The sequence below is a fragment of the Rhizobium azibense genome, from assembly GCF_004342325.1.
GTDB lineage: Bacteria > Pseudomonadota > Alphaproteobacteria > Rhizobiales > Rhizobiaceae > Rhizobium > Rhizobium etli_B.
This window is the reverse complement of sequence record NZ_SMBJ01000002.1, coordinates 626991-684661: the sequence shown is the minus strand read 5'-3', so window position 1 is coordinate 684661 and position 57671 is coordinate 626991. Positions and strand designations below refer to the sequence as shown.

50 protein-coding genes and 1 pseudogene (2 of these 51 cut by a window edge) are annotated in these 57671 nt (G+C 59.7%); 17 read left to right on the top strand and 34 right to left on the bottom strand.

Annotated features, from left to right (window positions below; genetic code table 11):
- On the bottom strand, nucleotides 1–450 hold the 5' portion of the coding sequence (locus EV130_RS07310) for a TetR family transcriptional regulator C-terminal domain-containing protein (protein WP_245520028.1). The gene continues 201 nt to the left of window position 1, outside the view; only the first 450 of its 651 coding nucleotides appear in the window; it begins with the start codon at nucleotides 448–450; its stop codon lies beyond the left edge, outside the window.
- A gap of 214 nt (nucleotides 451–664) precedes the next feature.
- Between EV130_RS07310 and EV130_RS07305 the strand changes: the two genes are divergently transcribed.
- Complete coding sequence (locus EV130_RS07305; protein WP_132659788.1) at nucleotides 665–1966, top strand: amidohydrolase family protein; 1302 nt, start codon at nucleotides 665–667, stop codon at nucleotides 1964–1966.
- A 16-nt stretch (nucleotides 1967–1982) separates the two neighbouring features.
- On the opposite strand, the gene EV130_RS07300 is transcribed toward EV130_RS07305, so the two are convergent.
- The 13 genes from EV130_RS07300 to EV130_RS07240 all read right to left on the bottom strand — a co-directional run bounded on the left by EV130_RS07300 (nucleotide 1983) and on the right by EV130_RS07240 (nucleotide 15009).
- On the bottom strand, nucleotides 1983–2405 hold the full coding sequence (locus EV130_RS07300; protein ID WP_074065209.1) for a VOC family protein: 423 nt from the start codon (nucleotides 2403–2405) through the stop codon (nucleotides 1983–1985).
- Nucleotides 2406–2411: 6 nt separating this feature from the next.
- On the bottom strand, nucleotides 2412–3761 hold the full coding sequence (locus EV130_RS07295) for a thymidine phosphorylase (protein WP_132659786.1): 1350 nt from the start codon (nucleotides 3759–3761) through the stop codon (nucleotides 2412–2414).
- Nucleotides 3762–3764: 3 nt separating this feature from the next.
- Entirely contained in the window at nucleotides 3765–5297 is a 1533-nt protein-coding gene (locus EV130_RS07290; RefSeq protein ID WP_132659784.1) for an amidohydrolase family protein, read from the bottom strand.
- Between the two features lie 23 nt (nucleotides 5298–5320).
- Nucleotides 5321–6124 carry an ABC transporter permease gene (locus EV130_RS07285; RefSeq protein WP_074065206.1) on the bottom strand — a complete coding sequence of 268 codons (804 nt, stop codon included), beginning with the start codon at nucleotides 6122–6124 and terminating at the stop codon, nucleotides 5321–5323.
- Nucleotides 6124–7053, bottom strand: a complete 930-nt coding sequence (locus tag EV130_RS07280) for an ABC transporter permease (protein WP_132659782.1) — start codon at nucleotides 7051–7053, stop codon at nucleotides 6124–6126. Before EV130_RS07280 ends, EV130_RS07285 begins: the two co-directional genes overlap by 1 nt.
- Entirely contained in the window at nucleotides 7050–8129 is a 1080-nt protein-coding gene (locus EV130_RS07275) for an ABC transporter ATP-binding protein (RefSeq protein WP_132659780.1), read from the bottom strand. Before EV130_RS07275 ends, EV130_RS07280 begins: the two co-directional genes overlap by 4 nt.
- 67 nt (nucleotides 8130–8196) lie before the next feature.
- Nucleotides 8197–9375 carry an ABC transporter substrate-binding protein gene (locus tag EV130_RS07270; protein ID WP_074065203.1) on the bottom strand — a complete coding sequence of 393 codons (1179 nt, stop codon included), beginning with the start codon at nucleotides 9373–9375 and terminating at the stop codon, nucleotides 8197–8199.
- 414 nt (nucleotides 9376–9789) lie between these two features.
- On the bottom strand, nucleotides 9790–10734 hold the full coding sequence (locus EV130_RS07265) for an ROK family protein (RefSeq protein WP_074065202.1): 945 nt from the start codon (nucleotides 10732–10734) through the stop codon (nucleotides 9790–9792).
- Nucleotides 10734–11453 (bottom strand): ribulose-phosphate 3-epimerase, encoded by a 720-nt coding sequence (locus EV130_RS07260; protein ID WP_132659778.1) that lies wholly within the window; start codon nucleotides 11451–11453, stop codon nucleotides 10734–10736. Before EV130_RS07260 ends, EV130_RS07265 begins: the two co-directional genes overlap by 1 nt.
- Entirely contained in the window at nucleotides 11450–12283 is an 834-nt protein-coding gene (locus EV130_RS07255) for an alpha/beta fold hydrolase (protein ID WP_132659776.1), read from the bottom strand. The genes EV130_RS07260 and EV130_RS07255 overlap by 4 nt, the downstream gene beginning before the upstream one ends.
- Nucleotides 12280–13101: a sugar phosphate isomerase/epimerase family protein gene (locus EV130_RS07250; RefSeq protein ID WP_132659774.1), complete on the bottom strand. Its 822-nt coding sequence runs from the start codon at nucleotides 13099–13101 to the stop codon at nucleotides 12280–12282. The genes EV130_RS07255 and EV130_RS07250 overlap by 4 nt, the downstream gene beginning before the upstream one ends.
- Complete coding sequence (locus EV130_RS07245; protein WP_132659772.1) at nucleotides 13101–14177, bottom strand: Gfo/Idh/MocA family protein; 1077 nt, start codon at nucleotides 14175–14177, stop codon at nucleotides 13101–13103. Before EV130_RS07245 ends, EV130_RS07250 begins: the two co-directional genes overlap by 1 nt.
- A gap of 10 nt (nucleotides 14178–14187) precedes the next feature.
- Nucleotides 14188–15009: a sugar phosphate isomerase/epimerase family protein gene (locus EV130_RS07240; protein ID WP_132659770.1), complete on the bottom strand. Its 822-nt coding sequence runs from the start codon at nucleotides 15007–15009 to the stop codon at nucleotides 14188–14190.
- A gap of 395 nt (nucleotides 15010–15404) precedes the next feature.
- Here EV130_RS07240 and EV130_RS07235 point away from each other — a divergent pair, with 395 nt between their 5' ends.
- Nucleotides 15405–16553 carry a Gfo/Idh/MocA family protein gene (locus tag EV130_RS07235; protein WP_074065197.1) on the top strand — a complete coding sequence of 383 codons (1149 nt, stop codon included), beginning with the start codon at nucleotides 15405–15407 and terminating at the stop codon, nucleotides 16551–16553.
- A gap of 9 nt (nucleotides 16554–16562) precedes the next feature.
- On the top strand, nucleotides 16563–17516 hold the full coding sequence (locus EV130_RS07230) for an alpha/beta hydrolase (RefSeq protein ID WP_132659768.1): 954 nt from the start codon (nucleotides 16563–16565) through the stop codon (nucleotides 17514–17516).
- Here EV130_RS07230 and EV130_RS07225 read toward each other — a convergent pair.
- Together EV130_RS07225 and EV130_RS07220 are read right to left on the bottom strand one after the other, a co-directional pair.
- On the bottom strand, nucleotides 17504–18529 hold the full coding sequence (locus EV130_RS07225; protein WP_132551848.1) for a LacI family DNA-binding transcriptional regulator: 1026 nt from the start codon (nucleotides 18527–18529) through the stop codon (nucleotides 17504–17506). The genes EV130_RS07230 and EV130_RS07225 overlap by 13 nt on opposite strands.
- Nucleotides 18530–18699: 170 nt before the next feature.
- Entirely contained in the window at nucleotides 18700–19461 is a 762-nt protein-coding gene (locus tag EV130_RS07220; RefSeq protein ID WP_074065194.1) for a DeoR/GlpR family DNA-binding transcription regulator, read from the bottom strand.
- Nucleotides 19462–19698: 237 nt separating this feature from the next.
- Between EV130_RS07220 and EV130_RS07215 the strand changes: the two genes are divergently transcribed.
- The 3 genes from EV130_RS07215 to EV130_RS07205 all read left to right on the top strand — a co-directional run bounded on the left by EV130_RS07215 (nucleotide 19699) and on the right by EV130_RS07205 (nucleotide 22717).
- Entirely contained in the window at nucleotides 19699–20499 is an 801-nt protein-coding gene (locus EV130_RS07215; RefSeq protein WP_074065193.1) for a beta/alpha barrel domain-containing protein, read from the top strand.
- Between the two features lie 5 nt (nucleotides 20500–20504).
- On the top strand, nucleotides 20505–21443 hold the full coding sequence (locus EV130_RS07210) for a PfkB family carbohydrate kinase (protein ID WP_132551846.1): 939 nt from the start codon (nucleotides 20505–20507) through the stop codon (nucleotides 21441–21443).
- A gap of 128 nt (nucleotides 21444–21571) precedes the next feature.
- Nucleotides 21572–22717, top strand: coding sequence for an ABC transporter ATP-binding protein (locus tag EV130_RS07205; RefSeq protein ID WP_132551845.1), 1146 nt, complete (start codon nucleotides 21572–21574; stop codon nucleotides 22715–22717).
- Between the two features lie 177 nt (nucleotides 22718–22894).
- Here the strand turns inward: EV130_RS07205 and EV130_RS33840 are convergent, their stop codons facing one another.
- On the bottom strand, nucleotides 22895–23026 hold the full coding sequence (locus EV130_RS33840) for a hypothetical protein (protein WP_281031836.1): 132 nt from the start codon (nucleotides 23024–23026) through the stop codon (nucleotides 22895–22897).
- 237 nt (nucleotides 23027–23263) lie between these two features.
- On the opposite strand from EV130_RS33840, the gene EV130_RS07200 reads away from it, so the two are divergent.
- The 3 genes from EV130_RS07200 to EV130_RS07190 all read left to right on the top strand — a co-directional run bounded on the left by EV130_RS07200 (nucleotide 23264) and on the right by EV130_RS07190 (nucleotide 26408).
- Nucleotides 23264–24517 (top strand): ABC transporter substrate-binding protein, encoded by a 1254-nt coding sequence (locus EV130_RS07200; protein ID WP_074065191.1) that lies wholly within the window; start codon nucleotides 23264–23266, stop codon nucleotides 24515–24517.
- A gap of 157 nt (nucleotides 24518–24674) precedes the next feature.
- On the top strand, nucleotides 24675–25556 hold the full coding sequence (locus EV130_RS07195; RefSeq protein WP_420493410.1) for a carbohydrate ABC transporter permease: 882 nt from the start codon (nucleotides 24675–24677) through the stop codon (nucleotides 25554–25556).
- 6 nt (nucleotides 25557–25562) lie between these two features.
- Nucleotides 25563–26408, top strand: coding sequence for a carbohydrate ABC transporter permease (locus tag EV130_RS07190; protein ID WP_132551843.1), 846 nt, complete (start codon nucleotides 25563–25565; stop codon nucleotides 26406–26408).
- 286 nt (nucleotides 26409–26694) lie between these two features.
- On the opposite strand, the gene EV130_RS07185 is transcribed toward EV130_RS07190, so the two are convergent.
- Complete coding sequence (locus EV130_RS07185; RefSeq protein WP_074065188.1) at nucleotides 26695–27321, bottom strand: TetR/AcrR family transcriptional regulator; 627 nt, start codon at nucleotides 27319–27321, stop codon at nucleotides 26695–26697.
- 109 nt (nucleotides 27322–27430) lie between these two features.
- Between EV130_RS07185 and EV130_RS07180 the strand changes: the two genes are divergently transcribed.
- From EV130_RS07180 to EV130_RS07170, 3 genes are all read left to right on the top strand, one after another.
- On the top strand, nucleotides 27431–28117 hold the full coding sequence (locus tag EV130_RS07180; RefSeq protein ID WP_132551842.1) for a PspA/IM30 family protein: 687 nt from the start codon (nucleotides 27431–27433) through the stop codon (nucleotides 28115–28117).
- Between the two features lie 30 nt (nucleotides 28118–28147).
- A complete protein-coding gene (locus EV130_RS07175) occupies nucleotides 28148–28429 on the top strand; it encodes a YiaA/YiaB family inner membrane protein (protein WP_074065729.1) in 282 nt (93 codons plus the stop codon).
- A 91-nt stretch (nucleotides 28430–28520) separates the two neighbouring features.
- Entirely contained in the window at nucleotides 28521–31916 is a 3396-nt protein-coding gene (locus EV130_RS07170) for an acyl-[ACP]--phospholipid O-acyltransferase (protein ID WP_132551841.1), read from the top strand.
- Between the two features lie 252 nt (nucleotides 31917–32168).
- On the opposite strand, the gene EV130_RS07165 is transcribed toward EV130_RS07170, so the two are convergent.
- Nucleotides 32169–33953 carry a trimethylamine N-oxide permease gene (locus EV130_RS07165; RefSeq protein ID WP_132551840.1) on the bottom strand — a complete coding sequence of 595 codons (1785 nt, stop codon included), beginning with the start codon at nucleotides 33951–33953 and terminating at the stop codon, nucleotides 32169–32171.
- Nucleotides 33954–34195: 242 nt separating this feature from the next.
- Between EV130_RS07165 and EV130_RS07160 the strand changes: the two genes are divergently transcribed.
- The gene (locus EV130_RS07160) at nucleotides 34196–36565 is read left to right on the top strand and encodes a trimethylamine N-oxide demethylase (RefSeq protein WP_132659766.1); all 2370 of its coding nucleotides are present in this window, start codon (nucleotides 34196–34198) and stop codon (nucleotides 36563–36565) included.
- A gap of 71 nt (nucleotides 36566–36636) precedes the next feature.
- Here the strand turns inward: EV130_RS07160 and EV130_RS34205 are convergent.
- The 10 genes and pseudogenes from EV130_RS34205 to EV130_RS07110 form a co-directional block, all read right to left on the bottom strand.
- Nucleotides 36637–36842 (bottom strand): annotated as a pseudogene (locus EV130_RS34205) (chemotaxis protein); the annotation flags it as partial.
- Nucleotides 36843–36908: 66 nt separating this feature from the next.
- Complete coding sequence (locus tag EV130_RS07150) at nucleotides 36909–38246, bottom strand: NAD(P)-binding domain-containing protein (protein WP_132551838.1); 1338 nt, start codon at nucleotides 38244–38246, stop codon at nucleotides 36909–36911.
- Between the two features lie 52 nt (nucleotides 38247–38298).
- Nucleotides 38299–39339, bottom strand: a complete 1041-nt coding sequence (locus EV130_RS07145) for a heme-dependent oxidative N-demethylase family protein (RefSeq protein WP_132659764.1) — start codon at nucleotides 39337–39339, stop codon at nucleotides 38299–38301.
- Between the two features lie 30 nt (nucleotides 39340–39369).
- A complete protein-coding gene (locus tag EV130_RS07140; RefSeq protein ID WP_132659762.1) occupies nucleotides 39370–40335 on the bottom strand; it encodes a PDR/VanB family oxidoreductase in 966 nt (321 codons plus the stop codon).
- Nucleotides 40332–40937, bottom strand: a complete 606-nt coding sequence (locus EV130_RS07135) for a dimethylamine monooxygenase subunit DmmA family protein (RefSeq protein ID WP_132551835.1) — start codon at nucleotides 40935–40937, stop codon at nucleotides 40332–40334. Before EV130_RS07135 ends, EV130_RS07140 begins: the two co-directional genes overlap by 4 nt.
- 10 nt (nucleotides 40938–40947) lie before the next feature.
- Nucleotides 40948–42081: an aminomethyl transferase family protein gene (locus EV130_RS07130; RefSeq protein WP_132551834.1), complete on the bottom strand. Its 1134-nt coding sequence runs from the start codon at nucleotides 42079–42081 to the stop codon at nucleotides 40948–40950.
- A gap of 406 nt (nucleotides 42082–42487) precedes the next feature.
- Entirely contained in the window at nucleotides 42488–43174 is a 687-nt protein-coding gene (locus EV130_RS07125; protein ID WP_074065178.1) for a helix-turn-helix domain-containing protein, read from the bottom strand.
- A 1083-nt stretch (nucleotides 43175–44257) separates the two neighbouring features.
- Nucleotides 44258–46432 (bottom strand): xanthine dehydrogenase family protein molybdopterin-binding subunit, encoded by a 2175-nt coding sequence (locus tag EV130_RS07120; protein ID WP_132551833.1) that lies wholly within the window; start codon nucleotides 46430–46432, stop codon nucleotides 44258–44260.
- A gap of 10 nt (nucleotides 46433–46442) precedes the next feature.
- Nucleotides 46443–46913: a (2Fe-2S)-binding protein gene (locus EV130_RS07115; RefSeq protein WP_074065175.1), complete on the bottom strand. Its 471-nt coding sequence runs from the start codon at nucleotides 46911–46913 to the stop codon at nucleotides 46443–46445.
- A 372-nt stretch (nucleotides 46914–47285) separates the two neighbouring features.
- On the bottom strand, nucleotides 47286–47675 hold the full coding sequence (locus EV130_RS07110) for a c-type cytochrome (RefSeq protein ID WP_081377267.1): 390 nt from the start codon (nucleotides 47673–47675) through the stop codon (nucleotides 47286–47288).
- Between the two features lie 362 nt (nucleotides 47676–48037).
- On the opposite strand from EV130_RS07110, the gene EV130_RS07105 reads away from it, so the two are divergent.
- Nucleotides 48038–48760, top strand: coding sequence for a response regulator (locus tag EV130_RS07105; RefSeq protein ID WP_074065174.1), 723 nt, complete (start codon nucleotides 48038–48040; stop codon nucleotides 48758–48760).
- On the top strand, nucleotides 48757–50205 hold the full coding sequence (locus EV130_RS07100) for an ATP-binding protein (RefSeq protein ID WP_081377266.1): 1449 nt from the start codon (nucleotides 48757–48759) through the stop codon (nucleotides 50203–50205). The genes EV130_RS07105 and EV130_RS07100 overlap by 4 nt, the downstream gene beginning before the upstream one ends.
- A gap of 277 nt (nucleotides 50206–50482) precedes the next feature.
- Here the strand turns inward: EV130_RS07100 and EV130_RS07095 are convergent, their stop codons facing one another.
- From EV130_RS07095 to EV130_RS07075, 5 genes are all read right to left on the bottom strand, one after another.
- A complete protein-coding gene (locus tag EV130_RS07095; RefSeq protein WP_132659760.1) occupies nucleotides 50483–51397 on the bottom strand; it encodes an SMP-30/gluconolactonase/LRE family protein in 915 nt (304 codons plus the stop codon).
- 14 nt (nucleotides 51398–51411) lie between these two features.
- A complete protein-coding gene (locus EV130_RS07090; protein WP_132551831.1) occupies nucleotides 51412–52362 on the bottom strand; it encodes an ABC transporter permease in 951 nt (316 codons plus the stop codon).
- On the bottom strand, nucleotides 52359–53306 hold the full coding sequence (locus tag EV130_RS07085; protein WP_132659758.1) for an ABC transporter permease: 948 nt from the start codon (nucleotides 53304–53306) through the stop codon (nucleotides 52359–52361). The genes EV130_RS07090 and EV130_RS07085 overlap by 4 nt, the downstream gene beginning before the upstream one ends.
- Nucleotides 53303–54754, bottom strand: coding sequence for a sugar ABC transporter ATP-binding protein (locus EV130_RS07080; RefSeq protein WP_132659756.1), 1452 nt, complete (start codon nucleotides 54752–54754; stop codon nucleotides 53303–53305). Before EV130_RS07080 ends, EV130_RS07085 begins: the two co-directional genes overlap by 4 nt.
- Before the next feature lie 72 nt (nucleotides 54755–54826).
- Nucleotides 54827–55843: an ABC transporter substrate-binding protein gene (locus EV130_RS07075; protein WP_132659754.1), complete on the bottom strand. Its 1017-nt coding sequence runs from the start codon at nucleotides 55841–55843 to the stop codon at nucleotides 54827–54829.
- Between the two features lie 279 nt (nucleotides 55844–56122).
- On the opposite strand from EV130_RS07075, the gene EV130_RS07070 reads away from it, so the two are divergent.
- The gene (locus EV130_RS07070; RefSeq protein ID WP_074065169.1) at nucleotides 56123–57361 is read left to right on the top strand and encodes a GAF domain-containing sensor histidine kinase; all 1239 of its coding nucleotides are present in this window, start codon (nucleotides 56123–56125) and stop codon (nucleotides 57359–57361) included.
- Nucleotides 57362–57374: 13 nt separating this feature from the next.
- Nucleotides 57375–57671: the 5' end (the start) of a response regulator transcription factor gene (locus tag EV130_RS07065; RefSeq protein WP_074065168.1), read on the top strand. It continues 468 nt past the right edge of the window; the window shows 297 of its 765 coding nt (coding positions 1–297); the start codon lies at nucleotides 57375–57377; its stop codon lies beyond the right edge, outside the window.

Sequence of the window (57671 nt, the reverse complement as noted above, 5' to 3'; positions counted from 1 at the left end):
TTCACGTATCCATTGGCTGATGACGGCAGCATGCTTCTCCGTCGCCATGCGCATGTGGGCGCGATCCTTCGGGCTCAGGAAACGTGCGCCCTGAATGATTTCACTCGCAAAAAGCCGCGACTCCCTGGGGTTCTTGCGGGTATAGTCGAGCTTTGCCCTTATATAGTCCCGCAGCGCATCGGCCGGTTCGCGATCGGCGCGGATATTGGTCAGGGCCTCGTCCCAACCGGCGATCAGGCGCATCATGATCGCTGAGTAGATTTCCTCCTTGGAGGAGAAATAATAGTAGATGTTGGCCTTTGGCAGTTCGGCGAGTTCGGCAATCTCGGCGATGCGTGTCCCATCGAATCCCTTGCGAGAGAATACGTCCGTAGCCACGTCCAGAATAAGCCGGATATTGCGGGCGCGGATCTTCTCGTCAATTCTTGGTGAGGTTCGGGGCATCGTCATCTTTCGCTCGGCATCAGCTCTGCTCTTGTCGTGCAATATAAACTTGCGACTGTCATGGCAACAGCACTGTTTTTCGCTTTTCAGTAAGCAGAATCATGAGGCTAAATTGACGACTTGGTCAGATAGCGTCTACTCTGTTTCCATAAGACGACCATTCCGACAAGGAATTCGGCGCCCAGGGGAGTGACATCGATGAAACGTACGGAGCCGAGCCATGCCCTTTGACCTCCTCATCAAGAATGCCAATCTTCCCGATGATCGCATCGGCATGGACATTGCCGTTACCGGCGGCAAGATCGTTGCCGTCGAAAGCGATATCACCGGGCAGGCCGGACGTGTCATCGACGCAGGCGGAAGGCTGGTCACGCCGCCCTTCATCGATATCCATTTCCACATGGATGCCACGTTGTCACTCGGTACTCCAAGGCTCAACCAGTCGGGAACCTTGCTGGAAGGAATCCAGCTTTGGGGCGAACTGAAGCCGCTGCTCGACAAACAGGCCATCATCGAGCGCGCACTTCGCTACTGTGATCTCGCCGTCGCCCAGGGTCTGCTTGCCGTGCGTTCCCATGTGGATGTCTGCGACGACCGCCTGGTCGGTGTCGAGGCGCTGCTGGAGGTGCGGGATCTGGTGAGGGACTATCTCGACCTGCAGCTCGTGGCTTTCCCCCAGGATGGCTTTTACCGATCGCCGACGGCCGCTGGCAATCTCGTTCGAGCCCTGGACATGGGTGTTGAGGTCGTTGGCGGCATTCCGCATTTCGAACGCACGATGGAAGACGGCCGGCTTTCGGTGAGAGCACTTTGCGAAATCGCAGCTGAGCGCGGGCTGATGGTCGACCTGCATTGCGACGAGACCGATGACCCGCTGTCCCGTCACATCGAGACCCTTGCCTTCGAGACCCAGCGCCTCGGGCTGCAGGGGCGCGTTGCCGGGTCGCATCTGACGTCCATGCATTCCATGGACAACTATTACGCCTCCAAGCTGCTGGCGCTGATTGCCGAGGCGGAAATCCACTGCGTCCCGAACCCACTCGCCAATATTGTCCTGCAGGGACGACACGACGTCTATCCGAAGCGGCGAGGGATGATGCGCGTACCGGAACTGATGGCGCTTGGCGTCAACGTTGCCTTCGGCCAGGATTCCTGCATGGATCCCTGGTATTCGTTCGGCAGTGCGGACATGCTGGAAGTGGCCCATATGGCGGTCCATACCGGCCACATGACGAGCCGCGACGCCGTGAAATCTTGCTTCCGGGCGATAACGGAGAATCCGGCGAGGGTGTTCGGTCTTGGTGGTTACGGCCTGGCACCTGGCTGCAACGCCGATTTCGTCCTTCTGGAGGCGCGCGATACGATTGAAGCCATCCGGCTGAAGGCGAACCGGCTCTCCGTCGTCCGCCGCGGCAAGGTGATCGCGGAAACGGCGCCGCGCATGGCGATGCTTTCCCTGGAAGGCCGGCCTTCGACCGTGGAGCCCTGGCGTTACGCGCCAGTCGAGGCGCGCTCCAGCTGAAGTGAGCCGAAGTGGCTCAAAAATCTCCGGCAGAGCCGCCTTCCTTCCACGCATAGATTTCCCAGAGTTCGTCGTCGGGGCCGCTGAAATATGCCCCGCGTGCGTTCCAGACATAGTCGGTCGGCTCTCCGTAGAAGCAGACGCCTTTCTGCTTAAGTTCGCCATAGGCGTCGTCGACAGCCGATGGCGAAGGCACGCGCACGGCAATACATGCCTTGTGATGGCCGGCTGCCTTGCCATTGGAAACACCAGTGTGCTTACTCAAATGGTCTATTTCCCAGCAGGCGAGCGTCAGTCCTGCGCCGTGGAATTCGGCAAAGCCTTCGGCTCGCCGGTTGATCTTGAAGCCGAGCTTCTCGACATAGAAGTCGATGCTGCGCTCAACGTCCTTGACGAGAATGCAGATGTCGGTGATCGCGTGGTCCTGGGCAAAAGCCATGATCTTTCAGCTCTTCTGATTGAGTGTGGAAAGGCGCCCGGTGACGACGCGCCGGCGCTCCGGCTGAGCGGGTTCAACAAGGACGGCGGCGCGGATTGCCTGCGCTGCCGTGTCGAAATCGGCTTGCGAACGGCAGTGAAGCACGCACAGCGGATCGCCCGCCTTGGTCAGGTCACCGACATGAACCATCCCGGTAAGTCCGACATCGTGATCGATTGAGTCACTGGCGATCTTCCGCCCGGCACCGAGGCCGACCATAGCGAGCCCCATCGAATAGGCGTCGATCCCGTGCACATGACCGTCAGCACTGGACGGCACCGGTGCGACGACGGGCGCAGTCGGGAAATATTCATCCAGGTTTTCGATCAGATCGGTGGGGCCGCCGAGCGCGGCGACCATCCGGCTGAAACGATCGAGTGCGGAACCGTCGGCGAGACGGGCCTCGAGCAGCGTTTCGGCTTCCTCTGTAGACGTCGCCAGCCCGGCCATCAACAGGATCTCGGCTGATAGAGCGATGACGAGACGCCGCAGGCGGCCCTCCTGCTTTTGCCCGCCCAGGAAGTCGATGGCTTCTCGCACCTGGAGCCGGCTGCCAATCGCATCCCCCATTACCTCGTCCATGTCGATCAGCAGAGTAACGATCGGCAACGACACGATTTCGGCGACCGAAATCAGGCTTTCTGCCAGCGCCCTGGCATCGTCAAAGGTGGGCATGAAAGCACCGGATCCGTAATTGACGCTCATTACCAGGCCTGAAACGCCGGATGCGAGCTTCTTGGACAGGATCGACGAGGTGATCAGTGGAATCGATTCTACCGTTGCTGTCACATCCCGCACGGAATAGATCGCAGCGTCGGCCGGAGCAAGCTCCCGCGTCGGCCCGATGATCGCAGAGCCCGCCGTTGCCATCGCGCAAACGAACCGGTCCGCCGGCGGAGCGATATCACAGCCGGGGATCGCCTCCATCAGGTCCACCTCGCCGCCGGTATGGCCAAGCCCGCGGGCCGAGATCATCGGCACATGGACGCCGCAAGCTGCGACAAGTGGCGCAAGGATGAGACTTACCTTCTCGTCGCCGGTGCCACCGGTCGAATGCTTGTCGATGATCGTTCGGTGCGCAATGCCGGAGCCTGACCAGTCGATGACCTTACCTGAATCGCGCATGGCAAGTGTCAGCGCGGCCGTCTCCTGCGGCGTCATGCCGTTGAGAAAGGCCGCCATGGTGAAGGCAGCGATCTGCGCTTCGGAGACCTCGCGCTTGGTGATGCCCTCGACGAAGCGGCTGATCTCGCCATCGGACAATCGCTCGCCATTGCGCTTGGCGCGAATGACCTGGGCCGGCAGGAAGAGCGACATCGATCAGCCTGCCCGCCGGTCGGGGCCGGGCCAGAGCGGCATGTCGCCCTGGTAGCGGTTGATGCCGATATTCTGGACGGTCGCCCGTCGGTACATCTCTCGGATATATGGCTCGAAACGGGCGTTTAGATTTTCGAGATAGGCGTGCTCGGCAAGATAGGCAGGTAAGAGCTCGCCAAGTTCGGCGAAGATCTCCGCCTCGTCGATTGTCAACAGCTTGCCGTCCTCGACGACGACCTCGCCATTGGCGATCACCATGCGGATGCTGGAACCGTTTTCGCAATAGACGAGGTGATGATCGAGCCGGTTCAACGGCATGTAATCATAGCCGGAAAGATCAATCATCAAGAGGTCGGCGCGTTTGCCAACCTCGAGCGAGCCTGTGACCTGGCCGAGCATTGCCGTGCGGGCGCCCTCTATCGTGGCCGAGCGCAGCACTTCGGCCGCCGTCATCCAGCGCTCGGTATCGGGTGTGGCGATTTCGTGCAGCAGGGCGGCCAAGCGCATCACGTCGAAGATGCGGGCCGTGTCGTTGCTGGAAAGCCCGTCCGTGCCGAGCCCGACATGTACGCCGGCATCGAGCAGCCGACGGATGGGCGCGATGCCGGAGCCCAGTTTCAGGTTGGAAATGGCATTGTGGGCAACGGAACAGCCTGCCTCACCCATCAGCGCAATGTCGTCCTCACTCACCCAGATCGAATGGGCGATCGTGGTATTGGGCGTGAGAATGCCGATTTCGTGCATGTAGCGGATCAGACTCCGTCCGTAGAACTTTGGCCCGGTGACCGCCTGCGTTTTCGTTTCCAGAACATGGGTGTGATATGCCACGCCTTTCGCCTGTGCCATGCCCATGCCGGCCTGCATCATCTCGGTGGAGCACCGCTGCGGCGCAGAGGCAGAGATCATGAAGCCGAGCCGGCCGGCGCGGCCATGCTGGGTTGCGAAGACCGCTTGGCAGTAGGCTATATATTCGTCCGGGGTGATCGAGGGACCTTCCACCTCGTCCTGCAGGTCCTGCGGCATCAGTTCGCGCAGATAGGGCATGGTGTCGAAGACATGCTTGTCGATTACGCAATGGGAGACATTGGCACGGATGCCGGCGTGGTCGTATGCGTCGAAAACGAGCTTCAGGCGGTTCAAATCGAAGCCGGGTGGATCGAAGAAGTCGTCGACCAGCGTCGTGACGCCAGCCTTCAGGGATTCCATTGCCGTCAGCAGGCTGCGCAGGTAGAGCAGCCGCTCGGAGATCGGTTCCTTCATTAGGATCGGGTAGGAATAGAGCATCCAGACCTCGAGCGGCATGCCGTGGTAGCGGCCCTTGAAGAAGGTCTCGCAGGAATGCAGGTGTGCGTTGACGAGGCCCGGCATCAACAGCTTGCGGCCAGCATCGATGACGCGCGCCCCCGCTGGCACGGGAAGGTTCGCCCCGATCGCCACGATGCGGTCGCCTTCGACGAGCAGGTCGCCGGAAAACGGAGTTACCCCATGAACCTTGTCCATGGACAAAATGGTGGCATTTCGGAAGAACAGGCTCATGGGTCACTCGGGTTTGAGTTGGGTTATGATCGGCTTTCGGACTTGCCGATCAAAAGCGGTAGCAGCACCAGCTCCAGGCCGACGAGCACGAGACAGGAGATGGCGAAGACGATGGTGCCGATGGCATTCAGCGACGGATCGATCGCGGCGACGAGCACCGAATATATCGCGACCGGCAGGGTCGGCTGGAAGCCCGAGACGAACCAGGCGATGATGAACTCATCGAAGGAGAAGGTGAAGGCGAGCAGCCAGGCGCCAAGAATTCCGGGCAGGGCAAAGGGCAGCACGATACGGGTGACCGCTTGCCATTGGGTTGCGCCGAGGTCCCAGGCGGCTTCCTCCAGGGAGGCCGGCATTTGCGACAGCCGCAGCTGGATAATGGCGAGCGCCGGCGCGACGATCAACACGACATGGGTCAAAAAAACGGCAAACAGCGTGCCCGAAAGGTGCAAACGCGCAAGAAGCCCGAGAAAGCCGACGCCGAGAATGAGTGGCGGGATGAGGATCGGCAGCGTCACCATGGCTAGAAACGTCGTTTTTCCGCGAAAGGTGAAACGATTGAAGGCATAGGCCGCGAGGAAGGCGATCACAGTTGCAACCGAGGCTGCGGCGGGCGAGACGATCAACGTGTTGCCCAGCGCCTTGATCAGCGTGCCATCGGTGAACAGCTTGTCGTACCATTGCAGCGTCCATCCCTGCAGCGGGAAGCCGGGAAAGCGGTTCTTCTGGAACGAGAAGAGCACGAGTACAACAAGCGGCAGGAACATGAAGGCATAGGCAAGGCCGAGCCACAGCCGGCCGAGCAGGATCCAGGGATTGGCGCGCATCAGCCGATCCTCCGCCGTGCCTTGTCAGCCAGAACGAAGCCGACGGCCAGCGTCAGCACCATGACGGCGATCAGAATGGTTGCGAGCGCCGAAGTGCGAGGCAGATTCGTAGAGCTCGAATAGTCCGACATGATCATGCCAGCATAGGTCGGCAGCTTGCCGATGATGGAGGCACCGGCACCACCGCCGAGCAGATTGCCGGAAAGCGCGTCGCCGAGCGAGACGATAACGGCAAAGCTTGCGGCGGTCATCAGCCCGAATCGTGACAAGGGTAGAATGACGCGGGTAAAGGCCTGCCAGCGGGTGGCGCCCAGTTCCCGTGCCGCCTCGATCAGCACCCGGTCGATGGCAAGGATGCTGACGTAGAGAATAACGATCAGGATCGGCGCCAGGTAATGGATGAGCCCGATGCGGGTGGCCACTTGCGTATAGATGATGTCGATGCGGTACTCGGACAGGCCTACCTGCTTGAGGATCGAGTTGATCACGCCGTTGCGCGACAGGATCGTCTGCCAGGAATAAAGGCGCAGCACATAGCTCGACCAGAAGGGCGCGATTGCAACCAGAAGCGCAAGCCTCTGCCAGCGCGCCGGCACCGCAAAAGCGATCGCAAGCGCCACCACGTAGGAGAAGACGACGGCGAAAACGGCCGTGGTGGCGGCCACCCAAAGAGACTGGACCAGGGCCAGGCCGTAGCGGGAGCGGGAGAAGAAGCTCGCGAAAATCTCCTGATAATTTCCGAGCGAGAGATCGGGAACGGCCTGGAAATTCTCGACCCGCCAGAAACCGATCCACAGAAGAAACACCAGCGGCAGAAGAAAGAGAACGGTCAGCCAGATGGCAAGGGGAGCAAGAAACCACACCTTCAACGGGCTGTCATTTGGTGTCTTCATGTATTTCGAGGATGGTGCACCGGGCACTGTCGTCATACCGTTCCCCTGATTAGTGAGGCATCAGAGGGTGCAAAATACGTGCTGACCGATTGGTTGATCTCGACCGGCAGCACCTGCTGCACGATCATCTTGACCTCGGTGCCGTCAATCAGGTCGAGCAGGTAGACATTGTGGGAGCCCCCATATTCACGCCCGCGTAAGGTGGCCTCGAGCCGATTTTCGCCGCTCGCGCCGGTCGGCGTGCTTGAGAGCCTGTCGGCCTGCACCACCACGACGACCGCGGTGCCGACCGGTGGCGGATCATCGATCGCGACGTTCACTTGGCCATGGGCGCAATGGACGAGCGCCGTTCCCGAACCGATTGCTTGAATACGCCCGGAAAAAAGATTGTTGGTTCCAACGAAGCGGGCGACGAATTCCGTCTTCGGCCGGGCATACATTTCCTCAGGTCCGTCGATCTGTTCGATCCGGCCCTTGTTCATGACCACAACCCGGTCTGCCATGGAGAAGGCCTCAATTTGATTGTGGGTGACGTAGATGAAGGCCATGCCGAGCTGCTGCTGGATGCGGCGCAGCTCACCTTGCATGCGGATTCTCAGATGCGCGTCGAGAGCCGACAGCGGCTCGTCGAGCAACAGGATTTCCGGTTCGGTGACAAGGGCACGGGCAAGTGCTACCCGTTGCTTCTGGCCGCCGGAAAGCTGGCCGATCTTGCGCCCGAGGAAGTCGGAAAGGCCGGTGAGTTCGGCCATCGCCTTCACCTTGCCAGCAACGACCGCCTTATCATGGGGCTTCAACGTCAGGCCGAAGGCGATATTTGCGGCCACGTCGAGATGCGGAAACAACGCGTAGTTCTGCCATACGAGCCGGGTGGAACGCAGGTTGACCGGCACGTCCGAGACATCGTTGCCACGGACATAGAGCTGGCCGGACGTTGCGGTCTCAAGACCGGCCATAATGCGCAGGAGGGTCGTCTTGCCGCAGCCGGAAGGACCCATGATCGCCACGAATTCCCCGCGTCCCACCTTAAGGTTGACCGAGTCCACTGCAACGAAATCGCTGAAGCGCTTGGTGATCGACAGAAGTTCGAGATCGGCGGGGGGAGGGGTCATGGGGCATCCGGGACGATATGGAGCGGCATCCCGGGATATCCGGGACGCTTGGCTTGAACGAAGGGGATCAGGCTGTCTTGAACTCGTTGAAGATATCGATCCAGGCCTGTTCGGGCTGGTTCGTCGGCAGACCACGCGGCATCGAGCGATCGATCAGCGTCTCGACCAGCATCTTGCCGGGGTTCTGCGGGTCCGGGACATAGGAGAGCAGTTTCTTTTGCTCGTCATCCCAGTAGTCGACGATCTTCATGTTCGGGCCGCGTGCTTTGAAAGCCTTCGTATAGACGAGTTTCGACTGGACCTTGGGGGAGGTCATGTACTTGACCCATTCCAATGCGAGGTCCTTGTTCTTCGAGGCCGAGCACACGCAGGCCACTTCCTGCCAGCGGATGCCGCCCTGCTTCGGGATTGTCGATGAGAAGTTGTCGTAGCCTGCAAGCTTCAGATCAATGTCGAGGTCGCCGGTCGGGGAGGCGACGATGTCACCGGCGAGCATTGCCTGCGCGATCGGTTGGTTGGAAGAGCCGAACATACCGATCTGCGGCCGTAGCTTGGTCAGGAACTCCTTGACCTTGGCAAGCTGATCGTCGCTGATCGTGTAAGGGGTCTGGTTGCCGGGATTGATGGCCAGGCTGGCGTTGCCGAGATTTGGCAGATACCAGTCGAACATGCCAATCTTACCTGCATATTTCTGATCGAGCAGCGTGTTCCAGTCGGTCGCCTCTTCTGCCGACATCTCGTCGGTATTGTAGGAAATGCCGTAGAAGGAGAAGCGTGTTGGGATGCCGTAAACCGTGCCGGCTGCCTCCCCTTTGGTCGGGGAAAAATCGCGGAACTTCGGATGATAGTTGGCAAGTTCTGCGAACCCATCGGTCTTGTAAGCATCGATGGCCTTGCTGGCCTTCAGCTTCTGGACATATTCGGCGTCGGAGATGATGGCGTCAAAAGTGCCGGGCGGGGTCTGGGCAAAGAACTGCAGCATCTGCTCGCCGCCAATATAGATTTTGAACTCCACCTTCGTCTTGTAGAGATCTTCGAACTCGCCGATGACGTCGCGCTCTTCATACCCTGGCCAGCACAGTACGCGCAGCGGCTCTGCTGCACGTGCCTGGCGCGAAAAGATCGTGAAGTTGCCGAGCGCAGTCGCCGCAGCGCCGGCGGCCGTCGTTCTCAAAAAGTTGCGTCGAGACAGAGTGGTCGTCGCCGAAGCTGAAGTCTCGCTTTCCAAGGAAGTCTTCTGCGTCATGTTGTTCCCCTGATTGACTTGTGCAATTGCAGTTAAAATAACGCAAAATTTGTGCCAATGCTTAAGTGGCGGAAAAGGCGAGGTAATTTTGTTTCCTTGAGAGAGGTCCCGTTGAGGTGGAGATCAAAAACTGACCATTTGGTCAATTTTTCTCCACTCTCGGTCAAGCTTAATATGAAGGTTGGGGCGCTAGGGCACGGGCCAGGGCGATTACACGTCCCTTGCACCGCTACCAATGCAGGGATGCCAAGGAGGCGTGAGACTGTTTAGACGCGTCATAGGGGGCATGTCACTGCGCTCTGAGGCTGCCCGCAGTGCTCGAATCCCCTGCAAAATGCTGTTCATTTTCGAAGGTTCGTGCCTCGTTGGGCTCGGGATCCAGCCTTGAAAAATCTTGCAGTTTGCGGGCATCTTTCAATTGAGAAGGATCAAGCTTGCGGCGCCCACCAAGCCGGCATGCCCGCCGAGCTGCGCCGGCACAACCGGCACGTCGCGATAGGCCGGCATCGCTCGCTCCTGAATGGTCGCCTCGATCGGTTTGCGAAGCAGATCATAGCCATAGGAAATTCCACCACCCATGACGATGATATCGGGCGAGTAGAGATGGAGCAGATTGGTGAAGCCGATGCCCAGCCAGCGTGCTTCCCTGTCAATCAGCCCAAGTGCTGTTTCGTCACCGCTTCGCGCAGCCTCGACGACATGTCGGCCCGTCACGTCGCCCTCGCGCGACAGCCTTCGCAGCGTCGAGCCGTCGCCTGGCTTTGTTAAAGCGGTGGCACGCCGGCCAAGCGCAGTACCCGACGCTACAGCCTCGAAGCAGCCCACCGCCCCGCAAAGGCATCGATCGCCCTCGCTCGTGATGGTCATATGGCCGATTTCGCCTGCGAGCCCTCGGCGTCCATGCACGATGCGGCCGTCGGAGATCACCCCGCCGCCGATGCCGGTAGACACGGTGACGAAAACCAGTGAGGCCGCGCCGCGGCCGGCCCCGAAATGCCATTCGCCGAGAGCGGCGGCGTTCGCATCGTTCTCCAGCCGCACAGGCAGGTTCAAGCGGTCCTGAAGGCGGCTCGCAAGCGGGACTTCACGCCAGCCCGCCAGGGTTGGTGGTGCGGTAAGGATGCCCGCGACCGGATCGAGCGGGCCAGGCGCTCCGATGCCGATACCAAGCGGCTTGGCGTCGGGAACTTGCGAACAGGTTTTCTGCGCGAGCATCGCGATTTGCTCGATGACCGCATCCGGTCCATCGTTGGCAAGTGTTGGCATGGAGGCGAACGCCAGCAGATTGCCACCGTCACCAACCAGTGCGGCGCGCAGCTCCGTCCCGCCCAGATCGAATGCAAGCGCAATCCTGCTCATCAGAACGGGCTTTCCAAAGCATGCAGCCAAGCAATACGACCTGGCAGATCCTCGTCGCCGAACGCCAGTGATCCGAGCACGACCGTCTCCGCCCCAGCTGCCCGCAACAGCGGAACGGTCTGTTCGCGAATGCCGCCGTCTGCAGCAAGGACAATTGCCTTTTCGCGTCCGGCACGCCTGATCATCGCCCGCGCTTCGCCCAGTCGCCCGCAGGCCTTGTCCGAAAGGCTTTGTCCCTTGACGCCGATCGACGTCCCGAGCAGCGTGAAGAAGGCGACCTCGGCGAGGAACGGTTCTGCCTCGGCGACCGGTGTTTCCAGCCGCAGAACGACGCCGGCTTCTGCCCCGAGCCGCTTTGCAAGTTTTATCGCGCGCAAACCGGCTTCGCCGGTCTCGGCATGAACACTGACGAGATCGGCGCCCGCCTCGATGAACTGGCGTGTTTGCTCCTCGACAATCTCGGCTTCGACCATCAGGTGCACATGAATGGGTTTTGCCGTCAGCTTGGCAATGCGGGCGACAAAATCGGGAAAGAACAGAAAGCCAGGCGTGAAACACGCGTCGGCAACGTCGATATGGTGAAGATCGACATAGGGCTCGATGCGGTGAAGGTCGCGCTCGACGTTGGCAAGATCTGCGGACCAGAGCGAAAATTCGCCGAGCAGTCTGTGCCGGGGCAATGCGGCGATGGCGCCACCCAAGAGAGATTTCGACGTCATGGATGAGCAAGGCTCCGATGTTTGAATTGCGTGTCGAGGAATTGCCGGATGACCGTTTGCACTGCGGCGAAATGCGCTTCGCGAGCGGCTGCCTTTGCAGGCACTTCGAGGAAGTGCGCATCTGGAAGCGTATCGGCCATCAATTGCGCGACGGCGAGAGGGTGAATGGCATCCTGCCGATTGGCGAGGACCAGAGCGGGAATAGCGAGGCTTGCCGCATCCTCTTGCGAAACGCCGGTTCCATCCGAAGCGATGTCGTCCAGTACGTCGGCAAAGGCCAACGCATCCGGGCGTTCGAAATAGCCGAGCAGGGAAGCAAGATTGTCCGGCGCCTCCAGGCGCAGGCGCTCGGCCGTTAGCGAGCTTGCAAAGATCGCCCGGCCTTCGGCAAGCGAACGGGATCGAAGCAGTGCCGCGATTTCGCGGATCGGTTCGAGGTTGTCGGGAGCGCGAGCAAACGACCAGGCCGGCCGTACCAGGATGAGGCCCATGACGCGTTCCCGATGTGTTTTTGCCAGATGCAGCGCGATGGCTGCGCCCATGGAGATGCCGCCGGCGATGAACCGGCCTATACCTTTTTCGTCTGCAGCGGCGATGATGTCGGCTGCAAACATCGCAATCGAGAAGGGGCGCCGCGTGCCGAGCGTCGAACTGCCATGCCCGCGGCACTCAGTCGTGATCCGCCGCCAGTCGAGGCCCTGAGGGAGAACCTCGGCGACCTGCGCCTCGCTGCCTCCGAGCCCGTGTTGAAAGACCAAGGCGTCGCCTGCCCCGCTCTCGTGGAGTGAAAGATCGGCGTCGTCTCGTCTGAAGGTGATGTGCGTCTTCATCGGACCAGATCCGAAAGGTACCTGGCGACGGCGGGTGCTTCCACTGCCGCAAGACCGTGCGCGACGAGCGGACCGTCGAAACCGGTCACGCGCAGACTGTTGACGAAGGCTGGGAAATTGACGATACCCTGACCCACTGTCGCAAAGCGGCCATCGGCGTGGCGATCCTTGGCATGAGCCATCGTAATGTGACCAGCCGAGACATCGACCGCCCTTTCGACGATGTCGGACACTTCGGCCGCCGTTGCCCGCTCGAAGAGATTTGCCGGATCGAGCACGATGCGCAGGCGCTTCGAACCCATCTCATTGATCAGCCGCACCGCATCAGCGGCAGACGTGACGATGTTTGCCTGTTCCGGCTCGATGCCAAGATAGATGTCGTGCCGCTCGGCAAGTTCCAGCGCCTTTTCCATTTCGGCCGCCATATCGGCCCAGGCAGTTGGAAGCGCGTTGTCCGGATGGCCCATCCATTGATCCTGGGCATTGCGGCTGCCGGTGCAGAGTGTCACCAGCGGAATCTGCAAGGCCGCTGCCGTCTCGATCACGATCGCAAGCTGTTTAAATCCCGTATCGCGCACGGTTTTTTCCGGGTGAGCCATGTTATAGGTCCCTGAAAGCGCCGCCAGCGAAACACCGGTACTTCTGGATGCCGCACCGATCGCGGCAATCGTTTCCGGCGCAACGGCATTTGGCATCGACGGCAGGCCGACACAGGCGAGATTGAACTGCGTCGTCGCAAAGCCATTTTCACGCACGGCCGAAAGCACTCGCTGAGGATCGGTACCGGGAAAGGTCTTTGCAAAGATGCCGAGCTGCATCAGACCGATCCCGTGACGGTTGCAAGTTCCACACGTTGGCCCGTTTCTACCGAGCGGGCGATGGCGACCATGGCGCGGATGGAGGCGATGCCATCGTGGATATTAGCACCTCGCATCGGCGCGCCGTGCAGTACGGTCTCGGCTAGCCCTTCCAGCTGTCTGCGGAAGAAGTGCCCATCGGCTCCCAGCGGCTTGCGCGTCGTGGCGTCCTTCTCGTGGAAGATTTCGACCTCACTCGCCCTCAGGTACCAGGGATTGAAGGTCTTGGCGATCACTGAGCCATTTTCGCCATAAAGGTGGAAGCCTTCATGCCAGTCCATGCGGACCGCGACCGTCAGATCGAGGTGTCCGAGCGCGCCGTTGGCGAATTCGGTTTCCACGAACCAGCAATAGGCGCCGGCACGCTCGAGAAGCCGGGCTCGGACCGCGACGATCACGCCACACAAAAAACGCGCGGTATCGACGAGATGCGAACCGTGCGCCAGCATGAAATACCGGCGCAGGTCAGCCTTGGGATTTCCGGCGGGTTTCCTGGCGAACTTGCTGGTGATTGGCAGTGGCTGGACCGCGTCGGTGTTTGTGTAGCGGTGGGTGGAGTCGCAGTACCAGGCTTTCAGCGCGAAAATCTCGCCGATGTCGTCACGGACAAAATCCCGTGCAGCCTCCAGTGCCGGGTCAAATCGCTTCATGTGGCCGACCTGCAGCACTTTGCCGGAGCGCTTGACGGCCTCGGCGAGCGCCTGGCCTTCCTCGATCGACACACCTGTGGGCTTTTCGCACAGAACATGCTTTCCAGCATCGAGCGCTTTGATCGACATCGGCACGTGATAGGCGTCTGATGTGGCGATGATGACGGCTTGGAGTTCCGGATCGGCAAGCATTGCGTCATAATCGGAATACATCTTGCGGGGCTCGTATGTCGCGCCCATGCGCGCAAGCAGGTCGGGTGCTGCGTCACAAATTGCATAAAGGTCGGCATTCCTGGCCTTCGCGCAGGACTGGAGATGGGCGAACTGTGCGATCGGGCCGCAGCCGAGCACGCCCACGCGCAGCCGTCGATCTTCCTTGGGGATCATGACTTCTTCCTCAGGCACCATAGCGGCGCATCGTTTCACGGTTCGTCCTGACGGCAGTCGCAGGGTCAGCGGCTGCCGTGTCCGATTCCTCTTCCAGTACCAGCCAGCCATTGAAGCCTGGCGCCGCAGCGACGATGTCGATCACGGCGGGCGTATCGCAGCCCCCATTGCCAAGCATGGCCCATTTGCCGTTCGCATCGGCATCTTTCAGATGCAGATAGCGGATGCGGTCCTGGTAGGTCCGCAGCGTATCGATCATGTCCGCATGGCCGCGCAGGAGATGGCCGGTATCCGGTACCCAGCCGACGAGGTTCTCGTCGACGAGCGAGAAGATCCGGTCATAATCGCCACGGTCGAACAGCAGCGTGTTGTGGTGCGAGCTGGGATGCAGGGCGATATCCACGCCCGATGCTTTGCCCAGTTCGCCAGCGCGATTGTAGAACTCCGCGGCGATCTCGAATTTCGCCTTGCGTGGTCCTTCAGAGACGACTGTCGCCGAGCCGATCGAAACGAGGGCGCCAGAAAAGACGGCCGCGAAATCTATCCAGCGCTGTGTGGTCCTAAGATCGCTCTCGATTTCTTCCTTGACGGTGAAGCCGCTTTTCGAGCCGATCGCCAAGGCCACGAGGGTCAGGCCATGTTTTTGAAGGCTTTCGGCGAAATCATTGGGACTGTCTGCGTAGTGGCCGATCATCGTGTCGGTAATCTCGATGCCCGCATAGCCGCCCTGGGCAATGGCTTCCAGCAGATCGTCCGGACCGCCATTCCAGTTTTTCCCGAGCATTTCCCAGGTGAACGTCTGGCAGCCAACTTTCAGGTCCCTGATACTCATGCCCTATTCCTTGATATCGTCCCGTCTCGGACCTTCGATGATATGTTGCTGTACCGGGATGATCGGCGCCATTCATGATGGGCGAGATGGTGCGTGGCCTTCCACCATGCCAGATGAGATCACCTGCCGCTGCTGCACGATGCTCATTCCAAACGCACCTGCTCGCGATCTCCTTCTCGAGGAAGAACGCGGCTCGCCAAGCGACGTTCTTGCCCGTCTCAATCAATAACCCCTGCCTCGCACGGCGGGCCGCCTGCCGCTGCTGGCCCTCTATTTCCGCATGTTTTATAAAAAATTATCGCGCGTCAAGAAATAAAATGTTCTATAGCGGCTGTCACGGCAGCGATGCCCATCGATTATGGTCGCAGTATCTGAATTGGCGGGGAGGCCAATTTATGAAAGCACATTTGGGAACCAGGCTCGGCATCGGCGTTATCGGCTGCGGCAATATCTCTATGACCTATCTACGCAACGCTGCCCTGTTTGCCGGCATCGAACTGAAGGCATGTGCAGACATCTCATCTGACATGTCGGCGCTGAGGGCGAAGGAATACGGCATCCGGGCAATGGCGGTCGATGCGCTGTTGGCCGATCCCGAAATCGACCTTGTCGTGAACCTCACGATCCCGGCCGTCCATTTCGACGTGACGATGTCGGCGCTTAGTGCGGGCAAGCACGTCTTCACCGAAAAGCCGCTTGCGACGTCGGCTGCCGAGGGTCGTAAGCTTGTGACCGAAGCCAGAAGTCGGGGTCTTTTGCTGGGTTCGGCTCCCGATACATTCCTCGGCGCCGCCGGCCGGCGTGCGCGAAGCCTGATGGATGCAGGGGCGATTGGCCGACCGGTGAGCGGCACCGCCTTCATGTTCGGCCGCGGCATGGAGCATTGGCACCCCAATCCGCAATTCTATTATCAGCCCGGTGGCGGCCCGCTCTTTGACATGGGCCCCTATTATCTGACGATGCTCGTCAATCTACTCGGCCCGGTGAAAAGCGTCATGGCGATGGCGACGAAAGGCCAAGAAGAGCGGCTGATCACCGCTGACGGCCCCTTCAAGAACACCAGCTTCAAGGTCGCGACGCCGACCAACGTGCTCTCGCTTCTTGAGTTTCAGTCGGGTGCGACGGTGAATTTCGGTGCGTCGTGGGATGTCTTTCGCCACTCCAATCATCCGATCGAATTGCACGGCACCGAAGCTTCGTTGCGCTTGCCCGATCCTGATACCTTTGGCGGAAGAGTTTCGCTCTCCGAGCGAGGTGCGGTATGGAAGGATTTCGAAAGCGAGGGCGACCCGTATGGCGCCTCAAACTGGCCCTTTAACGCTCCCGACCGCGCCAATTACCGCATGCTGGGCGTTGCCGATCTCGTCGGCGCGCTTGGCAAGGGCACGGCGCCGCGCGCCTCCGGCGACCTAGCGCTCCATGTTCTCGAGATCATGGAAGCGACCCTGGCGTCCAGCGAGAGCCGCAGCGCGGCTGCGGTTGCAGGCACAGTTGCGCGACCACCGTTGCTCGGCGAAGATGAGGCGCGTAGCCTGCTTGCTTGAGGGAAATGGATGGAACATCAAGTGGATCCCGGCGCTGCACATGTCCTGGCACTCGCTCGCGCTGCCAACCAGTTGCCATTTGAACTCGGGACCGCGAACGAGGCGCGCGCTGCCTATGACGCCGGTTGCCCGATATTGCAGGGCGATCGCGAAGCAGTTGCCGCCATCGAGAACGGGACGATACCTGGGGCGGGCGGCCCGATCCCGCTCCGGATCTATCGCGGCCGGGGCGCTCCGATCGCCAATGCGCCGGCCCTTGTCTACCTTCACGGCGGCGGCTGGGTTGTGGGCACGCTTGAATCCCATGACGAGATCTGCCGGTGGTTTGCAAATATCGGTGCCTGTATTGTATTTTGCCCCGACTATCGGTTGGCACCCGAGCACAAGTTTCCGGCTGGCTTGGAGGACTGCGTATCGACCCTTGCCCATGTGGTGGAGCAGGCAAGTTGGCTTGGTATCGATCCAGATCGGATCGCGGTCGCCGGCGATAGTGCCGGCGGCAATCTGGCCGCTGTCTTATCACTTTTGTCGCGAGATGGCGCTGCTCGGAAGATCTCGGCGCAACTTCTGTTCTATCCCAACACTGACGCAAGGCAGACAGCCGACAGCTATGTCAGGTTTTCGGAAGGATACGGTCTGACCGCCTCGACGATGCATTGGTTCCGGGATCATTACGTCCGCGATGCCACTGACATCGGCGATTGGCGCGTCTCTCCCCTTGTCGTCGAGACTGTCGCGGGTGTGCCGCCGGCCTTCATGGCGATTGCTGGCCACGATATTCTCGCAGACGAAGGGGAGGCCTATGCCCGCCGGCTTGCCGAGGCCGGTATCCCTTTAATCTTGCGGCGTTGGGACGATCAGATTCATGGCTTCGTTTCCATGGGACGGCACATTTCGGCGGCGCGGCGGGCGGTGGAAGAGGCCGTATCGGGATGGCGCAGCCTTGTCGATCACGCCGACTGACGCATCATCAATGTCCCGTCGAGTATGATTTTTCGTGCAGTGGCCCCTTCAGAATCATCGTGTTCGTCCAGGATTGAACGCAGCGCCTCGACGCTGCTGCGCGCCATGGCCGTGAAGTCCTGTGCCATTGTCGTCAATGGCGGGCAAGTGTAGCGGCTGAGGGGGTGATCGTCATGGGCGGCGATGCGGAGATCACTGTCGCTCCTGCGGCCGACGCGCAGGCCGCGCGAATGGGCGGCTGCCATCGCGCCGAAGGCGAGGCGATCGTTCGCGCAAAGAATTGTCCTGCCCGGAAGCGTACCGGCCGTGATCATCGCATCGGTCTGCTCATAACCCATATGTTCGAAATTCCAGCCGTAACTCTCAGTGTTGCCAAACACCACCGGTGAAAATCCGAGCGACTCCATCGTGGCGATATAGCTTGCCAGCCGCTCCCCGGAATTGTGATTGACATGGGGAATGTCGAAATAAGCAGGCGGCTCGCCCGATCGACAGAGATAGTCGACAATGGTCGCAACGCTCTGGACGTTGTTGTTGCCAACGAACGGCGTGTTTCCTTCGATGAACGTATCGAAGTAGACAATGGGAATGTTCTCGCGAAGTTTTTCGAAGATGCCAGGATCGGAAGCGAGACCCAAAGGTGCGACGATCGCGCCAGCGGCCTTCAATGACATTAGGGTGTTCACAGCCTCGGCTTCAAGATCCGCAAGGCCGTGGGACGAGATTACGATTGGCCAGTAACCTTCGCCACGGACGAGTAATTCCAGACGGTTGACCATTTCGGCATAGAATGGATCCGTTATGACGGGCACGAGAATGCCAATGTTGCGCGTCCTCTTGCGGTTGAGGTTGCGGGCATAGAGATTGGGGCGGTAGTCGGACGCCGACAGCGCGTCCTCGATGCGTTTGCGCGTCGCCGGCTTTACGCTGCTCGGGCGATCGAAATACCTCGAAAGCGTTGGACGAGAAACGCCGCAGGACCGTGCGAAATCGTCCATGGTTTTGATCGTCATCTTATCCCTTGGCAATTCTGGTTTCTCTGCGCCAAGAAACGTCTGCGTCCGTTGATGTCGCAAAGGCAGTCAGTGTGATGTTTTTCAAACTGCGTTTGTAGCCTGACAAGATCGCATGCGCAAAATTTTTTTGTTACAAAAAGTACAATCGGCAGCAGTAGCCGCTCCCTCTATACATAGCGAACTTCGACCCCTAGTTTGTCCAAACGACTGCGAATCCCCTGCGGCATGCCCGTATCGGTGATGATCAAATCGACCCGCGAAAGCGAGAATGCCTTCGAGGATGCGCCAATATCCCACTTGCTGGAATCCGCCACCAGGATCACGCGCCTCGCCATACGGACCAGATTGCGTTTGGTCCGTGCGATGTCTTCGGAGACATCGACGACATCGAACGAGTGATCGATTGCATGTGCGCCGAGGAACGCCTGGTGAGCAACAAGACCGCCCACGGCCTTGTCGGAATCCGAGACAATCGTGCTGACAGTGCTGGGAAAGACCCGACCGCCTATCATGTGCACGTCCAAGCCTGGCCGATACATCAGATGCTGCGCGATATTCATGGCGGTTGTGGCCACCACGACATTGTTGACCGGTGGCATTTGCATGGCGACCTGCAGCAGAGTCGAGCCGCTGTCAAAGACAACGGATTGGTTGTCGATGATCTGGCGTGCCGCCATCTGAGCGATGCGTCGTTTGGCATCGAAATTGCGGTTCATACGTTCTTCAAAGGCAGCCGCGGGCGAACTGGCCGGCAAAGCTATCGCACCGCCATGTGTCTTGATGAGCTGCTTCTTGGCATCCAGAATTTCCAGGTCGGATCGGATGGTTACTTCGGAGACGCCGAAGTTTTCCGCCAGCTGGCTGGTGCGCGCTTGGCCGGTCCGCTGAAGTTCCAGAATAATCTGATGTCGCCGTTGTTCTGCAAGCATGTGAGAGCCTCGAATTGGCTTGCGAATAGGGTGCCTTGTGCCTTGCCGATCTTTCGAAAATCGAAAGTACGGCATCGTCCATATTATTCAAAGGGCGAGAGAAAAGCCTATGTCAGCCTTTGTCAGCTTCGCAGTCGTAAACTTAAATTAAAACGAAAGAAATCGAAATATTGAGTATTCGTTTATTTTCGAGTTAGGGTCTCCCGCGAGATCGAACCTATAAAGGACGGCATTGCTATGGGCCTTGGAACCAAGATTCGCCTGTCACGGCTGTTTTCTCATCCGTCAGGGCATTTATTCGGTGGCGCCGTCGACCACTTCGTTGGCTATGGCAACGTCCGCGAGGGTGGTCTGGCGGATCTGCCGGGCGCCCTGAAGCGGGTAATGGCCGGAGAGCCGGACTATGTCAGCATTCAGCCTGGAGCTGCGCGTCACTTGTGGGCAGGCTATGCCGGCAAGGCGGCGCTGGTTATTCAAGCCGGCTGCTTTACGCCGGACGATCGAATCCGTCAGTTGATCGCGTCCCCTGAGGATGCGGTACGCTATGGTGCGGATGCTCTGGCCGTGGCCATTCCGGTGCGCGGCAATACCGAAGGCGAATACATTCGCTGGCTTACCGATACCGTCAACGCCGCTGCTCGCTTTGAAATGCCGGTCGTTGCGCATGTCTATCCGCGCGATTATTCAAACGGCGGCAAGATCGTATTCACCCCCGATGAAATCGCCTATGCCGTGCGGATCGGGTTTGAGACCGGGGTCGACGTGATCAAGGTCGGATATACCGGGGACTTCGCTTCATTCCAAGAGACTGTTGCCACGTGTCCGGTTCCCATCGTTATCGCGGGCGGTCCGAGGGCGGATAATCTGCTGGCGGCCCTGACACAGACCTCCGATGCCTTGCGCGCGGGGGCAAAGGGTGCCGTGGTGGGGCGAAACCTGTGGGGGCACGGCGACACGACGATGGCTGCACGCGCCTTCAAGCTGGTCATTCACGGTGGTATGGAGCCGCAAGAGGCGCTCGCGGCCGCGGGCGGTTGACACAGGTGACACGCAACCTTCAGGTTCTGGGCTTTGGGGCCCTGGCGATCGACGATATCATCTATGTCGACGGACCGCTGAGTGCCGGCAAAGGGAAGGTGACAAATCGAACTCAGGACCACGGCGGCAATGTCGCGACCGCCCTCGTTGCAGTCGCAAAACTGGGAGGGCGGGCTGGTTTCGTCGGCTGGTTAAGTGATCAGCCTCTCGCCGATGTCAGCGCCCGCGAGCTCGAGCGGCACGGAGTCGATATATCCTTTGCGCCGCGTCGCCCAGATGCCACGCCCATACGTTCGGTAATCACCGTCGGATCTGACGGCGACAGGTTCATTGCCTATGACGATGATGTACCGCACGGAACCTCCGAGGCTGTGACCGATGAGACGCTTGGACAAGCCCAGGTGCTGTTGGTCGACGGCTATGCCGTCCACGCCGAAATGGTTGTTGCCCGCGCCCGTAAGCTGGGCTTGGCGGTGGTGGCAGACATTGAATGGGCGATCGGGCCTGCAACCGGACGATTGATGAGCTTAGCCAATCACCTGGTATTGCCATTGAAATTTGCGCAGACTTATTCCTGCGCAACCGATCCAACATTGATCCTGCACAAGCTGTGGTCTGATGACCGGACCGCAGTCGTTCTGACCGACGGCGAACGGGGATCCTATATCAGGCAGACGGGAGATGGTGTTTTATGGCATGTCCCGGCCTATGAGGTCAAAGCGGTCGACACGACCGGCGCCGGAGATTGTTTTCACGGCGCCTATGCCTTTGCCCTTACACAGAAAAAGCAGCCTGTCGCCTGCGCGCTTTACGCAACTGCCGCAGCGGCGATCGCCGTGACCGGCCCAGGTGGCCGTATGGCGCTGCCAGATCAAAGCGCCTGTCTCGCGTGGCTGGCCAAGGATGATGCGCCCGTGCCCAGACCGATTGCGCCTCCAGGCTGAGAGTTCATTGCACCGGTGCCCTTCAATCGGAAGAGCGCTTGTGCAGATGACGGCTCGCTTCGATCTGCGGTCGCCGCGGGAGGATTGTCCGAAAGATCGGATGGCGATGATAGTAGGGAGGAAGTGCCGTGGCTGTTGTTGTACTGGACAGGATCTGCAAGACATTCGGAACGAAATTCCACGCAATCAAGGATCTTAGCCTGACGATAAATGATGGCGAGTTCCTCATCCTCGTCGGTCCTTCGGGATGCGGAAAATCGACTGCGTTGCGCATGATCGCGGGACTGGAGGAGATCAGCAGCGGAACCCTGAGCATCGGTGGGGAAAATGTCGAGGATCTCGCGCCGAAGGACCGGGATATCGCGATGGTCTTCCAGAACTATGCCCTGTATCCGCATATGACAGTGTTCGACAACATCGCTTTTTCGATGAAGCTTGCTGGCAAAAGCAAGGACGAGCGCACGAAGCGGGTCCATGAAATTGCAAAGACGCTTCAGTTGCATACCCTGCTCGACAGCAAGCCGGCGGCGCTGTCTGGCGGCCAACGCCAGCGGGTCGCCATGGGACGCGCAATGGTGCGCGAACCGGCCGCCTTTCTCATGGACGAGCCCCTTTCAAACCTTGATGCCAAGCTGCGCGTGCAAATGCGGGCCGAAATCGTCAGCCTGCAAAGACAGTTGGGTGTGACGACGATCTATGTAACGCACGATCAGACGGAAGCCTTGACCATGGGGGACCGGGTTGCGGTCTTGAAGGGCGGCGTCCTTCAGCAGGTCGACACGCCCAAGGCATTGTATAATCGCCCGGTCAATGCCTTCGTCGCGGGTTTCATCGGCTCACCGTCCATGAACCTGTTCGAGGGCCGCCTGCAGGACGGCAGGATCAATCTGCCCGCCTTTTCGATACCGGTATCGACGACCGCATTTGCGCGCTCTCCCGCTCTGACGAGGTTTAACGGCAAGACGATCATCTTCGGCATCCGTCCAGAAGACCTTTACGACAGCAGTCTGGAATCTGGATCACGCTACGAGACGATCCCAGCCGCCGTAAGATCGATCGAGGAATTGGGTTCGGAACTGATCGTTCATTTGAATATCGAAGCGGTGCGTATCGACTCCGGCGACCCCGATGCGGTCGAGGATTTGAGCGGTGCGGCAAACGCCGTAGCGAAATTCGAAGCCATCAGCTCGGTGCGGCCGGGCGCGATGATAAATCTGGCCATCGATGCGGCCAAGTTACACTTCTTCGACCCACAAACGCATTTGGCAATCTAGCATGATCGGCGATAGCGGAGCCTCAGTGGGCAGCCGCAAGACAGCATGCTTCTTCTCACCGCAAAGCTCCTCGTTCCGCCACGCCACTTGGCGTGCATAGACCGGCCCAGGGACGCACGCCGTCTTGGATGCAGCCGCAGGTCCGGATCCGTCTGTGCTGTTCGGTACCCGAGCGCTTCAACCGGCGACCAAGTGGTCGAAGCCTTTTTCAGTTGCGATGTCGACCGGCGCGGAGGAGGCCGCCATAACCCGTTTTTCGTCGATCAACGAGCCTTTCATTTGTTTTCCTTTGGGCGCGGTGCCTTTCATTTGTTTACGAAAGTAAAGAAAAAATGCGACACGAGCAATGTGCTGGTTCGAAAAAAAATGTCTCGGGGTCCCTCGCTAAAGCTAAGGTCGTTCAACGGGTTATGGGCTTTTTGTTGTTCCCTGCGGGCTGCCGACCTTTGCCGATGACAGTTCTTCATTGACAGCTAGACCCCGAAAGGACCCTACTTTGATCTCGATCGGGAGGATCGAGCAAAATCGTTTCAATGGGAGGGAAACATGAACGTCAGACGATATATCATGGCGGCCCAGTCGGCTGTGGCGGTCTGGACACTATGGGCCACCTGCGCCTTTGCTCAGACCAATCTTGAGTTCATTCAATGGTGGGAGCCCGAAATGCCCGCCGGTGCTTTGCGAAGCATCATGGACGATTTCGAAGCGGCAAACCCCGGCATCAAAGTGACGCTCGTCAGCGGCCCGTATTCCGCCACCCATGATCAGATCGTTGTCGGTGCCGCGTCGGGGACGCTCAGCGATGTCGTTGGCCTCGACGGAGCCTGGGTCAACGGCTTGGCAAAGCAGGGCGCAATCGCTTCGATGGACAGCCTGATGGCTGATGCCAAGTATGATCAAAGCCAGATCGCCGACATTATCAAGGTCAACGGCCAAAGCGTCATGTTCCCGCTTGCTTCGTTCGTCTATCCGGTTTTCGTCAACCTCGATCTGGCAAAGGCTGCCGGCATCGGCAAGACGCCGGCCAACCGGACAGAATTCGCCGATGCTGCGAAAAAGATGACCAATGCGGACAAGAACCAGTACGGGTGGGTGCTACCGCTTTCGTTGCAAAATCCCGGCGGTATCCAGAATGACGTGATGTCCTGGGTCTGGGCATCCGGAGCGTCCATGCTGAAGGATGGCAGGCCCGATCTGGAAAACCCCTCCGTGGTCGGGACACTTGAATATATCAAGTCGCTGCAGGACGCCGGCGTCATCGCGCCTGGTATTTTTGCCAAGAAGGAGCAGGACAAGGTCGAAGAATTCGTCAATGGCCGCGTGGGCATGATGATCGATTCACTCGCTCACATCAACCTCATCCGCCAGCGTAACCCCGATCTCAAGTTTGGCATCTCGGCCCTTCCAGCAGTCGACGGCTATAGCGGCAAACGCGGGTTGCCCTATGCTTCATGGGGTATCGGCATCAGCGACAAAAGCGAGCACAAGAAGGAGGCCTGGAAGCTCGTTGAATATCTGATGAGCCCCGAAGTGAACAGCCGCCTCGTATCGGTCGCCAATGCCTTCCCGGGCAATATTCACGCCAAACCCGACTTCTCGAAATCGGACCCGCTGTTTGAAGAAGCCTTCAAGATATTCCAAAGCGGGAAGCTGGCCAACGAATTCGTCGGACTGCCGGTAGCCGAAGATCTCATGCGGCAGATGAACGTCGAAGTTCAAAAGATGTTCGACGGCCAGCAAACCGCGAAGGAGGCGGCCGCCAACACGCAAAAGCAGTGGCTGGTCGAGTTCGAAAAGTAGGGTCTTTACCGGCAATCATCGGCAGCGTGATAGCATTTGTCGCGCTGCCGCTGCATCAGGAAGAATTGATGCGTTTCACGATAGGCGGAAATCACATCTCATGAGCCTCGCCACAGGGACTATCATCCGGACGCAAGCGAAAACGCGCAAGCGTGGCATGCTGTCTTACAAAACGAGAAAGAGGCTTGTTGCCTACTTCTATGTTGCTCCGGCGACGTTTCTGTTCTGCCTGCTGATGCTGTTTCCCATGATCACCGTCTTACGCTATTCTCTGATGGACGGCGCGATCACGAAAAAGGACACGGCTTTCGTCGGATTGCAGAACTATGTGACGATCTTCAAAGATCCGGTTTTCTGGCAGTCGGTCGGGCACACGCTCTACTTCACTGTGATGAGCGTCATCTTTCATCTTCTGATCGGTCTTGCCTTTGCCCTTTTGCTAAACAGCCAACGTGTCGACCCCTTGATCAGAAGCATCCTGCGGGTTCTTTACATTTTGCCGTGGCTCTTCACGGCGGTGATCATCGCCATCATCTGGCGATTGCTCCTGGATCCCAATGGAGTCATCAACAGCATCCTGATGACGTTGCACATCATCAACTTCAAGGTCGAGTGGTTCTCTTCGACGAAAACCGCGCTGCATGCTTTGACCTTTGCGAATATCTGGGCGGGATACCCGCTCTATATGGTGAGCCTTCTCGCCGGTCTTCAGGGCATACCCAAGGATCTCTACGAGGCAGCCGGCATTGATGGCGCTAACGAGTTCCAAAAATTCCGCTACATCACGATCCCGCAACTGATGCCCATCATCATCAGCATCGCCCTGCTGGACTTCATCTGGACAATGCAGGTCTTTCCCCTCGTGTGGATGACGACGGGGGGTGGTCCGATCTACTCGACCGAGGTGCTTAGCACCTACACCTATAAACTCGCATTTTCGAGTTACGAATTTTCCCGTGCCTCGGCGAGCGCAATCGTCATTTTGATGATCTCGATGGGCGCCACGTACTTCTACATCAAACATCAGAAGGCCAGGTGACCGGCAATGGCAAAGCGTTCCCTCAGTCGCACAATACTACCCACGCTGCTGACATATCTCGGACTTGCGGTTGGCCTGGTCTTCGCGGGCTTTCCGATCCTTTGGATGTTCTTCACTTCGTTGAAATCAAACACTGAGATCTTTGCCCTGCCGCCGCGGCTGCTGCCCAATGATTTCACGAACGTCGCCTATCTTTCGATCTTCAACGACCCGGCCAAGGTTCGTTTCTTCCTCAATAGCTATCTCGTCGCCGGAGTGGTAACGCTTCTGACCTTGCTGATCGCCATCCTGACGGCCTATGGCTTCAGCCGCTATTCATTTCGGTTCAAGAATACGCTGAACGTGTTCATCATCAGTACGCAGACGGTTCCGCCCATCACGCTTTTGATCCCCTATTTCGGCATGGTCGTCGCCTTCGGCATTTTCAACACCTATTTTGCGCTGATTTTGACCTACATGGTCTTCACGCTGCCTTATGCGATCCTTCTCATGACCGGCTACCTCAATACCCTGCCAAGGGAGCTCGATGAGGCGGTGCTCGTCGATGGTGGGTCAAGCTGGACGGCGCTGTGGCGCGTGATCATCCCACTGTCAGTGCCTGGCATCGTCGCGACCGCGGTCTATACATTTCTGCTGGCATGGAACGAATTTCTCTTTGCTCTGACTTTGACGAAGTCGATGGATATGCGGACTGTTCCCATTGGCATCGAGTTGCTCATGGGCCAACACGCCTTTGAATGGAACGAGATGATGGCTATGAGCGTGCTGGGATCGCTCCCGCTTTTGCTCTTGTATCTGATCGCCCAGCGCTATTTCCTCGCTGGCATGGCAGCCGGGTCGGTAAAGAGCTGAGCAGGCGCGTTTAAGTGCGGTATCGATGGCAGGTGGTAGCGCTGCCCGAAAAAATTTCGCGATCCGAACATCGTCATTAAAACCGAGTGGGCAAGCCCGAACTGATCCGCATTCGCTTGCTGTTATCAGCGTGCCGAGTTGGGCTGGCGATCAGAAACCCTTTTCCGTTGTGACCTCATCACGGGTGGCACACCGGCTAATTCCGAGTGGGATTCAAATTCATTCTTGCCCTCGACGGAGCGAGCCATCCTGGCATTGGAACAATAGCTGAGCGTTTTCAAAGCCTCTATTCCCCTCGGGCCTGCGGCCCTCGTCCTGCGACCGCCCCAGCCGCGATGGTCAGAACGAACTCGTCGAGCTCGCGTTCCAGCCGATCAGACGGCAGGCCGACGAAGCGCGCTTCCAGGCTGATGCTGATCACCCCATGCACCGCCCCGAACAAGGTGCGAGCACGAATTGCTCTATCTTCCGCAGGCATATCCGGTTGCAGTTCCGCGAGGGGCTCAGCGATCACATCCATCAAGAACAGATGTTCATCGAGATGCCATTGGGGCGTGGGACTGCTTTCTGGCGGATGGTGGTCGAACAGTGCCTTCCACAGATTGCGATGGGCAAGCGCAAACCTGAGATATCCCTGTGCCAGATTGCGCAGTCGATCTGTTGGCGTACGGTTCTTGACTTCTGTGAGAGCCAGCGATTCCTCCAGAGCTTTAAGCGTTGAGGAATTGACCTGAATAATGAGCTCGTTGAGGTCGGCAAAGACCGTATAAAGACCTCCCAACGCACAACCGGCCTCCTGCGTGACGTCGCGCGCCCGCAGGTTTGCCAGCCCTTCATCGGCTATCCTGTTGCGTGCGGCATCGATCAACCGGGCCTTCAGGTCTTCGCGTTTTTCTTCTCTTCGACTGGCCATTAACCACTCCAGTTTCATCTTTGAACATTGTTCAAGAAAAAGCTTGAACAATGTTCACGACTGTGGCAAAACTCTTTCGTGAACAACGTTCATAGATGGGAGACCTGAAATGTTCAACCTGATTGTCACATTGCTACGGGGCAGGGCGCATGACGCCGAACGTGCTCTTGCCGAGCGTAACGCCTTACCTCTGCTTAGTCAGCAAATTCGCGATGCCGCCCACGCCATCCAGTCTGCCCGCCGCGCTGTGGCGGTGGCAATTGCACAAGATGAGCAGGAAAAGAGCCACTACACCATGATCCAGTCCCGGATCAAAGATCTTGAAACACGCACTCTTGCCGCATTGGAAAAGGGCAGTGAGGCACTTGCCCGCGAAGCGGCCGCCACGATCGCCTGTCTCGAAGCCGAGCGGGATGCGTCGGAAAAGGCCCAAGCCCAGTTCACGACGGCGATTGCCAAGCTCAAGGGGGTCGTTCGTACCGCTGAAGGGCGATTGCAGGATCTGCAGCGTGGCGAGCGGCTGGCCCGAGCAACCGAACAAGCCCAGAAGCTTGATCGTGCCGCTGCCGGATCTGGTCTTGCTACACTCGATGAGGCCGAGGAGACCCTTACCCGCCTTCGCGCTCGCCAAAGCCAGAACGATACCATTGCCTCCGTGCTCAAGGAGATGGACTGCGCGCCCGGCTCTGCCGGGATCATCGAGAAGCTTGCGAATGCCGGCTGCGGTGCGCCGCTGCGCTCATCGGCTGATGATATCTTGGCAAAGCTGCGGACGCGGATCAACAACGCTGCCTAAAAATGTATGTCGAACAAAAGGACCACGAAGATGAACGACAGTTTCCAGAAGCATTCCTCCAGCTGGGTCAGCTTTTCATACATCTCCTTCGGCACGGCAGCTTTCATGCTTGCAGCCGGCCTTTACATGATGCCGCTCGACCTCTGGGGAAAAGGCTATCTCGCCATGGGCATACTGATGCTGGTGCAAACGACGGTGAACATCACCAAGACGCTGCGCGATAACGCCGAGTCGGAGAAGTTGATCCGCAAGATCGAGGACGCCAAGACAGAAAAGCTCCTCGTCAACTTCAATCGTGGCGGCGAAAGCTAAGACTTCTTAACCACACCACAGAGTTGTTGCTGTCTGAAACTATTGCGTAACAACGCTGTGGCTTTCTCTTGCGATCCAACAGGGGACCGCCATGCACGGCAATCTTATGACATCGAGGAAGTTCGCGCCGTTATTCTGGACGCAGTTTCTCTCGGCCTTCAACGACAATTTCCTGAAGCAGACGCTTATCTTCCTGATCCTTGCGCAGATGGCGGCCGAGGGAGCTTGGCTCGTGACGTTCGCCGGCGGAATTTTTATCATTCCGTTCCTGCTGCTTTCGGCGCTGGGCGGTGAGCTTGCCGACAGATATGACAAGGCGAAAATGGCCGAAATCCTCAAGCGTTGCGAGATCGCAGTCGCGGCGACCTCCGTCCTTGGTATCGCGGTGTCGTCGATCTCGATCCTTATGCTGGCTCTTTTCGGCTTCGGTGTCATCTCGTCGCTTTTCGGACCGATTAAGTACGGCATTCTTCCCGATCATCTCGAACGCAAGGACCTGCCAAAGGCGAACGCCTGGATCGAGGGCGGCACGTTCATCGCCATCTTGGCCGGAACGATCGTAGCAGCGCTTGCCTTCACGAACGGCGAGAACGTCTGGGTGTTCGGACCGATGATGATGGGGCTTTCGGTGCTTTGCTGGTTATTCGCTCGCCTGATCCCCGCCACGGGTTCAAAAGCGCCCGATCTCGTTATCGACAGAAATGTCTTCCGCTCGAGCGTCACACTTGTCAATGAGCTGCGGGAAGACGAGCGAATCTGGCGCTCGGCGCTGATGAACTGCTGGTTCTGGTTCGTGGGCGCATTCGTCATGTCGATGCTGCCCTTCATTGTGACGGAGATCCTTGGTGGTTCGGAGATCGTCGTACCTGCCTATCTCGCCGTTTTCGCGATCTCCATTGCGATCGGTTCAGCGATCGCCGGCTGGATGTCGGCAGGTCGCGTCGTCTTGCTGCCGGCGCCAGTCGGCACCGTCATCGTTGCACTCTTCGGAATAGATCTCGCTTGGAACCTGTGGGGCCTGCAATCCGCCTCTCATGCTGAGACCATATCCGCCTTCTTTGCCGGACCAAAGACGATGCGTGTGGCGGTCGACCTCGCCGGTATGGCCATTGGAGGAGCTTTCATGGCCGTGCCGACGTTTGCGGCGATGCAGGCCTGGGCAAACCAGGCCCGCCGTGCCCGCGTGATTGGAGCTGCGAACGTTTTGTCGGCGTTGTTCATCACGACCGGCCTTGCGCTGGTCGCAATCTTGCAAGCCGTCGGTGTCTCCGTTGCGATGATCATTCTCGGTCTTTCGGTCATCAATGCCGGCGTTGCCTGGATCATGTTGAAGACGCTGCCCACCAATCCGTTGCGTGATTTCATTTCCATACTGTTCCGTGCCTTCCTGCGCCTTGAGGTGGAAGGTCTGGAGAATATCAAGAAGGCTGGCCAGGCACCGATCATCGCGCTCAATCATGTGAGCTTTCTTGATGGAGCTCTGGCGCTTGCAATAACCGAGGAAGAGCCCGTTTTCGCCGTCGACTACAAGATCGCTCAGGCTTGGTGGGCTCGCCCTTTCCTGAAGATGTGCAAATTCCTTCCGCTCGATCCGACAAAGCCGATGGCGACACGTTCGCTCATCAAGCTTGTCAACGACGGCAATGCGATCGGCATCTTTCCGGAGGGTCGCCTGACAGTGACCGGGGCGCTGATGAAGGTCTATGACGGCGCAGCAATGGTTGCCGACAAGACGGGATCGATGATCGTGCCGGTCCGTATCGATGGGCTTGAGAAGAGCTACTTCTCGCGCCTTTCGGCTGGCCAGGTGCGCCGTCGCATCTTTCCCAAGGTCAAAGTGACGATCCTTGAGCCGGTCAAGCTCGACGTTCCTGACCACATCAAGGGCCGCAAGCGCCGTATTGCCGCCGGCGCTGCCCTGTACCAGGTCATGTCGATGTTGATGTTCCGCACGACGAACACCAATCTGACGGTCCTGGACCGCATCATCGAGACGGCTTTGGAAGGAGGTGGGGGAAAGCTTGCAATCGAGGATCCGATGAGCGGCCAGCTGTCCTATGCTAAGCTTCTCACCGCCGCTGCGGTTCTGGGTGCCAAGTTCAAGGCGTTGTTGCCCGATGAACAGACGCTTGGCGTCCTGCTTCCAAACGCCAACGGCACAGCTGCGACAGTTTTGGCTGTGATGTCGGCGGGCAAAGTTCCGGCGATGCTGAATTTCACCGCCGGCGCCGCCAATGTCTTGTCAGCGTGCAGGGCAGCAGAGGTCAAGCAAATCCTCTCCTCACGTGCCTTCATCGAACAGGCCAAGCTTGGTCCGGTGGTCGCCGAGCTGGAAAAAGAGATGAGGATCGTCTGGCTCGACGAACTTCGAACGACAGTTACCGTCGTCGACAAAGTTCGCGGCTTCCTCAACAGATACAAGCCGCTGATCAAGCGCAGGGCCGATGACACCGCCGTGATCCTTTTCACATCTGGTTCGGAGGGAACACCGAAGGGTGTCGTTCTCACCCACCGCAACATTCTGTCAAACGCCGCCCAGGCTGCCGCGCGCATCGACTTCCATTCCGGGGACAAAGTCTTCAATATCTTGCCGGTGTTTCATTCCTTCGGTCTGACGGCGGGAACCGTTCTGCCTTTGATCTCGGGCGTGCCGGTATATTTCTATCCTTCGCCGCTTCACTACCGCGTCGTGCCGGAACTGATCTACACTTCCAACGCGACGATCGTCTTCGGGACCGATACTTTCCTGAACGGCTATGCCCGAACTGCGCACCCCTATGACTTCCGATCGATCCGCTACATCTTTTCGGGTGCCGAGCCGGTCAAGCCATCCACCCGCGAAACCTATATGGAAAAGTTCGGCCTGCGTATCCTTGAAGGCTACGGTGTTACCGAAACGGCGCCCGTGATCTCCCTCAATACTCCAATGTTCAACCGCTCAGGCACCGTCGGCAAGATCATGCCGGGCATGCAGTGGAAGCTCGAGCCGGTTGCGGGCATCGATGAGGGTGGTCGCCTTTTCATCCGCGGCGCCAACGTCATGGCCGGCTATCTGCGCGCTGAAAACCCTGGCGTGATCGAGACGCTCCCGGATGGCTGGCATGACACCGGTGACATTGTCACCATCGACGAAGATGGCTTTGTCACCATCCGCGGCCGTGCCAAGCGCTTTGCCAAGATCGGCGGCGAGATGATTTCGCTGGCTGCCGTCGAAGCACTTGCCGGCCAGTTATGGGCCGGTGCCCTATCGGTCGTTTCATCTGTTCGGGATGCAAAGAAGGGTGAGCGACTGGTGCTGCTGACAGATGCCCCAAACGCTACTCGCGCCGAATTCGCTGCCTTTGCCAAATCCAGGGGAGCCATGGATATGATGGTTCCGGCGGAAATCAAGATCGGCAAAGTACCGGTGCTGGGTTCGGGAAAGGTGGATTTCGTTGCAGCAAGCAAGATTGTCCAAAATTTGCAGCCCCCGCAGCAGGCTGCGTAAGCGATAGGTGGTCGCCCGACTGAGCATCGACGGTGCCAGACCGAGCGCCTGCAGGCGATGTACCACCGACCGACCGTGTCGAGTGCAGCGACGTCCGGTGAGGCAGGACCTTCTTCGATTGCAGAGTTCGGCGTGCTCGCGTTCAACGCACATCACGTCGAGCATTTTGCAGGGACACGAGTTAGCGCCCCGGCCAACTTCGAAGATCGCCGCCCTGAGGCCAGGGCGGCGACAAAATGAATCGTCTCAGGCTTAGGCCGGCAGTTGGAAGATCCAGTTCGCAATCAGGACTATCGCCAGACCGCCGGCAAGCGCGACATAGGGAAGGATGCCCGCCTTCTTCGCGCCAAGGTCCTGACCTGTGAGGCCCAGATCGTCCATCGCTCCCGCAGGAAATTTGCCTCCGTCCCGCACATAATGGCGATAGGCAAAGACCGGGAGGATGACGGCTGCGAAGGCGAAGCCGACCCAAAGTGCGTTGGCATAACCCCAGACCTTCGCGCCCGCGCCCAGGAAGAGGGCATTGACGAAGGCGAGAAACGTGTTGAGGCCAATCAGCCAGCTCGGCGCCTTCCAGGGACGCTCGATGTGACCGGAATCGATGCGATGGATCCAACCGGAGTTCAGGTTGAGGAAGTTGAAGATGATGTAGCCGACATTGGAGACAGCAAGCACAAAGAAGTAGCCGCCGACATCGGATGCGATCGCCAGAAGGAAGAGGTTGAAGGCGAAGTCCGTCCACATGGCGCGGGTCGGCGCGCCGTTCTCGTTCACATGGTCGAGGTATTTCGGCAGCCAACCGTCCTTGGCGCCTTGATAGAGGGTGCGCGAGGATCCTGCCATGGCCGTCATGATAGCGAGGAAGAGTGCCATGATCATCAGGACGACGAGAAGCTGGGTGATGATGCGACCCGCGCCGATCAACCCACCGAGGGCTTCCGCTACGCCGGTACCGTCGACGATTCCAGGTGCCAGCATGCCGGCATGGCCGAGAACACCCTGGAAGGCGAAGGGCACGAGGAAGAAGAACAAGCAGCATGCAAGTCCGGAATAGAAGATCGCCTTGAAAGTATCAGTCTTCGGATTCTTCAGTTCCCGGGTGTAGCAGACGGCGGTTTCGAAGCCGTAAGTAGACCAGGCGGCGATATAGAGGCCGCCAAGGAAGAGTGTCCAGCCGCCGTTGCTCCACGTACCGTCCACGTCTGAATATGCTGCCGTTGGCGGAAGCAGGCCTGTGACGTTCGCAGCAACGATCTGACCGCTGAAGATCGGGTAGATGCCGATCAAAAGCAGCGGCACGAGCACAATGATCGCCAGCCACTTCTGCACGCTTGCGGTTTCCGAGATGCCGCGATGCTGGATGGCGAAGATGATCAGCATCAGGATGCCGCCGATGAAGAAAGTGGCGTTGATGTTGGCGGTAGCGAGGAACGGAATGCTGAAGCTTGCGAGTGACCAATTGCGGATCGCTGGCGTCAACGCCGCTACGGCATCCGTGCTCAGCAGCGCTTTGATGGCAGCGTCCGGCGCCGTACCGGCATGGGCTGCTATGTATTCTGCAACGCGCGGGCTATCTGCCGTGATCGACGCGGCATGTGCGGCAACCCAGTCGAGAACTGCTTGCGAGTCAGCTGCCGGAATCGGAAAAAACGCATTGAGAATATAACCGGCGGCGATGGCGCAACCGAGCGAAAGCACCGGCGACCAGGCAAACCAGTTGCACCAGACCGAAAGCGGCGCAATGAACTTCGAATATCGCAGCCAGGCGGTTGCGCCGTAAACGGAGGCGCCGCCGGATTTGTTGCCGAACATGCCGGCAATCTCTGCATAGGTGAAGGATTGCAGGAAGCCCATGATCATGGAAATGATCCATACGACGAAGGCGAGCTTGCCTGTCGTGCCTGCGATGCCACCAATGGAGAAAAGGACGAGCGGCGGCACGCCCGCAGCCACCCAGAATGCACCCTTCCAGTCGAGGGCACGTATAAGCTTACCTTCGGTGCCGGCCGAAATCCCGGCGTCCACTACGTCTGTCATTGCTGAAGTTCCCCATTCGATTGTTCCGGACGTCTCTTCGTGCGTCTCCCTGAACGTGCCTCTCCCGGCATTTGCAGGGCCAGCCTGGTTTTTGGCGATCCGCGCTCGCGCATGGATTCTCAGCTTTGACCCTTGATGCATAGTGAAGATATTTTCTTTTTAGTCAATATGGTTTACTTTCCAACGGCATTTTGTAAACCTGTTTTGGCGGGCGAAAGCGCGCTCCAACGCAAGAGGGTATGATGCGAGATCTCCATCGGGCGATGACCGGGGTGCGGCCGGCTTCCCCGAGCATTGTCCGCTATCCGGGCATTCCCGCGCTGCCGCAGGGCACGCAGCGCTACCGCGTCAAGGGCGGCGGCTCGGTGGTTATCCGCGTCGAGGTCGGTGATCACGTGACCGTCACCGACATGCAAGGCGGTCAGCCATGTGAGCTTTCCTTTGTCGATGAGGCTGGGCGTTTCCTGTCGGCAGGTCTCGGCGCGGCCTTCACCAATGCCGCCGAGGGACTGAAGGCCATCCTTGCGACTGGGGAAGAGAGCGCCATCCGTACCCGCGCTGCGCTTGCTCGTCGCGGCGTGGATCTTGCGGGGGCCGGCGCGCTACGTCTCTTCGGAGCGGCAGCGACGCCAGGAAGCTCCGCAGAACTTGCCATCGTCCTGAAAGGTCTCCTGGTTGTCGCTGCTCCTGCAGGCGTGATGTTGCCGCACATGCAGGATACGTCGACGCCGATCGAGATCAGGATCAGGCGGAGCCAACTCATTCGCGATTATTCTTCGGCCCTGCCCGAGCCGATGGCCGATCCGATCGAAGATATTCGCATCAAGGCGGCAACAGCCTCGGCCTACTTCGTCCGCGCTGGCCAATTCATTCAGATCATTGACGTTTTTGGGCGGCAATGCACGGATTTTCAGGCTTTCGCGGCCCGCAAGGTGGACAAGGGTCTCGACCTGGCTTTGGATTCGACCGTCACCCGCACCCTGCTCGGCCGCAGCTACCCGATGCCCGGCCTGCCGTCAAAAGCGTTCGATCGCGATTTTGAACCTCTCGTCGAGATCGTCCAGGACACCGTCGGCCGTCACGACGCCTTCGCGACCGCCTGCAACTCTCGCTACTATGACGATATGGGCTATCCTGGCCACGTCAATTGCACGGACAACTTCAACGCTGCATTGTCGCCTTACGGGATCGCCCCTCGCAAGGGCTGGGAAGCGCTCAACTATTTCTACAATACAGGCATCGATGACAAGAACCAGCTGTACCTCGACGAGCCTTGGTCGCGGCCGGGCGATTATGTGATGATGCGGGCGCTGACCGACCTCGTCTGCGTCTCCTCCTCATGTCCAGACGATATCGATGCCGCCAACGGCTGGGATCCGACGGATATACATGTCCGAACCTTTTCCAAAAAAGAGAAATTCTCACGAGCGGTAGCCTATCGCATGACACCTGACTCCGACGCTGAACTGACGCACGAAACCGCCTTCCACCCACGCTTTTCGGCACTCACGAGGGATTACGCGGAATATCGCGGCTACTGGCTTGCGAACCGCTTTTCCGCCGAAGGCCCCGTCGAAGAATATTGGGCCTGCCGCGAAAAGGCAGTCGTCATCGACCTCTCGCCGCTGCGAAAATTCGAAATCACCGGTCCAGATGCCGAGGAACTGCTGCAATATTGTCTGACGCGCGACGTGCGTAAGCTGTCATCCGGACAGGTCGTCTATTCGCCCATGTGCTACGAAAACGGTGGCATGATCGATGACGGTACGCTTTTCCGTCTTGGCGATAAAAACTTCCGTTGGATCGGCGGTGATGACGCAAGCGGCATCTGGCTGCGCGAGCAAGCGGAAAAGAAAGGCTTCAGGGCCTGGGTCCGCTCCTCAACCGACCAGATGCACAATATCGCTGTGCAGGGACCGAAGAGCCGCGACATTCTGAAGGAGATCATCTGGACGGCGCCACGCCAACCGACGATCGGAGAACTCGAGTGGTTCCGCTTCACGGTCGGGCGCATCGGGGACCTGGAAGGCGCGCCCGTCGTCGTCTCGCGCACCGGCTATACCGGCGAGCTGGGTTACGAGATCTTCTGCCATCCGAAGGACGCGCTAAAGGTGTTCGACGCGGTTTGGAAGGCTGGTGCACCGCATGGCTTGAAGCCTATGGGTCTCGAAGCGTTGGACATGGTGCGCATCGAGGCGGGGCTGATATTCGCCCATCACGAGTTCACCGACCAGACCGATCCCTTCGAGGCCGGCATTGGTTTCACCGTGCCGTTGAAGTCCAAGGCGGATGATTTCATCGGCCGCGAGGCTCTGATCCGGCGCAAGGAGCATCCGCGTCATCTGCTGGTAGGGCTCGACGTGCAGGCCAATGAAGCGGTTGGCCATGGAGATTGCATTCACATTGGCCGCGCGCAAGTGGGTGTGATCACCAGCGCTACCCGCTCGCCAATCCTCGGCAAGACCATCGCTCTCGCCCGTATCGACGTCACACACGCCTCTGTTGGAATGGCGGTGGAGATCGGCAAGCTGGACGGCCACCAGAAACGCTTGCTCGCGGTCATCGTGCCGCTGTCGCATTACGATCCTCAAAAGACGCGGCCGCGTGCTTAAGTTCAGCCCGACTTGAGCTGGCCGTTGGGGTGGCGCGGGTAGCCCCAGGGGCGTTGGCAAGCATTTCGGGGCGCAAGCACGCCAAAGCCTGACCCTGCCGTACCGGCACGTGCCGCCTCGATGCCAGCACAGCCGGCGAGCAGTTTCAAGTTCCGATTTCGGATCCGGTACTCCATCGTCCAGGCGGGCCGGCCCATCGAGCGCCGGGCCCACAACCTGGTCCATGATCGGCACGTCCTTCTCACACATGGTGGAGGGCGAAGGTCCGTGTCCGGTTAAAAAGCCGCCAAAAGGGCCGCGGTGAACCACCTCCAAGCGGTCGAAGGGCTGACTTGGAATGCTGTCAGTTGCGCAGGTACTCTTCCATCGAATCGTCGAGAGCTTCGACCCAGGGCGTATGGTGCCTCGGCGACATGTTGCCGGTCATGAGTGATCGATAGGCGTGATCACGAAAGCCCATGATATTTTCCGCCTTATGGTGTTCCCATTCCATGAAGGTTCTGTTCGTGCCTTCGATGTCGAAGCTCGGGTAGTCGGTTTCTGCGAGCAGTTCTTTCACGTAGTCTCCCTGATACCAGATCATCTGCTCGGCATCTTCAAGCGTCTCCTCGCGGGCACGCCACATGTCGAAATTCGCCTTCAGTTCGCTTTCCCGCGGCAGTTTTATGCGGCCCATCATGAGGTCGCGAGCCCACCAGGCTTGTACGTCGAACATGTTGAAGGTGTAGAACTGGTCCTGCATGCCGATGTAGAAGAGCTGTGGGTTCTTGTCGAAGACAACGCCCTTGTAGAGACCGTCTGCCCAGAGCCGGTTGGCAGTCCTCAGTCGTAATTCGTCCGGCAGAAACGGAAAGTGGTGCTGATAGCCGGTGCAGAGGATCAGCGCATCGACTTGCTTCATCGAGCCGTCGAGAAAATGCGCAGTCCTGTTTTCGAGCCGGGTCAAGAGCGGCCGCTCCTCGAAATTCTCCGGCCACTTGAAGCCCATAGGCTTCGACCGGTAACTCGTCGTCACCGATCTGGCGCCGTATTTCCAGCATTGCGAACCAATATCCTCGGCCGAATAGCTGCGGCCCACGATAAGGATGTCCTTGTCCTTGAATTCCAGCGCGTCACGGAAGTCGTGCGCATGTAAAACACGGCCGTTAAAGGTCCTGACACCCTCAAAATAGGGAACATTCGGGGTCGAGAAATGACCGGTCGCAACCACGACATAATCGAACTCCTCGTCATACATGCGGTCCTCGACGCGGTTGTGGGCCGTCACCGTGAATTTCCTCGTCTCCTCGTCGAAGCGCACCATGCGCACGGGCGTGCTGAAGCGCACCCAATGGCGGACATTCGCCTTTTCGACGCGGCCTTTGATGTAGTCCCAAAGCACCGCGCGTGGAGGATACGAGGCGATTGGCTTGCCGAAATGCTCCTCGAAGGAATAATCGGCAAATTCGAGGCATTCCTTCGGACCATTCGACCAGAGGTAACGATACATGCTGCCGTGGACCGGCTCGCCATATTCGTCAAGACCGGTGCGCCAGGTGTAATTCCAAAGCCCGCCCCAATCTGCCTGCTTTTCAAAGCAGACGATCTCCGGGATTTCAGCGCCCTTTTGCGCGGCCGATTGGAAGGCGCGCAACTGTGCCAGTCCGGAGGGACCGGCGCCGATAACGGCAACTTTTGTCATGAAAGCATTCCCCTCTTGATAATATGGCATTGCTTCGGCGCATCGCTGCGCGTTAATCCGGGAAAATGCCGGGGCTGGTGGGCGCCCCGTCATCATATTTCGAAAGCCAATTGATCGTGTCCTCGCGGTAGCGAGTGAGCCCTTTGTAATCGATGAGTTCCGGCGGCAGGGTTCTCAGCACGCGTGGCATGCGTCGCGCCCATTTCGGCACGGTGACCAGCTCGCCCATGTTCATGAGGTAGCAGCGGATAACAAAGAGGATGGCGTTCGAACGCGGCAGGCGCCACAGGCTCTGCAGCTCGACGCGCAGATGTACCTTCTCGGCAACATTCTCTGGCGTCACGGTCGTGCGATCCGGCCCCCATTTGTGGTAGTTTTCCGGGCTGGTATCAAGCCGTGGATTGATGGTCATCGTCCAGTTGAACCGGCGCGTCGGCTTGCCCTGCTGCAGGTTCAGGAGGAATTTTAATGCGCGGTCGAAGACGCCGGCCTGGTGGGCGAGAGGCACGGGCCCGTGCCACTCCATGAAATTCATGCCGATGTCGAAATCGAGCGACCAGTCGGCCTGGGTCGTCACCATCCCAGCATCCATCCAAAGATTTCCGTCGCGCTGGTCAACGATGCAGAAGTCACCCTGCGCCTGCCGCGTGATATATTCGAAGGGCTCGCAAGGCAGCGTCGAGACATCGCCGAAGGTGAAGGTGTCGTCGATGCCGAGCGGCCGGTTGACCCAGCGCCACTCGTCGCCATTCCTCGTGAGGGTGAAGTGTTCGGGATAGCCAGTTGCCTGCTCTTCCATCAGAAGCTCGAGTGTATCCCACTGCGCGCTCATCATATGGGGGAGAGCCTGATAGCGGAGCGGATCCTCCTTCAGCACCAGCATCCGGTCATGCATCTCAGCGACATAGTGCTCATCGACGTCGATCAGGTTTTCGAAGACGGTACCCGGTCTGCCGCGCACGTGCGGCTCCATGTTGACCGAATACATGTACTCGTCGCGATCGAAGGGAAACGGGAAACGGCTGACGTTCTCGGGGCTGTTCCGATAGCTGAAATCGTCGCGGAAACTTTCCTGCTTGAAGGCGATTGCCATGTCGTTCTCCTTGTTCCGCCTTTAGAGCCGCTAGAGGTCGAGATGCAGCGTCTTGCCCTCGAAGCGGGAGACGCAGATCATCACCTTGCGGCCAGCCGCTTTTTCTTCATCGTTCAGATACACGTCGTGATGCAGCAGTTTGCCATCGCAGTTGACGACCTCCGTCTCGCACTGACCGCAGGCACCACCTCGACATAGGAAGGACGCATCGACGCCTGCCGCTTCGATGGCCTCCAGCATGCTTTCGTGATGGCCAACCCTCACGGTTTTGCCGGAGCGCACCAGCTCGACGGTGAAGGGCTTGCCCGGCAACGAGGAAAGGAAGCGTTCCGAATGCAGGTTCTGCTCCGGCCAGCCGGCTTCCATCCCGGCCCTTAAGACGCCGTCGATCATCCCCGATGGGCCGCAGACATAAAGATGCGTGCCGAGCAGCTGACTGTCGAGCAGACGGTCGAGCGGCATCGTCATGCCTTCAGCGTCGCAGTAGATCTTGATCCGTTGAGAGCCGTAGCGCTCGACCAGTTCCTTCCAATAGGCACCGCGATCGCGCGTGCGCATGGCATAATGCAGCTCGAAACTGGCGCCTTCGCGGGTGAACTGTTCCATCATGGCCATAAAGGGGGTTATGCCGATACCGCCGGCGATCAGCAGATGCTTGCGGGCCCGCCAATCCGGCTGGAAAAGGTTGACCGGATAGCTGACGTTCATCTCGTCGCCTTCCTTGACCCTCTCATGCATGAAGGTGGAGCCGCCGCGCGAGCCTTCGACATGCAGCACACTGATCTCATAGGCCGCGCAATCATGCGGCGGCGACATCAGCGAATAGGCATTGCGGCGTATATGGCCAAAATCATTCATCGAGACAATGACATGGGCACCGCCTGAGAAATATGGCAAAGGCTTGCCGTCGAGCCGCTCGAAACGGAAGCGCTTGATGCGCTCTGCAACCGGCGTCACCTTCGTCACGCGGACGGGAATTTCACGACCACCGCTCAAAGGAACAACTCCTCAGGATCGGGCGCGCTGCCAGGGTCTTCCGCATCGATGTTGACGCCCTGGAAGGCACCGAGCCGTCGCGAATAGTGATCACGCACGAGGAGCGTCAGTCCGCAATGGCTGCAGGTGACGGGGCTCGCAGTCACCTCCTCAGTGATCCCTTTGCAATGCACGCACTGGACACGCCGCGCCAGCGAGCCGCGATGTTCGGTGATGATCGAGGCGGAATCCATGCCGTGATCGAGCCCCACCATCATTGCCTGTCCGATGAAACCCTCCGTCCCGGCGACATAGAGGCGAACGCCCATGTGAGCGGTTGCCAGCAATGCCTTCAGCCGCGACAAAAGGGTTGCAATCGTTGGCGCCGTCCAGAAGACATCTGTGCCCAGGCCGAGCAGCGTCGTGTCATGGCCTTTGCCCTTCGACCCGCGCGCGACATAGAGGATTTCGCTGCGTGAAAGGATCGTCAAGTCGAGGGCGGCTTTCTGGTCGATGAGCGCGAGCGCACCCTCACCCTCGAGCGCGAAGATATGCCGCTTGGCATGCGGCTCGATTGTCAAACCTTTGTAGAGCGGACGGCTCTTGATGCCTGCAACAAGCATGGCGTGCTCCCTAACCTAAAGCGGTCCGCTTCTTCTTTTGCGGATCGTCAAAGGGAAGCACATGCGCGCTTGCCGTGCACTTTACGCTCTTGCCACGCACTTCGAACTTCGTGTCATGAACAGCCTTGTCGACATCAAGCCTGGCGATTGCCATGGATTTCTTCGTTAGCGACGAATAACTCGGGCATGTGATGACGCCGACCTTTTTGCCATCGGCCCAGACCTCATCGCCAAGATCGGCCGGGCCATCGGCATCGATCAGCATACCGAAGATCTTGAAGCGCTCCTTGCCTTTGAGGCGCGCATGCTCCTCGGCACCCCGAAAGCCGGTCTTGCCGGGACTGACGGTGAAATCGAGGCCAAGTTCCCAGAGGCTGTCGCCGGGCGGCTGATCGGCAAAGGGATACATCTGGGAATTGTCATAGGGATAAAAGAGCAGATAGCTTTCGACCCGCAGCATGTCGAGCACGCTGAAGCAGCAGGGAATAATGCCCATATCCCTGCCCTCTTCGACGACCCGATCCCAGACCATGACGGCATCCTGGCCGCGCACGAAGATCTCGTAGCCACGCTCACCGGTATAGCCGGTGCGCGAGATCATCACCGGAGCGCCGAAGAGCGTCGTCTGAACGTGATGGAAATATTTGAGGTCGCGGATACCGGGCACATAATTGGCGAGATAGTCGATCGCCAAAGGTCCCTGAAGCGAGAGATCATGCAGATCGTCGTCGAAGAGCACCGCGCAATTGCGGCCGGCCGCCTGCTTGACGACCTCCTCGTGGCCGGACCCGGAACCATGCACCAGCATCCAGGAATTCGGACCCGTGCGGTAGACAATGCAATCGTCGGTGAAATGACCGCGATCATTTAGCATCGTGGCATAGACCGAGCGACCGGGATAGATCTTCGTCATGTCGCGGGTGGTGACGTAGTCAAGCACAGCGATCGCATGGGGGCCGACCAGATGCACCTTCTTCAAGCCGGAGACGTCCATGATACCGGCCTTGGTGCGGACGGCGACGTGCTCTTCCGACATGTCCTTGTCATAGGTCCAGGCGGTTCCCATTCCGCTCCAGTCCTCAAGCTTCGATCCGAGAGCGCGATGCCGATCCGCCAAGGCGGAGAAACGCCAAGATAAAGCCATTCTCGTTCCCTTATGTTTCTTCTACGGAATATTTGTTTCCTGACTATATTCGTCTTTCGCGTCGTGGCAAGCCTGCCTGAGCAGGGATTCCCTGAAATATTCAGCGGCGGTTGCCCTTGGCGGGGTCGGCGGAGAAGACGATGCTGGCAATCGGTGGCCGGTTTCGACGCTGCCGGAAGCGGGGTGCTGTGGCATCGTTGAAAGAATTCCCCGACAGCGAGTTCACCGACGAGGCGGGGCCTTCGCTCTGTCTGGCGCGTTGAAATGGCTGATGGCGGCGGCAGAGCACCGCGACCGGCTTCACTCGTCGCTGCAAGGGCTTGCCGGGAGGGGGACTTCGCTCACATCCGAAAAAGGACCAGCGGGTCTTTCAGCGTCGACTTTCTGGTTGTTTTTTCAAAGCAACCTATCCCGTCTTGCCACGCTGGGGATAACAGATGATCGAGAGGTAGCGGCTCGGCAGCTCGACCAGCACTTCCGGCCCGTGCGGCGCATCGGCGTCAAAGAACAGGCTGTCTCCCGGCTGCATCGGAAAAAGCTGGTCGCCGTGGCGATAGACGACTTCGCCTTCCAGCATGTAGAGAAACTCCATACCCTCATGCTGAAAGGTCGGGAAGACGTCGGAATCGGCCGTCAGCGTGATGAGATAGGGTTCGACAATGACGCCGCTGGAATTGTTGTCGATATGTCCGAGCAGATTGTATTGATGTCCCGCCCGCGTGCCGCGCCGCTCGAGCTCGATGCCTTGGCCGGCTTTGACGAAGACGGCATTATGAGGCTCTTCGTAACGCCGGAAAAAGGCGGTGAGGGGCACGCCGAGGGCGCGGGAAAGCGCTTGCAACGTCGTGAGCGAAGGCGAGATATTGCCGTTTTCGATCTTCGAGAGCATGCCGAGCGAAATGCCGGTTGCGGCGGCGAGATCGGTGACCGTGATGCCGAGCTTCTTGCGATAGGCGCGAACCTCGTGGCCGATCGCCATTTCGAGATTGTTTTCCTTCGGTTCGCGGACAGCATGCGGGTCCTGAGAAAGAGCGGTCCGGTTCCCGTGCGGCTGTTCCTCTTGGCTCATTTTGTCATCGCGCTTGGCCTTCATGCATCGTCCTTTCGCGTTTCCCTCCCCGGAACCCTATCGCCGTAGTGAAATTTTCTCAATCGTGAAGAAAGTGAGTGATCAGCGCTTATGGCTGGCGCCATACTATGGAGTTTCGGTCTCGCCCACATCGTGCTCGCCGGTCCCCTATAACAGCGGTTAAGGCATGGGCGAGAGGAGAGGACTTTCACCGGTCAGCCAGCTCCGTTAAATCTGTAGATACTGGGCTTGGCGGTGGTAGGTTCGAAGACTGGCTCGCCGCCATGACCTTCTGATTTGTTCAACGGTTCCATTCATTCGCAGGCAAGCTCGAGCTTTGAATTTTATACCGGTGGAAAGGTCTTTCCGCCGGTCTCGCTCTCTTCGACATCGGCAGATAGCTCATCTCATGAGGGACACAAGAAGGGCTGAACAGATCTGACCTACGTCCTGACCCCGCGGATGCCGATGGTTTTCCTGAAGGCACTGCCTCTGATCCATTGTCCCGCAAAGGACCGTTCACCGCCAGAAGGCCGAACCGGATTACCCCCCGAGGCTCAGTTCTTGTGGAGAGCAGATTTTTTGGCTGTTGTCGGGGCCGATCTTCAATACGTCCGGTGAGTCAAACGCTATGCCGAAACATGGCACGCGGGTATCTGCCGTGTTGCCAACGGATTGTGACCGATCTCGACGACACTCTGCGAGGAGCGAGCCTCGTATTGATGTTCCGGTCATGACGCAATCGCGTTGCCTGCGAGACGTCAGCAGCATAGCTATCGTCGATGCAGGGCGTTAACGGCGCCGCGATGACGAATGCCGACAGGGATCGGTCGGGGGCCGGAGCTGTATGCGCCGGCGCAGAGTCCAGGCCAATCGCCATCGCCAGAATGGAGAATGCGAAAAGTGCAAGGCCGACGACATGATCGGATATTGCATGCCGACGGCGCTCCAGATGCTCTTCCAGATAGTTCGGTTGTTGATCTCTTTCGTCGTCGTGCATGACAAACTCGCTTGGTGGATTTCTAGACGATAGGTTCCGCAAAGTTGGTCTTCAGCTATTGGCTGCGGAACCATTTTTTGGCCTTTGAAGGCTGAATCACGGCTCGTTCATGAAGGGCTGTTGTTCTTGAACGGCAGTTGCCGGATCCGCTTGCCGGTAGCGGCGAAGACGGCGTTCAGGACGGCCGGCCCGGCGACGGCGATGGTCGGCTCGCCAACACCGCCCCAAAAGCCGCCGGAGGGCATGATGATTGTCTCGACCGCCGGCATCTGATCCATTCGCATCACCTCATAGGTGTCGAAATTCTCCTGTTCGACGCGGCCGCCTTTGATGGTGCATTCGCCATACAGGCAGGCGGAGAGACCGTAGACGAAGGACCCTTCGACCTGACGTTCGGCCTGGGCGGGATTGACGATATGACCGGGATCCGTCGCGGCGACGATGCGGTGGATCTTCAACTGTCCGTCGGTGATGGAGATCTCGGCTGCAGCGGCGACATAGCTGGCAAAACCCATGATCTGCGCCAGGCCACGGTAAACGCCTTGCGGCGCCGGCCTTTCCCAGCCGATGCGATCGGCCACGGCTTCCAGAACCGCCAGATGCTTCGGATGGTTGGCCATCAGCTTTCGGCGGAAATCGAGGGGATCGATCCCGGCCGCATGGGCAAGCTCGTCCAAGAAGCTCTCCACGTAGAAGGCATTTTGGTTGAGGTTCACGCCACGCCAGAAGCCGGGGGGTATTGGAGGATTTCGCATCGCATGGTCGATGAGGAGATTTTCGACCGTGTAGCCGAATACACCTTCGCTGCCACTGTCGTTCAGCCCCTGGAACACGATTGGATCGTGACCGTTCTCACGAAACGCCTGGGGACGGAGCGAGGAGAGGATAGACTGACCGCTGATGCGCATGTGAAGCGCCGTCAGGTTGCCGTCGGCATCAAGTGCGGCCCGCATCCTGCACTGCGTTGTAGGGTGATAGGAGCCGTGCAGCATGTCCTCCTCGCGCGACCAGATCAGCTTGACCGGTGTGCCCGGAAACTCCTTGGCGAGCATGACCGCCTGGCGCACGTAGGATTCATTAGCGCCGCGCCGGCCGAAGCCGCCGCCGAGATGCAGCTTGTAGACCTCGCATTGTCCGATCGGCAGGCCGGAGGCATCAGCCACGTTGACAAGGCTGCTTTCGCCGTTTTGGGTCGGCACCCACACCTCGCATTTGTCTGGCGTATATCGCGCCGTCGCGTTCATCGGCTCCATCGTGGCGTGGGCCTGATAGGGGAAGGAATAGGTTGCCGTGACGACCCGTGCTGCTTTCTCAAGTGCTGCAGGCGCATCGCCGATCGATGTGCCGACGAAGGCATCGTCGGCATCAAGGCCTTCGGCGAGCATTGCGGCGATCGAGGCGGTGGTGACGGCAGTGTTTGGACCATCGTTCCAGACGACCGGCAACGCGTTGAGCGCCGATTGCGCCTGCCACCACGTGTCGGCAACCACCGCCACGGTTGCCTCATCGATCTGCACGACCTTGCGCACGCCTGGCCTTGCCGTGACGGCTGCGGCATCGAAGCTTGCAAGCTTGCCACCGAATACAGGGCAGGCCTTCACCGCGGCGTTCAACATTCCAGCCAGTTGCACATCGGCGCCGTAGATCTGCTTTCCGGTGAGCTTGTCGGCGGTATCGAGCCGCGGAAGCGGCTTGCCGGCGATCTTCCAGTCCTTCGGGTCTTTGAGCGCGAGAGTGCTTGGAACCGGCATCTGTGTGGCAAGCGCCGCCACGGCGCCATAAGACGTCGTCCGTCCGGAAGCGGGATGGGTGATGATGCCGTTTTGAACCGAACATTCGGAACGCGGGACATTCCAGGTACTGGCCGCGGCTGCAATGAGCATTTCGCGTGCGGCGGCTCCGCCCTGCCTGACATATTCGTGCGAACCGCGAATCCCCTGGCTGCCCCCGGTCGAGAAACTGCCCCAGACGCGCTCGCGTCGAAGGCTCTCCCCGGGCGTCGGATACTCGGTGGTGACCTTGGACCAGTCGCATTCGAGCTCTTCCACGACGAGCTGTGCCAGCCCCGTAAGCGTGCCTTGCCCCATTTCCGAGCGTGCGATCCGGACGACGACGGTGTCGTCCGGATGGATCAGAACCCAGGCGTTGACTTCCGGCAGTATATCCAATGCCGCCTGCTCGGCATTTGCAGACAGCGGAATCTGAAAGCCTAGCGAAAATCCGCCGGCCGCCGCGGCCGTACCGATGAGAAACTTGCGACGTGATAGCGTGACCACATTCATCGTTCTACCCTCAGCCTTTCTGCGCGGCACTGCTGTTTGCAGCGGCGAGCTTGATCGCAGCCCGCACCCGGTTATAGGTGCCGCAGCGGCAGATATTGGTGATTTCGGCGTTGATATCGTCATCCGACGGATCCGGGGTCGTGTTCAGCAAGGCGGTGGCCGCCATGATCATGCCAGCCTGACAGTATCCGCATTGCGGCACGTCGAGCGAAAGCCATGCCTGCTGGACCGGATGGGAGCCATCGGCCGAAAGCCCTTCGATCGTGACGATCTCCTGGTTTGCATCGATAGCGCTGACCGGCATAGCGCAGGAGCGCGTGGCGACGCCGTCGATATGCACTGTGCATGCGCCGCACTGCGCAATGCCACAACCGAACTTCGTGCCGGTCAGGCCGGCCTGTTCTCGCAAGGCCCATAAAAGAGGCGTCTCCGGATCCACGTCGATATCGCGGGTGACGCCGTTGATGGTCAGTTGCACCATGACATGCTCCAATCTCTTGAAAGAAAGTCCCAGATGCGATGGCGGTTTTGTCCGCCATCGCATGCTTGATCAGGATGCACCGGTGGTTACCTGGTCAGCCGGCGTTGCGCTGCGCGTCCGATCTGGACTGGTCGGCCGGAGGAACCGGCTGCGATTGCGAGCTCGCGGACTGGAGCCGTGTGCAACCGGATCCTTGAGCCAGGGAAGTGCCTGCCGCCGCAAGAAGACCGACGCCGGCTGCGAATGCGATGAGAAAACTCTTCATGGATGCCTCGCTTCTGGTTGAAGTTTGAATTGCCTGAGAACGGGAGGACCCATCTCGGGCTGCTACCGGAGCTTCCGCTCCGTCTTTTCCCCGCCCGGCACATGCGCCTAGTTGGCGGCGGAAAGGCTCCTCAGATAGGCAATGATCGCCGATCGCTGCTCCTCGTCACGAACGCTGACGGTCATCGTCGTGCCGGGAACAACCTGTCGCGGATTGGCCAGAAAGGCTTGCAGCCTCTCCTCGTCCCAGACGAAGTCGGACCCACCGAGCGCCTTCGAATAGCGTGCGCCTTGGATCGTTCCCGCCAGCCGACCGAGAAGGCCGGAAAGATGCGGCCCCATCCGGTTTTCGCCGTTGTTGACACTGTGACAGGTGCCGCAGCGGGAGCGGAATAGTCTTTCTCCCTCCGGATCGACCGCCTCCTGCGCCAGACCATTGCCGGCAGCGGCGAGCGACAGCGAGAACACCAGCATTGAGCCGAGACAGATTGGTTTCATTGAAATCCTCACGTCATTGCCTCTTGCATCGTCGAGACTGCTTGGATGCAGATGAACGGGCTGCTTCGCTGCAGATTTTTTAGACACTTGCAGGCTAGGGGCGGTTTGTCGCAGAGATGTGCCAGAGGGGCAGGAGAATTGTCGCGAAATGTCTCAAGCCGACTGGACATGCTTGCATGCGCGCTTGAGGCGGGATCGAAGAACTCATGCGCCAGTTCAGGCTATTCCTCGGAAGGACCGGCATTTCCCCAGGTAACCGGATCGCCGGTTTTGACAAACTTTGATACACTTTTGGAGATGCCGGGGTTTCTCCGTCATTTTATATTGCGGTTCATGTCTTCTCTCCATGCGCGAGGCGCTCCATGCAGTCGGCACCCCATATCGTCGTCGTAGACGATCACCGGGACATCCGCGACCTTGTCGGCAAGTATCTTTCCCAGCAGGGCTATCACGTCAGCGTCGCCGAAAGCGGCGCGGCGCTGCGGCGCATCGTCGAACGCGGCGCCCCGGACCTGATCGTTCTCGATATTATGATGCCGGGCGAGGATGGTCTGTCCGTCTGTCGCCAGCTGCGTGGCACACTGGAGATACCGATCATATTCTTAACTGCGATGGCGGACGACACCGACCGCATCATCGGGCTGGAGCTCGGCGCCGACGACTATCTCACCAAGCCCTTCAACCCGCGGGAGCTTCTGGCGCGCATCAGGGCCGTGCTGCGCAGGGTCAACAGCCTGCCGCCGCAGCAGCGCGAGACGATCAAGGCGAAAACCGTGACCTTCGATCAATGGCGGCTGGATGTCGGTCGCCGGGAGCTCATCGGCGAAGACGGCGTCGGCATCGCACTCAGCACTGCGGAGTTTCGCCTGCTCAAGGCCTTCCTGGAACATCCGGGTCTCGTCCTCAGCCGTGACCAACTTCTCGATCTGACCGTCGGCCGTACCGCCGATTTCTTCGATCGCAGCATCGACAACCAGGTTAGCCGCTTGCGCAAGAAGATAGAGTTCGACCCGAAAAATCCCGCCATCATCAAGACCCATTGGGGTGGCGGTTACAGCTTTTCTGCAGAGGTGGCATCCCGATGATGCGATGGTGGAAAAGGAGTCTTGCTGCGCAGTTCATCGGCTTCTTGCTGCTTGCGCTCGTCATATCGCAAGCCCTTGCATTCCTGATCTCATGGGACGAGCGCGACAAGGCTCTGCGGGCGGCTGCCAAGGGCGAGTTCTTCAGCCGCACCGCATCGCTTGCAAGGCTGCTCGAATCCCTGCCTGTTCCTCTTCGCCAGGACGTCCTGCTTGCCAGTGGAACAGGCTACTCGCGCTTCTGGATCTCCGCCGGCGATCCGGCCGATGCGGACCATTGGCGCACGGTGGCAGTAGCACAGCTTGCAGAACCATTGCCGAACTTGCCCGACTCGCGACGGAACTCGCAGACGCAGTCGAGGCACCTGCCGGCGAAGCTCGGCTATGAACGGGGCCTCTTTGCGGCTGCAAACGCTTCCGATGACTGGACCACCCTGGCGTCTGGACCATGGTCCCTGCCGCATGCGGCCAAGTTCCTCTATTTCGATCAAACGAACGGAATGGGGCTTGCCGTACGGCTCAGCGACGGCAGCTGGTTGAATTCCGCTTATCACAAAGTGATGCCGAGCACGCTCTGGAACACGCAATCGCTATTCTCGCTCGGCATAACGGCGATCGTTCTTTCGATCATCGGTGTCTTCACTGCCAATCGCATTACCCGGCCGCTGCGGGGTCTTGCTTCGGCCGCCGAGGCTCTTGGGCGGGGCGAGACGGTGGAGAAGCTGCCCGAATCCGGGCCTGACGACATCCGCCAGACAGCAGAAGCGTTCAATCGGATGCAGTCGCGGCTGCACCGCTTCGTTGAGGATCGGATGCGCATGCTTGCGGCGATCAGCCATGACCTGCGTACGCCGCTCACATCCTTGCGTCTGCGCGCCGAATTCGTTTCGGATCCCGACGTACAGCAACGGATGCTGGCGACGATCGACGAAATCCAGACGATGACCGAGGCGACACTTGCCTTTGCACGGGGGGAGGCGACCGTCGAGGAAACCAGGACGATCGAGCTCAACGCCCTTGTCGGCAGCCTTTGCGACGACCTTGCGGAGCTCGGGCAGAGCGTCGAATTTTCCGAGGGCGCGAAGATCAACTATCGATGCCGCCCCGAAGGCCTGCGCCGCGCCATCCGCAACCTGGTCGAAAACGCGGTGCGTTACGGTGGCCAGGCCAGGGTCCATCTCTTTCACACGCCGACGACGATCGACATTGTCGTCGAGGACGACGGTCCCGGCATTCCCGAAAACGCAACCGAACAGGTGTTCGCGCCGTTCTTTCGCCTCGAGCAGTCGCGCAGCCGCGAGACTGGCGGCGTCGGCCTGGGGCTTTCGATCGCCCGAGCCATCGTCCGCCATCACGGCGGAGATATCGTTCTTTCTAAGAATCGGCCGGCGCAGAAGTTGCCGGGTCTGCGGGCGTCGGTGTCTCTGCCCAAGGTGATGTCTGGTTGAGGCCGATGGGTGAGGTAGAAGGTGCTGCCGAAGTCTTGGCCGGCCAAACACTGCATCGGATGTTGAGGTGTTGCTGGCCGCCGGCCCGCGTCGTCTTCTAGCTCGCTGATCTGCTTCTCGTCCTTGCCCTGAAAGCATGCACTTTCCCGAGATCAGTTTAAGCGTTGATATCGCCTGCTCGCAGGTCAAGCCGCTCTCGAACGGTTGCGACAAGCTGTACCTCAACCGTCCCCCATTACAACTTTCCGGGCCATCGTCGTCGGAAATGACCGTGTCTTTAAGGCAGCTGAGAACCGGTCACAGCGACGTAAATTGCATAGAGCGAGCGGGTTGCCGCGATGAACAGCCGGTTGCGTTTGGGCCCGCCGAAGGTGAGGTTCGCGACGGTTTGCGGCACGCGGATCTTGCCGATCAGCTTGCCCGTCGGATCGAAGCAATGCACGCCATCACCGGCACTCGACCAGAGGTTCCCGTTCACGTCTGTGCGGATGCCGTCTGGAATGCCGTTGTCGATGAGGCAAAAGACACGGCCGTTGGCGAGCCGTCTGCCATCGACCACATCGAAAGCGCGGATGTGACGCGGCAGGCTTTCGTCATGGCTTGCTGCCGAATCCGCCACGTAGAGCGTTGTCTCGTTGGGCGAGAAGGCAAGGCCGTTTGGCTGGATGAAATCGGTGACGACCGCCGCAAGCTCGCCGGTCGTCGGGTCGAGCCGGTAGACGTTGCGGGTCGGTTGTTCCGGCTCGGCGCGATAGCCTTCGTAGTCCGACATGATGCCGTAGGTGGGATCGGTGAACCAGATCGTGCCGTCGGACTTCACCACCACGTCGTTCGGAGAATTGAGCCGCGCGCTCCCGAAACGGTCGGCGAGCACCGTGATTGAGCCGTCGACCTCGGTGCGCGTGAGACGACGCATACCGTGTTCACAGGAGATGAGCCTTCCCTGCCTGTCGCGCGTATGGCCGTTGGTGAAGTTGGACGGTTGCCGGTAGACGGAGACGCCGCCCTCGGGTGTCCATCGCATCATGCGCTGGTTGGGAATGTCGCTCCACAGAAGCTGGTTCGCGTCGTTGAACCAGACGGGACCCTCAGCCCAGCGGCAGCCGGAATAGAGTTCGTCGAGACGGGCGCTCGTCACGATCATCTGCCGGAAGCGCGCGTCGTGGATTTCATAGATGTCGGCCTCGACCATGGAGCTCTTTCCGTTTATCGCATGCCGGGCCGGCGACCGCCGGCGAGCATGATGACGCTGATGATGATGAGGCCGGTCATGATGAGGCGGATGCCCGCGCCGAGCCCGTAAGTGTTGAGCATGGAAACGACCAGGAACATGAAAAGCGATGCGCCCCAGATGCCTGGCACGTTGGAATCTCCGCCGGCGACCGCCGTGCCGCCGATGACGACGACGGCGATCGACATCAGGAGATATTCCGAACCCATGTTGAGCGCTGCGCCGCCGGAGAAGCAGGCGAGCAGAAAACCTGCGACCGATGCGAGCACGGCGCAGAAAAGGTAGGTGACGAAGCGGGTGCCGTCGACCGGTATCCCCGCCATGCGCGCGGCCGGCATGCTCTGGCCGATCGCCGAGATCCAGCGCCCGTAGATCGTCTTCTCGAGCAGGAACCAGGCAAGGATCGAGATGAGGAATGCGACGATCGCCACGTTCGGCGCGCCGAGCGTGTTCGACGTGGTGAACTCGGCAAGCATGCTTGGAGGCTTGATGCGCAATCCCCGGTTCGTCCAGATTGCGGCGGACTGCACGATGAAGCTTATGGATAGAGTCGCGATGATCGGCGGAATGCGCAGCGCCTTGATGAGCGCGTAATTGCACAGGCCGACGACAAGGCCGATCAAGATGACGACAAGAAAGCCGGGCAGGATCATGCCGTTTTCGACATTCATGAGTTTCAGCGCTACCGTACCGGCAAGCGTCATGGTGGCCGGAACCGAGAGATCGATGTTGCCGGGACCGAGCGTGATGACGAACATCTGGCCGATCCCGACGATGACCGAGAAGGCCGCGAAGGTGAGCGCGGCTTGCGACAGGCCGAGCGTGCTGGCACCAAGCGTTACCATGATTGTCAAGAACCACACGATAAAGGCGGCAAGCCATGACCATATCCAGGGTTTGCTGAAGGGCCGCAGGAGCAGGATCATCGGCGCTTCTCCCGCTTTTCGAGACGGTTGAGCATCAGGCGAAGCGCGAGCACGATGATCAGGATCGCGCCCTGAGCCCCGATCTGCCAGTCCGGCGAGATGCGTAGGAACGAAAGGAACGAGCCGGCGAGCGTCAGCGTCAGCGCGCCGATCACGGCGCCGATAGGAGAGACGCGGCCGCCGATAAACTCGCCGCCGCCGAGGATCACGCCGGCGATCGAAAGCAGCGTGTAGCGCAGCGCGATGTTAGCATCGGCTGCGGTGGTCAGGCCGACGAGGGCGATGCCAGCGAGAACCGCGAAGAAGCCGGCAAGGCCATAGGCGGTGGCGCGCGCCCGGACAATCGACCAGCCGGCGCGCTCGACAGAGCGCTGGTTGCCGCCGATGCCGCGGATCAGCACGCCGAGCGAGGACCGCATGATGACGAGATGGGCGACGGCAGCGATGACGATGCTGGCGACGATAGCCATCGGCGCCAACGGGGGCCTGACAGTCATCAGCCAACGCACCCAGTCCGGCGCCTGCCCGCCCGGTGACGGCAACAGCAGTACGGCAAGGCCACCCCAGACGAAGCTCATGCCGAGAGTCACGACAATGGACGGCAGGTTGCGCAGATGGATGACGATGCCGAGCGCCGCATAGGTGACGATCGCCCCGGCAAGGATCAGAACGCCGGTCACGGGGGCGTCCCGCAGAAAGGTCGCGGTTACGCAGGCGATGAAGCTGACGAAGGTGCCCATCGAGAGATCGAGATCATTCACGGCCATCACGAGCATCTGGGCGATCGTCGCAAGCGCGATGGGTACGGCAAGGTTGAACAGTAGATTGAGCCCGACATAGCTCATGGCGCGCGGTTGCAGCCAGAAGACAGCCGCGAGCAGCAGCGTCAGCGACAGGGCGGGAATGGCAAGACGCATGGCGTCGGACGAGAGCCGGAACGTCATGCGGCGACACCCTCGAAGGAGGCGGCGATGATGTTCGTCTCGTTGACGGCGTCGCCGGCAAGTTCGGCCGCGATACGACCCTCGCGGAAGACGTAGACGCGGTCGCAGAGGCTGACCTCGTCCATCTCCGTCGAATACCAGATGAAAGTCCGGCCGTGCGCGGCTTCCTCGCGAATGATCGCGTAGACTTCCTGCTTGGTTCCGATGTCGACGCCGCGCATCGGATCGTCCATCAGGACAATCGGAGCACGCGTCGCAAGCGCGCGCGCAAAGAGGACCTTCTGCTGATTGCCGCCTGAAAGCGACAGGATGCGGTTGTCCATATCGGGGGTACGGATCTCGATCCGCCGCTTCCAGTCGGCGCCTTTCGTCGCCTCTTTGCCTGGGAGGATGAGGCCGCGCCGGGACAGGTCGCCGAGCGAGGCGATGGAGAAGTTGCGCAGGATGCTCCACAGCTCGAAGACGCCGTTGAGGCGGCGGTCGCCGGCGACGAAGGTGACGAGTGGATCACGCTCAGGCAGCCAGTTGCCGGCCTGGGAGGCATGCAGGGCGAGCAGGAGCTCGGTCTGCCCGTGGCCTGCCAGACCCGCCAGTCCAATGATCTCACCCTTGCGCGCCATGAAGGAAAGACCTGCTGCCTGATGGGACAGGACGAGCGGAGCGGTGGACTGTTCGCGCGCCGAGCGCTGCCCTGTCTCGTCTTTCGCAACGGTGCCCATGGCTTCCACGACGCCATGATGGTCGAAGTCGTGCGCGGGGCGTTCGGCGACAACGCGGCCATCCTTCATGACGACGATGCGGTCGGAGGTTTCGAGGATCTCGTGCAGGATATGCGAAATGAAGATGACGGACCCACCCGCGCCAACGAAGCGGCGGACATGGTCGAGCATCTGGCGAGCAAGGCTTGCATCGAGCGACGAGGTCGGTTCGTCGAGGATCACCAGCCGCGGCGGAACGCCGGCGTCGGAAAAGGCCATGGCGATCTCGACCATCTGCCGCTCGGCAATCGAAAGATCTCCCACGGTCCGAGTGCTGTCGATGCCGTGGCCGGGAAAGACAGTGTCGAGGCTCTTGCCAATGATCTGTGCGGCGCGCTTGCGCCAGCCAAAGCCACCGAGATCGCGATGCATGATGCGCGCATTCTCGACGATGGAGAGGTTAGGGCAGAGCGAAAGTTCCTGGAAGACGCAGCGCACACCGCGGGCACGTGCGACGTTGATGCCATAGCGTTCCAGCCGCTCGCCGTCGCTCGCGACGCTTCCTTCGTGCGGGGTGAGCCCGCCGTTGATCACGCTGACGATCGTCGACTTGCCGGCTCCATTGTGTCCGACGAGCCCGACGCATTCGCCCGGCATGACATGGAGCGTCACGCCGTCGAGTGCCCTGACCGCGCCGAAGCTGATCTTGGCGCCATCGACCGCGATCACGGCCTTCAAAACGTCATTCATGCTGCCCGCCACATCTGCTCGCAAAGGATGCCACGCAGCCATTCGCGGCCGCGCGGCATTGGCCGGAAAAAATTACTTCGCCGACTCGATGACCTTGACGGCATCTTCCTGCGTGTACTCGACGTTGGCAACGCCGCCGGCCTGCGTATTGGCAAGGTTCGTCTCGAGATTGTCCTGGTCGATGCGCAGGAAGGGCACGACGAGGTCCTTCTTGACCTCCTTGCCATCGAGGATCTGCTGGGCGACCCAGAAGGCCAGCGTGGAGACGCCCGGCGCAATGGACACGGACATGGTCTCGTAGCCCTTCGCGTCCTTCTGCTGCTTCCACCACTTCAGTTCGTCCTCGCGGTTGCCCATCACAATGATCGGCATTTTCCGGTCGGTCGCGGCAATCGCCTGTGCCGCGCCATAACCGTCTCCACCCTGCGTCACCACGCCGACGATGTCGGGCAGGCTTGGCAGAATGCCGGCAACAGCCTTCTGCGCCACGTCCTGCGCCCAGTCCCCGTGAACGGAGCCGACGATCTTGAATTGCGGAAACTGCTTGACGCCCTCGTGGATGCCAGCCGAGATCTCGTCGTCGACGAAGACACCGGCAAGGCCGCGGATCTCAAGCAAGTTGCCGCCGTCCGGGAGTTTCTTCGACAAATACTCCACCTGGCTGCGGCCCATTTCCTTGAAGTCGACGGCGATGCGCCAGGCGCAGGGTTCGGTCACGATGCCGTCGAAGGAAACGACGGTGATGCCGGCGTCGCAGGCTTCCTTGACCGCGCCGTTCAGCGCCGTCGGCGAGGCGGCATTCAGCACGATCGCGTCATAGCCTTGCAGGATCATGTTCTGGATCTGCGCGGCCTGTTCCGTCGCCTGGTTCTCGGCGGTGGTGAACGCGTCGGCTGCGGCAACGACGCCAGTCTTCACGGCTTCGCCCGTTACCTTTCCCCAGCTTGTCAGCATGGCCTGGCGCCAGGAGTTGCCGGCATAATTGTTGGACAGGGCGATCTTCTTTGCCGACGTCTCGGCAAAGGCGGAAACGGGCAGCGCGGCGCAAGCTATTGCGGCCGATGCCAGAAGCATCTTGCGGATTTTCATATCTCTCTCCCTCATGATCACGCCGATTAGCGGATCGCTTCACTGCCTGCCCAAAATGGGTTCGAGTGAAAATTGTTCTTGCACTGAGCATCCTCCTCTCAGTAAGGGCAGGATGCGGGAGATCGACCGGCCTGTATAGGGGCAAGGCGGCAAGTCGTTTGCGGGTTTTGCGCAACAAGCTGCGGGTTTACGCAAGACGGCGGCGCTTCCGCGGGCGCTTACTGCGAAGCGATCGCGGCAGGTTGAGGAGCCTGCTGCCGTCTCGGGGAGGAACTGACGATGCTGCATCTGGCACCCGCAGCCATGTTCGACCACTATCTCGGCATTTCCCGGCTGCTGGCGGGCCAGCTCGACTTCCGCTCGGCCATCCGTTCGGTCGCCGCCGAGGTTGCCCACATCATCCCGCACGATCATCTCGATGTCTGTGTGCTGCTTGAGGGCGGCAACTACCACACGGCCTACGAGACAGGGATCGAGACCGCCTGGGGCGACCTTGCCGGCGCGCCGGTGGTCAACAGCCCCATCCGCTCGCTGCTCTGGGGCGAGGTGGACTTTCTTCTGGCGAACGATGCTATGACGGACCCGCGTTTCCACTTCGAGGGCGCATTCAAGCGGCCGATCGTGGAACAGTCGCTGAGGAGCCGCTTGCATGTACCGATGAAGGTGCAGGGTACGATCATCGCAGCGCTTTCCTGCTCGTCGCAAAAGCCGGACGTCTATACGATGGAGGATATCGAACGCGCCCGCATCATCGCCGATCTGCTGACGCCCTATTTTTTCGCCCTGCAGGCGGCCGAGCAGGCGCAGCGATCGGCCATCGTGGAGGCGGAGGCGCGTGCGCGCGAGGAGGGGTTGCGACAAGGCGCGCTGAAACTGACCGAAGCGCTGGAGCAGGAGCGCCAGCGGATCGGCATGGACCTGCACGACCAGACGCTGGCTGACCTGACGCGGCTCGCCCGCCGGATCGATCGGCTGTCGGCCAACGCCGAGATGGCGCCAGAGGCGCTGGAGCCCATTTCCCGTTCGCTCCAGCATTGCATGCAGGACCTGCGCCAGATCATCGAGCAGGCAAAACCCTCCGTGCTCCAACTCTTCGGCCTCGCCCAAGCGATCGAGCATCATCTGGACCGATCGACCCGCGACACGGGATCGGGCATCGAATGGGGGCTCGCCGACGAGACGCATGGCGCACTGGAGCGACTGGAACCGAGTGTCAGTGTCGCGCTGTTCCGTATCGCGCAGGAGGCGATCAACAATGCGGTGCGCCATGCCGCCCCGCTGGCCGTTATGGTTCGGCTCGAGGCTGACGACGACCGGCTGTCGATCGAGATCTCCGACGACGGGACCGGGCTCGCCAAGACGCGGGGACGGATCGGCGGAGGCATCGACAACATGAAGACCCGTGCGCGGCTCATCTCGGCGCGCTTCACCACCGGGCCTGGCCACAACAACCGCGGCACTGTGGTGCGCGTCGTGCTGCCGCTCGTGCCGCACGAGCCTGCGAGCGGGTCAAACTGAGGAAGAGGCTACGATGAAGGTTCTGATCGTCGAGGACGACCCGCTGCATCGGTCCTATCTGCACGAGGCGGTCAACGCCGCCCTGCCGGAATGCGACACAGTTATCGAGGCGGAAAACGGAACCGTCGGCGAAAAGCTCGCCCGCGATCACAAATCCGCGCATATCGTCATGGACCTGCAGATGGCGAGCCGCAACGGCATCGAGGCGGCGCGCACGATCTGGAAGGAGCGGCCGGAGACCCGCATCCTGTTCTGGTCGAATTACTCGGACGAGGCCTATGTGCGCGGCGTCTCCCGCATCGTGCCGGAC

Bases quoted from the DNA above. Each gene is read 5' to 3' on its own strand.
- EV130_RS07145 (WP_132659764.1), bottom strand. From the start codon at position 39,339: ATGGCAATCGCCTTCAAGCAGGAAAGTTTCCGCGACGATTTCAGCTAT.
- EV130_RS33840 (WP_281031836.1), bottom strand. From the start codon at position 23,026: ATGAAAGGCACCGCGCCCAAAGGAAAACAAATGAAAGGCTCGTTGATC.
- EV130_RS07235 (WP_074065197.1), top strand. From the start codon at position 15,405: ATGAAAGCACATTTGGGAACCAGGCTCGGCATCGGCGTTATCGGCTGC.
- EV130_RS07150 (WP_132551838.1), bottom strand. From the start codon at position 38,246: ATGACAAAAGTTGCCGTTATCGGCGCCGGTCCCTCCGGACTGGCACAG.
- EV130_RS07290 (WP_132659784.1), bottom strand. From the start codon at position 5,297: ATGAGCCTGTTCTTCCGAAATGCCACCATTTTGTCCATGGACAAGGTT.
- EV130_RS07110 (WP_081377267.1), bottom strand. From the start codon at position 47,675: ATGAAACCAATCTGTCTCGGCTCAATGCTGGTGTTCTCGCTGTCGCTC.
- EV130_RS07130 (WP_132551834.1), bottom strand. From the start codon at position 42,081: ATGGCTTTATCTTGGCGTTTCTCCGCCTTGGCGGATCGGCATCGCGCT.
- EV130_RS07185 (WP_074065188.1), bottom strand. From the start codon at position 27,321: ATGGCCAGTCGAAGAGAAGAAAAACGCGAAGACCTGAAGGCCCGGTTG.
- EV130_RS07245 (WP_132659772.1), bottom strand. From the start codon at position 14,177: ATGATCCCCAAGGAAGATCGACGGCTGCGCGTGGGCGTGCTCGGCTGC.
- EV130_RS07285 (WP_074065206.1), bottom strand. From the start codon at position 6,124: ATGCGCGCCAATCCCTGGATCCTGCTCGGCCGGCTGTGGCTCGGCCTT.
- EV130_RS07195 (WP_420493410.1), top strand. From the start codon at position 24,675: ATGCTGTCTTACAAAACGAGAAAGAGGCTTGTTGCCTACTTCTATGTT.
- EV130_RS07100 (WP_081377266.1), top strand. From the start codon at position 48,757: ATGATGCGATGGTGGAAAAGGAGTCTTGCTGCGCAGTTCATCGGCTTC.
- EV130_RS07190 (WP_132551843.1), top strand. From the start codon at position 25,563: ATGGCAAAGCGTTCCCTCAGTCGCACAATACTACCCACGCTGCTGACA.
- EV130_RS07280 (WP_132659782.1), bottom strand. From the start codon at position 7,053: ATGACGACAGTGCCCGGTGCACCATCCTCGAAATACATGAAGACACCA.
- EV130_RS07075 (WP_132659754.1), bottom strand. From the start codon at position 55,843: ATGAAAATCCGCAAGATGCTTCTGGCATCGGCCGCAATAGCTTGCGCC.
- EV130_RS07220 (WP_074065194.1), bottom strand. From the start codon at position 19,461: ATGCTTGCAGAACAACGGCGACATCAGATTATTCTGGAACTTCAGCGG.
- EV130_RS07090 (WP_132551831.1), bottom strand. From the start codon at position 52,362: ATGATCCTGCTCCTGCGGCCCTTCAGCAAACCCTGGATATGGTCATGG.
- EV130_RS07160 (WP_132659766.1), top strand. From the start codon at position 34,196: ATGCGAGATCTCCATCGGGCGATGACCGGGGTGCGGCCGGCTTCCCCG.
- EV130_RS07115 (WP_074065175.1), bottom strand. From the start codon at position 46,913: ATGGTGCAACTGACCATCAACGGCGTCACCCGCGATATCGACGTGGAT.
- EV130_RS07125 (WP_074065178.1), bottom strand. From the start codon at position 43,174: ATGAAGGCCAAGCGCGATGACAAAATGAGCCAAGAGGAACAGCCGCAC.
- EV130_RS07250 (WP_132659774.1), bottom strand. From the start codon at position 13,101: ATGCAGCTCGGCATCTTTGCAAAGACCTTTCCCGGTACCGATCCTCAG.
- EV130_RS07200 (WP_074065191.1), top strand. From the start codon at position 23,264: ATGAACGTCAGACGATATATCATGGCGGCCCAGTCGGCTGTGGCGGTC.
- EV130_RS07170 (WP_132551841.1), top strand. From the start codon at position 28,521: ATGCACGGCAATCTTATGACATCGAGGAAGTTCGCGCCGTTATTCTGG.
- EV130_RS07270 (WP_074065203.1), bottom strand. From the start codon at position 9,375: ATGACGCAGAAGACTTCCTTGGAAAGCGAGACTTCAGCTTCGGCGACG.
- EV130_RS07085 (WP_132659758.1), bottom strand. From the start codon at position 53,306: ATGACGTTCCGGCTCTCGTCCGACGCCATGCGTCTTGCCATTCCCGCC.
- EV130_RS07080 (WP_132659756.1), bottom strand. From the start codon at position 54,754: ATGAATGACGTTTTGAAGGCCGTGATCGCGGTCGATGGCGCCAAGATC.
- EV130_RS07135 (WP_132551835.1), bottom strand. From the start codon at position 40,937: ATGCTTGTTGCAGGCATCAAGAGCCGTCCGCTCTACAAAGGTTTGACA.
- EV130_RS07305 (WP_132659788.1), top strand. From the start codon at position 665: ATGCCCTTTGACCTCCTCATCAAGAATGCCAATCTTCCCGATGATCGC.
- EV130_RS07165 (WP_132551840.1), bottom strand. From the start codon at position 33,953: ATGACAGACGTAGTGGACGCCGGGATTTCGGCCGGCACCGAAGGTAAG.
- EV130_RS07295 (WP_132659786.1), bottom strand. From the start codon at position 3,761: ATGTCGCTCTTCCTGCCGGCCCAGGTCATTCGCGCCAAGCGCAATGGC.
- EV130_RS07255 (WP_132659776.1), bottom strand. From the start codon at position 12,283: ATGAAGACGCACATCACCTTCAGACGAGACGACGCCGATCTTTCACTC.
- EV130_RS07240 (WP_132659770.1), bottom strand. From the start codon at position 15,009: ATGAGTATCAGGGACCTGAAAGTTGGCTGCCAGACGTTCACCTGGGAA.
- EV130_RS07300 (WP_074065209.1), bottom strand. From the start codon at position 2,405: ATGGCTTTTGCCCAGGACCACGCGATCACCGACATCTGCATTCTCGTC.
- EV130_RS07175 (WP_074065729.1), top strand. From the start codon at position 28,148: ATGAACGACAGTTTCCAGAAGCATTCCTCCAGCTGGGTCAGCTTTTCA.
- EV130_RS07275 (WP_132659780.1), bottom strand. From the start codon at position 8,129: ATGACCCCTCCCCCCGCCGATCTCGAACTTCTGTCGATCACCAAGCGC.
- EV130_RS07180 (WP_132551842.1), top strand. From the start codon at position 27,431: ATGTTCAACCTGATTGTCACATTGCTACGGGGCAGGGCGCATGACGCC.
- EV130_RS07260 (WP_132659778.1), bottom strand. From the start codon at position 11,453: ATGACGTCGAAATCTCTCTTGGGTGGCGCCATCGCCGCATTGCCCCGG.
- EV130_RS07265 (WP_074065202.1), bottom strand. From the start codon at position 10,734: ATGAGCAGGATTGCGCTTGCATTCGATCTGGGCGGGACGGAGCTGCGC.
- EV130_RS07095 (WP_132659760.1), bottom strand. From the start codon at position 51,397: ATGGTCGAGGCCGACATCTATGAAATCCACGACGCGCGCTTCCGGCAG.
- EV130_RS07215 (WP_074065193.1), top strand. From the start codon at position 19,699: ATGGGCCTTGGAACCAAGATTCGCCTGTCACGGCTGTTTTCTCATCCG.
- EV130_RS07070 (WP_074065169.1), top strand. From the start codon at position 56,123: ATGCTGCATCTGGCACCCGCAGCCATGTTCGACCACTATCTCGGCATT.
- EV130_RS07105 (WP_074065174.1), top strand. From the start codon at position 48,038: ATGCAGTCGGCACCCCATATCGTCGTCGTAGACGATCACCGGGACATC.
- EV130_RS07225 (WP_132551848.1), bottom strand. From the start codon at position 18,529: ATGACGATCAAAACCATGGACGATTTCGCACGGTCCTGCGGCGTTTCT.
- EV130_RS07230 (WP_132659768.1), top strand. From the start codon at position 16,563: ATGGAACATCAAGTGGATCCCGGCGCTGCACATGTCCTGGCACTCGCT.
- EV130_RS07120 (WP_132551833.1), bottom strand. From the start codon at position 46,432: ATGAATGTGGTCACGCTATCACGTCGCAAGTTTCTCATCGGTACGGCC.